A 57,671-nucleotide genomic window follows, 5' to 3' on the forward strand; every position below is an offset into this window, starting at 1 on the left:
ACGAACCTGAGCAAAGCATCAGGATTTTGCCGCAAGGCCCTGTTACCATGATCGCATGGTGTGGGGCACGCGCATGACAGGGACGGCAAGGCTGCTTTGCGCGGCGGCATCCGCCTGCGCGAACCCGGCGCATGCGCAAACCGACCGGATCGATGAACCGCCGCAGATCGTCGTCACCGCCCCGAGCGGCAGCGACGACGTGGTGCTGGCCGATACCACGGTCAATGCGCAAGTTCTGTCGGGCGACGCGTTGAACCGGCAGCATCACGCCAATCTGGCCGACTTGCTTGATTCCTCGCTCGGCTCGATCTCTTTGAGCAACGGCACCGGCAGCCCGTACCAGAGCGACGTGTCCTATCGCGGGTTTCAGGCGACCTCGCTGCTCGGATCGCCCACCGGGCTTTCGGTCTGGCTCGACGGGGTGCGGATGAACGAACCGTTCGGCTCGATCGTCAACTGGGATCTGATCCCGATGAACGCGATTTCCGCAGTCGAAGTCCTGCCCGGATCAAACCCGTTGTTCGGGCTGAACACATTGGGCGGCGCGCTCGTGCTGACGACAAAGAACGGGGCGGACAACGGCGGCCTTGGTGTGACGGTGCAGGGGGGATCGTTTGCCAGACGTGCCATTTTGGCGGAAGCGGGCGGTACACTTGCTGGAAAAAGCCTCGATTGGTTTGTTTCCGGAAATTTTGATAACCAAAACGGCTATCGTTGGTACACGCATACCCGCGTCAGCCAGGGCTATGGCAAACTGCGCTGGCGAGGGGGCGCGACGCATGCCGAGCTTGGCGTGTTGTGGGCCGATACCTCGCTCAACGGCACGCAAAGCTTGCCATTGTCGATGCTGGGCACGCCGCAAAGCGCCTATACCTGGCCCGACAATGTCTCGAACAATCAACTGGTGATCAATCTGAAGGCCGATACGCGTCTGTCAGACGTGCTCAAGCTCAGCGCAAACGTATATTATCGTCGCTCGGATTCGCATTCGAGCAACAGCAACGCCAGCCTGGGCGACGCTTGCGATGGCGTCACGTATGATTGCAGCGCGCTTGCACCGGGCGGGACGGCGCGCGATCTGTTTACGACGAACCCGTTCCAGAGTGCGGCTTTTACCGCCTATGCCGGTGGCTTGCCGATTCACGACTATACCAGCGGCATCAACACCACGCTGGTCACCTCCGACGTTTATCAGCACAGTTTTGGCGGCAATGCGCTGATCGATCTGGATGCGTCGCTGGGGCGGTTCGTCAACGATCTCAATCTCGGCGGCAGCTTTGAAATCGCGACGATCCGCAGTGATCAGGCGACCGGTCTGGCGCAACTGGTGAATTACCAGACCGTGGCCATGGCGTCGAACCCGCTTTATGGCAGCGCGGCGGGGTTTGCCGGCAGTCCGCTGATCAACGCGGTGGCGGTTTCGTCGCACAACCGGGCGCTCAATCTGTTTGCGCGCGACATGGTCAAGCTCACGCCCAAGCTCAGCCTGACGGCATCGCTCAGCTATACTTTGACTCACCTCGATCTTTTCGGAACCAACGCCACCTTGCTCGATGCAAGCGGTCGCTATGTCTGGACCGACGCCGGCGGGACGATGTATTACAACCCGGCTTATCTCGGCGCGAGCACCTGGGACGCTGCGTCGGGCGCTTTGGTCACGGCCGCCGCGCCCGCAGGCGCGACCGCCGGGCCCGAAGTCGATCCGGTCAATGGCGTCCACACCTATCACCGGTTCAATCCGGCCGTGGGGCTTGCCTGGAATCCGCGTGGCGAAGTGGGCTTTTTCGCCAGCTACAGCGAAGCGATGCGCGCGCCGACGGCGATCGAACTGGCCTGCGCCGATCCCGCCCGGCCCTGTTCGCTGCCCACCGGGTTCAACGGCGATCCCGATTTGCGCGCGGTGGTTGCGCACAGCCTCGAACTCGGCGCGCGCGGCACGATTGCGCGGCGGTTCGGCGCGCGGCGCCTCGGCTGGAATGCGGCAGTCTATCGCACGCTGGTGGACAACGACATTCAATTCATCTTTGGCGCCTCGGGCCTGGGCTACTTCGCCAATCTGGGGCGGACCGAGCGCAGAGGCTTTGAACTGGGCCTGACTGCCGAGTGGGCGCGGGTGCAGGTGTCGGCCAATTATGGCCATGTTGCGGCGACCTATCGCGAGGGTTTCATCGATTCCGTTGGCGACAGCGTCGCGCCCGGCGCCCGCATCACCGGCATCCCGTCGCAGTCGTTGAAGCTGCGCGCGACATATCGCCCGATCGAAGCCGTCACGATCGGCGCCAATCTGATCGCGGTATCGGGCCAATATGCCCACGGCGACGAGGCAAACACGCAGCCTGCCGTACCGGGCTATGCGCTGGTCAATTGCGATCTGTCGGTCACACCGCTGCCTCGGCTGGAACTGTTCGGCACGGTGACCAACCTGTTCGACAGGCATTATGCAACGTTTGGTGTGATGGGCACCAACATCTATACCGGGGGCGAAGAGCAGTTCCGCACCCCGGCACCCGGTCGTGCGGTCCTTGGCGGTATTCGTTACCGTTTTGGCGGCGGCCATCCTGCGGCGGATATGGACTGACCCCCCGAACCCCCCACATTCCTCGGGGGGAGCCATCGTCCTGTTCGACCAAACCCCTTGCGGGCCGGCACTGCCCCACCTACCCCCTGGTGCCGGTCCGCAAGGCGGCCTTTCGAATTACCCGATCGGCCCGCCCAGCGCGCGCACGATCGCGACGCCCGCTTGCGCGCGGCGCGTCCGCACCGCGAGCAGCGTGCGCGCGGCGTTAAGCGCGTCGGTTTGCGAGGTGACGACTTCGAGATAAGTCGCGGCGCCTTCGCGATAGCGGGTAAACGACAATTGGCTGGTGGCTTCGGCGGCCTTGACCGCGATTTCCTGTTCCCCGGCCTCGCGCGTCAGATCGCGCGCGGCGGCGAGCGCGTCTTCGACTTCGCGGAATGCGCCGATTACAGTCGTGCGGTAGGCGGCGGCGCTTTCGTCGAACTGCGCACGCGCCTGACGCAGACCGGCCTTGCGCCGCCCCCCGTCAAATAGCGGCAGATTGAGCCCGAGCGGCCCGAGCGCCCAAAAGCTGTTGGGCGCGGCAAGCAGCGCGGGCCCGGTTGTTTCATAGCCCGCGCCCATCCCCAGCGTGATCGTCGGGAACAGCGCGGCATGGGCAACGCCGATCCGCGCATTGGCTTCGGCGACGCGGCGTTCGGCGGCGGCGATGTCGGGGCGTCGTTGCAACAGGCCCGACGGCGTGCCGACCGGGACGGCGGGCGCATCCGGAACGTGCGCGATCGGCGCGAGGTGAAAGCTGCTCGCCGCTTCGCCGGTCAGCGCGGCCAGTTCGTGCTCGGTCGTGGTGCGTTGATTGGCGACATCGACAGCCAGCGCGCGGGCATTGCCGAGCACGGTCATCGCGCGATTTTCATCGAGGCCCGATGCCGCGCCGCCCAGGTGTCGCCGCCGGGTCAGGTCATAGGCGCGGGTATAGGCATCGACCGAGCGCGCGAGCAGATCCTGTTCCGCATCGAGCCCGCGCAACCGCGCATAAGCATCGGCAACGGCGGCCTGCAGGCTCAGGCGGACAGAGGCAAGATCGGCCTCGGTGGCGCTTGCCTCGGATCGTGCGGCGGCGATCGAATTGCGCACGCGGCCCCACAGATCGACCTCGTAGGACAGTTGCGCGCCGATTTTTGTATCGTTGAACGTCACCGCCGAACCGGCGCTGAGCGGGCGCGCCTTTGATTCGCGTTGGCGCAAGGTGCTGGCGGTGCCGTCGATTTCGGGCAGCGCTTGCGCCGCCGTCTGGCCCAGTACGGCGCGCGCTTCGTCGCGGCGGGCAAGTGCGGCGGCCAATGTCGGGCTGGCCCGTTCGGCGCGGGTTTCGAGATCATCGAGCACCGGATCGGCAAAGGCCAGCCACCAGGGGCCGCGCGGGGCCGCGTCGGCGGGCGCGGCCTCGGTCCAGGATGGCGGGATCGCGTCGAAATGCGCGGGCGTTGCGATCGCGACAGGGCGGGGCGGGGGGGTGAACGAACAGCCTCCGAGCAGCGAGAGCGCCGCCGCGCCGATCAGCCTATTTCGCATGGGGTTTGCCCTTTGCCCCCGTCGTCGACGGCAGGACTTGCGTGACGTGCACATGCTGACCGTTGTGAATGGCATCGGGCGGGGTGTCGATCACCGCGTCGCCGGGGTCGATCGCGCCGGTAACGCGCACGACATTGCCATCGTCGCGGATGATCTTGATCGGGCGCAGCGCGACCTGGTCGCCACCGGTCACCACCGCCACGCTTGGGCCGTCGGTTCCATAGAAGATCGCGCTGCCGGGCAGGGCCAGCGTGCCGACATTGCCGGTCGAATGGAAGTGAACTTGCGCAAAGGCGCCGGGCTTCAACATCCGGTCGCCATTGTCGGCCTGCAATTCGACAAGCATCGAGCCCGACTGGACATCGACCGCGCCGGCCGAGCGCACCAGTTCGGCGCTGAACGACTTGCCCGGATATTCCGGCAATTCGAGGCTGGCGGCGATGCCGGGGTGCAGCATGGCCGAATAGTTTTGCGGCACGCGCACATAGACGCGCATGCGATGCACATCGGCGACGGTAAACAGCGGCTGTGCATTGAGATTGCCGGTCACGACGAGCGCGCCGATCTGCGCCGAACGGCTGGTGATCACGCCGTCAAACGGGGCGGAGACGCGTTCAAACCCCTGCATCGCGCGCCATCGTTTGACATTGGCGAGCGCCGAATTGGCCAGCGCCGACTTGGCGGCAAGATCACCCTGCTTTTCGTCGGTTTCCTGTTTGGATACGGCATCCTGGGCGAGCAACTGGGTCCAGCGCCGGGCCGTGGTCGCCGCGAGGCGCTGATTGGCCAGCGCGGTCTGGTAATCGGCTTCGGCCTGGGCAAGCGTCTGATCGACTTCGGGCGCGTCGAGCACGGCGAGCGGCTGGCCGGAATGAACATGGTCGCCGATGTCCGCCAGCCAGTTGCGTACATAGCCGTTGGTGCGCGCATTGATCGCGGCATTGTTCCACGGTTGCACTTGTCCGGGCAGAACCAGTTCGTCGCTGGGCGCGGCGGGGGCGGGGTGGACCACCGCGACATCGCCGATTGCAGCCACGCGCGCCACGCTGGCTTCGCCGGTAACGGCGTATTCGCGCCAGGCGATACCGATGCCTGCGATCACCACGGCGCCGAGCGCGACCGCCAGGCCGAGCCGTTTCAGGCGGGCGGTATCGGGCAGATCCTGTTTGAGATCGACCAGTGTCGAATCGAGCGGGGGTGTGGGATCAGACATGAGAGGCGACCGCTTCGAAAGAGGGTTCGGATACCGCGCGGCGGCGATGGACGATGCTGAAGACGACGGGCACGAAAATCAGCGTGGCCGTGGTTGCAAAGATCAGGCCGCCGATGACCGCGCGGCCCAGCGGGGCATTCTGTTCGCCGCCTTCGCCAAGCCCCAGCGCCATCGGCACCATGCCGATGATCATGGCGAGCGCGGTCATCAGCACCGGGCGAAACCGCACCATGCCCGCCTCGATCGCCGCCAGCGTGGCATCGCCGGTCAGATTGAGCCGTTCGCGGGCAAAGCTGATCACCAGGATCGAATTGGCCGTGGCAATGCCCATGCACATGATCGCGCCGGTCAGCGCCGGAACCGAAAGAGTCGTGCCCGAAACGAACAGCATCCACACGATCCCCGCAAGCGCCGCCGGCAGCGCCGAGATGATCACCAACGGGTCGAGCCACGACTGGAAATTGACCACGATCAGCAGATAGATCAGGACGATCGCGGCCAGAATGCCGAGGCCCAGCCCGACAAAGGCGACCGTCATCGTCGCATACTGTCCGCGCATCGTCACGGTCACGCCTTTGGGCTGATCCTTGGCCAGTTTGGCCACGGCGGCGTTGATATCGCCTGCCACCGCGCCAAGATCGCGCCCTTGCGTCGTGGCATAGATGTCAAACACCGGCTGGATGTTGTATTGCGACACGACCGCAGGAATGTCGGTGCGCTTGAGCCGGGCAACCCCGCCGAGCAACTGGCTGGCCGTGCCTGCACCGCCCGAAACCGGCACGTTTTCAAGCCGGTTGATCGAGGATACCAGGTATTCCGGCGCTTGCGCGACGACCTGATATTGCACCCCGTTTTCGGGATTGACGAAGAACACCGGCGCGGTCTGCGAGGAACCGGCCAGCGCGTTGGACAAGCTGTTGGTCACGTCGCGCTCGGTCAGGCCATATTGCCCGATCAGCGAGCGGTTGACGTCGACGTTGAGGTTGGGCGAGCCTTGCGGCTGCTGGATGCGCGTGTCGGCGATGCCGGGAATCGGCGCGACCGCGGCCAGGATTTTTTCGGCAAAGCCGCGCGCCGCATTGGGATCGCGCGCCGCCACCTGGACGTCGATCGGCGCCGGGCTGCCGAAATTGAGAATCTGGCTGGTGATGTCGGCGGGCAGAAAGGCGAACGTGGTGCCCGGAAAATGGCGCGGCAGTTCGCGGCGCAGCGCGGCGATCGCGCGCGCGGTCGGCGCATGGCCTTCCCTGAGCGTGATCATGATGTCGCCGTCTTGCGGGCCGATCGTGCCGCTGTTGCTGTAGACGTTGTTGATCGAACTGACAGGCAGGCCGATGTTGTCGGTGATCGAGCTGACCTCGCCAGAAGGCAGAAGCTCGCGGATCGTCTGGCTGATCCGGTCGAACCGCGCGGCGGTGTCTTCGATGCGCGAACCCATCGGCACGCGCACATGCATCATGATCTGGCCGGAATCGACTGCCGGAAAGAAATTGCTGCCGAGGAACGGAACCAGCACGAACGAGGCGGCGACAGCGGCGAGAAAACCGGCGACGAACCGCCCCTGGCCGATCAGCGCCAGCCGCAAGAGACCGATATATCCGGCACGAAACCGTTCGAAGCCCGCCTCGAAGCCGCGCTGCACGCGCACGAAAAATCCGCCCAGCCCGCGCGGCGCGGCAGCGTCATGCGCATGGAGATCATGCGGTTTGAGCAAGTACATCGCCATTGTCGGCACCAGCGTGCGCGACAGGATAAAGCTGAACACCATCGAAAAGATCACCGACAGCGCCATCGGCACGAACAGGTATCCCGCCACACCGGGCAGGAAGAACATCGGCACGAACACGATGCAGATGCACAGCATCGAAACGAACGCCGGGACCACGATCTGCGCGGCGCCGTCGGTGATCGCGGGGATCACGCCTTTGCCCTGTTCGAGATGCCAGTTGATGTTTTCGATCGTCACTGTCGCTTCGTCGACGAGCAGCCCGACCGCCAGCGCCAGTCCGCCCAGCGTCATGACATTGAGAGTTTGGCCAAACGCATAGAGCGTGGCGATCGCGGCCAGCACGGCGAGCGGGATCGAAGTCGCGATGATCAGCGTCGATCGCACCGAGCCGAGGAACAGCAGGATCATCAGGCTGGTCAGCCCCGCCGCGATCAGCCCTTCGCGGATCACGCCCGAAACCGCCGCGCGGACAAAGATCGACTGATCGCCGACAGTCAGCACTTTGAGCGTATCGGGCAGGCCGACCATGATCTGCGGCAGTTTTTGCTTGACCCCGCCGATGATCGACAGCGTCGATGTCGCGCCGTTCTTGAGCACGGTCAGCAGCACCGAACGCCGCGCGTTGACATGGACCACATTGGTCTGCGGCGGATAGCCGTCGCGGACATGGGCGACATCGCGCATGTAGATCGTCGCGCCGCCGATGACTTTGACCGGCAGGTCGTTGAGCGCGGCGATCGAGGCAGGCGCGTTGTTGAGCGAGACGCTGTATTGGGTCGGCCCGATCTTGACGAACCCGGCTGGATTGATCTGGTTTTGCGCGGCGATCGCATCGGTCACGTCTTGCGCCGAAAGCCCTTTGGACTGCAGCGCGGCGGGATCGAGATCGACCTGGATCTGACGCTGTTTCCCGCCCGAGGGCCAGGGCATGGCCAGCCCCGGGATCGTGACGAGCTGCGGCCGGATCTGGCTGGTGCCGATGTCGAACAATTGCTGTTCGGTAAGCCCGGCGCCCGACAGCGCGAGCTGCACGATCGGCACGGTCGAGGCGTTGTAATTGATGATCAGCGGCGGTGACGTGCCCGGCGGCAACTGGCGCAAGGTCGATTGTGAAATCGCCGTGACCTGGGCATTGGCGACTGCGATATTCGTGCCCGGCTGGAAATAGATCTTGACGATCCCGACCCCGACCATCGACTGGCTTTCGATGTGTTCGATGTCGTTGACCGTGGTCGTCAGCGACCGCGAATAGGGCGTGACGAGCCGGTCGTTCATATCCCTGGGATTGAGGCCCGAATATTGCCAGGCGACCGCGATCACCGGAATGCGGATTTCGGGAAAGATGTCGACCGGCGCACGAACTGCGGCCAGAACGCCAAAGATCGCGATCAGGATCGCCATGACGATGAACGTCAACGGGCGGTGAAGGGCGATCTTGACGATATCCAGCATGCATTGTGCTCCACGCCCGGGGGGGAGGGCGGTCATCCGGGGTTTGCCCCTACCAACCGTCATTGCCATGGGCAAAGTGGTTTTAAGGGGCAAACGCAATTGCGCCACGCATCGTCAGGGCGTGTCGAATGTCACCGGATTGTCGTGGCCCGGCCTGATCGGCCAGACGGACACCTGCCCGCTGCTGGGCGTAATTGCAAAACCGCCTCTAGCATGGCGCATTCGTGTCATAAAAGGGGGGTGGTCGTAATAAAGTGTTGCAGCGCTGCGCAATTTTCCGGCTGTGCGCGCTCGTTGCGGGCTTTGACTGTCTGTCTCGGCGATAGAAGCCGTCGGCGAGTCTAATCCGCTGCCGTGTGGCGATCGGGCATGACTATCCCGGTGCTGGCGTAATAGACCGCTTCGGCAATGTTGGTCGCGTTGTCGCCGATGCGTTCGATGTTGCGCGCAACCAGCAGCAGCTCGGTCGCGGTGATCACGTTGGCCGATTTTTCCGACAAATGGTCGATCAGGCTGCGGATCATGTCGCGATAGAGCGCATCGACTTCCTTGTCGCGGGCGACGACATCTTCGGCGAGCACGGCATTCTGCGCGGCATAGGCGTTGAGCGCGGAATGGATCATGCCCGCCGCAATTTCCGCCACCGCCGGTACAAGCGCCAGCGAGCCAAAGCGGAAATCATTGATTTTCAATGTGCTGCGCGCGATGTTCTTGGCATGGTCGCCAACGCGTTCGAGCATGCCCGAAATCTTGAATGCCGCAACGACCTGGCGCAGATCGCTTGCGACCGGCGCGCGCAGGGCGATCAACTGGATCGCCAGTTTCTCGACTTCGGCTTCGAGCGCATCGAGCTGCTTGTCGCGCGCAACGACGACGCTGGCTTTGTCATGATCGCCCCGGCGCAGCGCGTCGATGGCATCGTGGACCTGATTTTCGGCAAGGCCGCCCATTTGCGCGATCAACGCATTGAGCTGCCCCATGTCCTCGTCAAAGGCGCGGATGGTATGTTCGTTGGCCATGGGTTGTTCCTTACCTTTTACGTCAGCCGAAGCGACCGGTGATGTAATCCTGCATCTGCTGCGTTTCGGGCGAGACGAAGGCGTCGGACGAGGGGCGGAACTCGATCATTTTGCCCAGCAGCATGAACCCGGTGTAGTCCGAGATGCGCGCTGCCTGCTGCAGGTTGTGCGTGACGATGACGATGGTCAGCGACGATTTCAGCTCGATCAGCGTGCTTTCCAGCTTTGCGGTGGAAAGCGGGTCAAGCGCCGAGGCCGGTTCGTCGAGCAGCAGCACGTCGGGATTGATCGCAATGCCGCGCGCGACGCACAGCCGCTGTTGCTGCCCGCCCGACAGGCCGAGGCCCGACAGGCTGAGCTTGTCCTTCACTTCGTCCCACAGCGCCGCGCGGGTGAGCGAGCGTTCGACGATCACATCCATGTCCGCCTTGCTGACGCTGCGATGCAGCCGCACGCCAAACGCGATGTTGTCATAGATCGACATCGGGAACGGCGTCGGGCGCTGGAACACCATGCCGATGCGCGCGCGCAACTGTTCGGAGTTCTTCGCCTGGTCGAGGACGTTTTCGCCGTCGAACATGATCTCGCCCGTCGCCGATTGCCCGGGGTAGAGGTCATAGATCCGGTTGAGCGTGCGCAGCAGCGTCGATTTGCCGCAGCCCGACGGGCCGATCAGCGCGGTCACCTTGTTGCGCGCGACCGGCAGGTCGACGCCGAACAGCGCCTGCGATTTGCCATAGAAGAAATCGAGATTGTGCACGTCGATGACGCGGTCCGCCTCGGGCGGGGGGATCATCACGGTGCGGTGATCGGTGGTGGTATCTTCAAAGGTCACTTGTGCGTGCTCCCGCGCGTCAAGGCACGTCCGATGATGTTGGTGGTTAGAACGGCAACGGCGATCAGCAAGGCGCCGGCCCAGGCCAGCCGCTGCCAATCGTCATAGGCGCTCATCGCGAATTGAAAGATCGTCGTGGGCATCGAGGCCATCGGCTGGGTCAGCTTGGTGCTGAGGAACGGATTGCCGAGCGATGTGAACAGGAGCGGCGCGGTTTCGCCGCTGATCCGCGCAAAGCTGAGCAGTGCCCCGGTCATCAGCCCCGACTTGCTGGCGCGCCAGATGATCGAGCGGATGACATGGCCGCGGTTGGCGCCCAGTGCCATGCCCGCCTCGCGCAGGGCGTTCGGCTGCATGCGCATGATGTCCTCGGTCGCCCGTGTCGCCACCGGCATGGCCAGCAAAGCCAGCGCCACGCCGCCCGCCGCAGCGGAAAAGCCATGGAACGGCCGCACCAGCAGTTCATAGACGAACAGGCCGATCAGGATCGACGGGGCCGAAATGAGAATGTCGTTGAGAAAGCGCACGATCGTCGCCAGCTTGGTCCCGTCGCCATATTCGGCGAGCCAGGTTCCGGCCAGAATGCCGACAAACAGCGCGATGACCATGCCGATCGCGCACATGATGAGCGAGCCGACAATCGCGTTGAGCAGGCCGCCGGCCATGTCGGGCGCGGGCTGGCTCATCGTGAAGACATGGATGTCGAGCCCGGCAACGCCTTTGACCACCAGCGTTTCGAGAATCAGCGCCAGCGCCGCCAGGGCAATCGCCGTGGCCAGCCCGGTGAGCCCGAGAAAGATGTAATTGTACAGTTTCCGCCGCGCATGGAGAAAGCGGTCGAAATTTGCGTTGGTGGGTTTGGAAGCGGTCATTTCGGGCCTCCCCGGCCGAGCAGCAGCCGCGCCGTGGCGATCGTGGCGAAAGTGATCAGAAACAGCACCAGCCCCAGCGCGATCAGCGCGGAAATGTGCATGTCGCCGGTCGCTTCGGTGAATTCGTTGGCGATCGTCGACGAAATGGTCGAGCCCGAATCAAACAGGCTGCCGGGAAAATTGTGCGAATTGCCGATGATGAACGTCACCGCCATGGTTTCGCCCAGCGCGCGGCCAAGCCCGAGCATGACCGCGCCGATCGCGCTCTTGCGCACATAGGGCAGCATGATCCGCATGACGACTTCGCGCTGCGTACAGCCAAGGCCATAAGCCGCTTCGCGCATGTGCGAAGGCACCGACATCAGCAGTTCGCGCAGGATCGCGGCGATATAGGGCAGGATCATCACTGCGAGAATCAGCGAGGCGGTAAAGATGTTGGCGCCGTTGGGCACCCCCGAAATCAGCGTTTCCAGCCAGGAACCCGGCGTTACCGCCATCATCAGCGGCAATTGGACATGCGCCGCAAACCATGGCGCCAGCACAAACAGGCCCCACATGCCGTAAACGATCGAGGGAATCCCCGCGAGCAGTTCGACCGCGATTGCCAGCCACCGCGCGATCATCTGCGGGCAGATTTCGACAAGGAACACCGCGACGCCGATCGCGACCGGCAATGCCAGCAAAAGCGCCAGGAACGAGGTGATCAGCGTGCCGACGATCGGCGCTGCGGCCCCGTACTGATCCGCGACCGGATCCCAGGTGCTGGTGGTGAAAAAGCTGATGCCGAAATGGCTGAGCGCCATCCAGCCGCCCGAAACGAGCGAAAGGACCAGCCCGAGCAGCGTCGCCATCATCACCAGCACGGCGGTAAGGCTCAGCCAGCGAAAGATATGGTCGCCGCCCGGCTGGCGCGGATCACCCTGCGCGTCGGTGACGCGCAGGGTGTCGTTGCCGGCGGACGCGGCGGCTTGTCCCTGAGGGGGCGGGGAAGGGGCCGCGACTGCCATATCAGTGACCGTTATAGACCGGGCGACCGCCAGCCTTGATTTCATTCGACCACTGGCGACGGATCAGATCCTTCACCGGGCCGGGCAGCGGCACATAGTCGAGACCGATCGCGGTCTTGTCGCCGGTCTTGTAGGCCCAGTCGAAGAAACGCAGCACGGCGGCGGCACGAGCCGGATTTTCCGGGTTCTTCGGCACGAGAATGAACGTCGCGCCGCTGATCGGCCAGGCGTTGCGGCCGGGCTGATCGATCAGCATGATGTAGTTGCCGGGGATCTTGCCCCAGGGCGCGCTTGCGGCGGCTGCGGCAAAGGCGCCGCCGTTCGGCTGCGGAAACTGGCCGACGGCGTTCTGCACCAGCGCGTACGTGACCTTGTCCTTGCGCGAATAGATATATTCGACATAGCCGATCGAGCCGGGGGTCTGCTTGACGAACGCGGCAACGCCGTCGTTGCCCTTGCCGCCCAGGCCCGTCTTCCAGTTGACCGAATCATTGGCGCCCACGGTGTTCGCCCAGGCCTGGCTCTTGTGCGCGAGATAGGTCGTGAAGATGAACGTCGTGCCCGAACCGTCCGAACGGTGGACCACGGTCACCGGCAGGCCGGGCAGGCGCAGGCCCGGATTGATGCGGGTGATCGCCGGATCGTTCCAGCGCGTCACGCGGCCGAGGTACATGTTGGCGATGATGTCGCCGGTCAGGTGGAGCTGGCCGGGGTTCACGCCGGGCAGATTGACGATCGGCACGATGCCGCCGACCACGGTCGGAAACTGGCTCAGGCCGTTCTTGTTGAGATCTTCGATCTTCAACGGCTTGTCGGTCGCGCCGAAATCGACAGTCTTGGCTTCGATCTGGCGAATCCCGCCGCCCGAACCGATCGCCTGATAATTGAGTTCGTTGCCGGTCGCGCCTTTGTAGGCCTGCGCCCAGGCGGTGTAGACAGGCGCGGGGAAGGTCGCGCCGGCGCCGGTGAAATTGTCGGCATGGGCAGTGCCCGTCAGCGTGACCGCAAGGCCTGCGCCGATGATGAATTGCTTGAGCATGGTGTGGTCCCTTGGCTTTAGCACGAAATGTTTGCTGCGTGAGGCAGCGAGAGGGAACCGCGTCTGCGGCTGAGGTTCTTTGGGAAAATCAGCATAGGACGCGATTATGACACTTTTTGCCGTGTTCGGGAATTGGCGTCTGAAAGGAAATCCCCGGCCGCATCATCGACGCGGCCGGGGGTCGGATCAGAACTTGAAATAGCCGAACAGGCCGACTTCGTCGTACGTGCCGTAGTTGGCGCCGCCGAGCGTGCCGGTGCCGAGATACTGCGCCGTCATGGTGCCGCCGCCCAGGTTGAAGGTCGTGTCACGCTTGTACGCCAGCGAGATGTCGACCAGCTTTGCCGGCTGCCACTGTATACCGGCGTTCCAGTAATAGTTGCTCACCGAGGCGCCCGTGGCGATGTTCGGCGTGTAGCGGATCCAGTCTGCGCGACCGAAAACCTGCCACTTGGGCGTGATATTGTATTGGGCAAATGCCGACCAGCCGTTGTATTTGTCTTCGGTGGTCTTGGTTACGCTCTGCAAATTCTTGGCGTAGACATATTCGCCGCCGATGTTGAACAGGGTGTTCTTGAAGCCGAGCGCACCGTCGAGGCGATAGGCAACGTGATCAACCACTGCGCCCTGCACGTTGTTGCCAAGGCGACCGGTGTAACCGCCGACAGCGGCGTAAAAGCCCTTGTACTGAGCCGACAGGCGACCGTCGACGTCAACCGACTTGGTGACCTTGACGTTGCGGTAGCCGGTGCCGTTGACCACACCCACCTGATAGCTGAGCAGACCGCCGGCCAGATCGCCGAGAGCGTAGATGCCCCAGTCGGCCGACTGCGCCAGCTTGTAGTTGTCGGTCAGCGTCATTTCGAGATAGCGGTGTTCGTACTGGCCTTCCATGTACGGGATCCACGCCGTATCGGCCGAACCTGCGCGGATGATCAGCGCGGGGTCGATCTTCGCCTGGAGGAACGCCTTCTTGATGTACAGGCCCTTGCCCACATCGCCGATCTGGCTGATGGCGCCGGTCGACGTGTTGGCGGTCGGCGTGTTGTAGTTGCCGAACGCCGTTTCGCCGATCACGTTGCTGATGTCGGTGGTGACGTTGGCTGACCAGACATCGCTGAACTTGTGGTCGACGGTGATGTAGATCCGCTTCACGTTGAAGCCGGTGCCGTTCGACGGCTGCTTCACGCCATCGGCCTGCTGGTTGATGTTCGAAGCGTTGAAATAGGCCAGCGCGCTGACTTTGGTGTCGCCGGCCCAGGCCATCGTGGCGACCTTCTTGTCGGTCTTGGCGGTGGCAACCTGGACCGCTTCGGCCTTGGCAACGGCCGTGTCGGCCTTGGTCGCGGCGGTTGCTGCGGTCTGCGCGGCGGTGGTCGTTTCGGTCTGCAGCGTGGCGACCTGGGTCTGGGTCTGGGCGGTGGTGTCGTGCTGGGCGCGCAGTTCGCTGCGCAGCGCGGCGACTTCGGCCTTCAGTTCGTCGACTTCGCTCTTGAGTCCGGCATCCTTGGCCGGGGCGGCTTTGGCATGGCTCTGGTGCGACTTGGCGTGCTTCTTTTCGGCGGCGTGCGCGTTGGGCGCGGTGACCGCGCCAAGAGCGACGGCTGCCAGCAAGGCGTGGTGCAATTTCATGTGGGCCCCTTCTGCATTTATCGATTGATGCAGGCGCCCGGTATGGGCCCCATGTTGCCGTTTTGTGACAAGCGGGCGGAGGCGCCATGGATGCGCGCCGACGTCTTGCGGCTGTGTCCGCAAAGCCACAACTGCCCATGCGGAGCGCCTTGCCGAATTGACATATAAATGAAATATATCAGGTGGTTGCCGGGGGGATTCGCAAGCGTCTCTGGCCAATTCGGATGGTCGCAAGCGCGCCTGGAAGGTGCTGGCGGCGCTCACCCGGCAAGGCTCCGAGGCGGCGTTTGCAATGCGTCCGGCGAGGGAAATGTTGCAAAACCTTGCGCCGCGCGCGATCGGGGCGCTGCTCTCGGGGCAAGGCCCGCATGCGATATACCTCTATAAGGCCATGGCCGAACGGGGCCGCACGCGAATCACCCAAAGGATCGGACCGGCGCATTGGCAATGGTTTGCGCAGGCAATTGCCTCCGTTTTGCGACCTATCAGCCCCGGTTAACCCGGTTTCACTCCCCGCAAGCAGATGGGTGTCGGAAAAAAGGTATGTAAAACAGAAATTTGTACTATTTGGTGCGTGGCTAACGAGCTCTTAACCACATCGTACTTATACCCAGTACCCATGAAACGGATGCGCTACCTTTTGGCTGCCGGAGCGGCCACCGCCGGACTCGTTGGGGGAACCTCGGCTTATGCTGCCGGGACTCTGGCGGGGACCCTGATTCAAAACACAGCCAACGCGACCTTTTCGAGCGGGTCGGGCACGAGCACGATTCAGTCGAATACCGTCACGGTCAAGGTCGATCAGTTGGTCGGTGTCGCCGTGACCGCGCTGACCAGCACGCCCGCGACGATCGGTACGACGGCGGCGACCCTGATCTATCAGGTTACCAATACCGGCAACGGCGCCGACAGCTTTGATCTGACCGGCGCGCCCAATGTCAGCGGCAATGCCTTCAATGCCACGCTGCAGACAGTGGCCATCGATACCAACGGCAACGGCGTCTATGATCCCGGCGTCGACACGGTGATCACCAATGGCGCGGCGAGCCAGACCCTGGCGCCCGATGCCTCGATCAAGGTCTTTCTGATCGCGGCCGCGCCGACCACGGCTACCGACACCCAGACTTCGCAAGTGCGCCTTACCGCGACCTCGGTTACCGGCTCGGGCACGCCGGGAACGTTGCTTGCCGGCAAGGGCGTCGGCGGGGTCGATGCCGTGGTCGGCGCGTCGGGCGGGACGGCCAATGCGCTGGCGGGCCTGATCGCGAGCCTCGCCACAGTCACGCTGACCAAGTCGGCAACGATTGCCGATCCTTATGGTGGAACCAATCCGGTTCCCGGAGCAACCGTTACCTATACCATCGTGTCGCATGTCACAGGGTCCGGCACCGCGACCGGCCTGCAAGTCACCGACACGTTTCCGACCGGGACGACGTACCAGGCCAGTTCGCTGACGCTGGGCGGAACGGCGCTGACCGACGCCGCCGACAGCGACGCGGGGACGGCCACATCGACCGGCATCACCGTGACGCTCGGCAATGTTGCCGGCGGCAGCGCGGACAAGACGATCGCTTTCAAAGTCAAGATCAACTGAGGATATTCGACATGCGCAAATTTTCCCGTAACGTCGTGACCGCACTGGTGGTCCTGGCTGCTACGCCGGCGCTGGCGCTTGCCGCGCCCGGCGCCGTTTCGCTCGAAAGCTCGATCAAGCTCGACAAAGTGGTGACCGAAAAGGGGCAGACCCACCATGAATATGTCGCGCCGCAAAAGGTCGTGCCGGGCAATCATCTGCTGTTTGTGACCAGCTACCGCAATACCGGTGACAAGCCGGTCGATCATTTCGTGGTCACCAACCCGGTTCCTTCACCGGTTGCGCTCGAAAGCGCCGGGGCCGACAATTTCGACGTTTCGATCGATGGCGGCAAGACCTGGGGCAAATTGTCCCAGTTGTCGGTCACCAAGCCGGGCGCATCCGCGCGCGCCGCAGAAGCTGCCGATGTCACGCATGTCCGCTGGGTGATCCCCGTGATCGCTCCGGGTGCGGCCGGCACGCTTGAATATCACGCCGTGGTCCGCTGAGCGAACCTCGATTTCGAAGAGCCTTCGGTCCGCGGGCGTGATGTTCGGGGTGCGGACCAGTTTCTAACGCTTTGTAATTCAGGAGAATACCATGAAACACGCCAGCAAGTGGCTGGGCGTGGCGAGCACGGTTGTGCTTGCCGCTCTGGGGGCGAGCCCTGCCTATGCGACAGGGACCCTTGCCGGGACCACGATTACCAATACCGCCAACATCAGCTACTCGGTCAACTCGATCGCGCAGACCGGTGCGACCGCGTCGAACGCGGTGGTCGTCGACCGCAAGGTGATCTTCACCGTAACCGGCGCGGCGAGCACCACCACGGTGACGCCGGGCCAGACGGTGGCCTATGACGCCTTTACCCTGCTCAACAGTTCGAACGACACGCTCGACTTTGCGCTGTCGACCGCCAACCAGACGACTGGCGCAAGCGCCGCGCATGGCGGCACCGACGCTTTCGATGTGACCGGCTTTACGTATTACATCGATACGAACGGCAACGGCGTCTACGATCCGGGCACCGATCAGGCGATCACCTATCTTGACGAAGTGGCGCCCGATACGTCGAAGACGGTGTTCGTTGTTGCCAGCGTGCCGCTGGCCGCGACCAATACCCAGGTTGCCGGCGTCGTGCTGACCGCGACTGCGCAAATGGGCGGGGCAAGCGGCACCGAAGGGGCCACGCTGACCAACACCAACGGCACGGCATGGACGCCGGGCACTGTGCAGACCGTGTTTGCCGATGCAGCGGGTGCAACCGACGCTCAGTATGACGGAAAGTATTCGGCCAAGGGTGACTATACCGTTTACGCACCTGTTCTGACGCTCAGCAAGTTGTCGACAGTCATTTCCGACCCGATCAACGGGACGTCCAACCCCAAGGCAATCCCCGGGGCGACGGTTGAATACTGCATCGTGGTGCAGAATGCGACCGGCGGCGCGCCGACCACTGCCTTGTCGGTGAGCGATCCCTTGCCGACGCAGGTCACCTATCTGTCGAGCTATGGCATCATGCTCAACGGGACGTACACCGGCACGACCTGCAATTCCGACGGGACCGCCGGGACCGGATCGAACAGCAGCTTTGCTTCGGCAACGACGGGTAACAACGGCACGGTGAACGGCACGCTCAACAACGTGTCGGCTGGTGGCGCGACCACCATGCGTTTCCGCGTAACGATCAACTAAGGCGAACGGGCCGGGGGGCGGGCGGATCTTGCCGCATCGCCTCCCGACCGTTTTCGACACGATGGTGCGACACAACCCGCCTTTGCTGAAGGCGGTGACGGGACTGGCTTGCCTTGCCGTTGCGCTCTTTGCCGATGTGATCGGCGGGGGGGCGCGCGCGCAGACCATTTCCAACACCGCTTATGCCACCTGGCCCATCGGCGGCCAGACGGCGACGGTTGCCTCGAACACGGTCACATTTTCGCAGGCAAACTTTCCGGTCACGGTTACAACGTATCTGGCATCACAGTCTGGATCGTCTGTCCTGACCTATCAGGCGTCGCAATGCAGCGCCACGGCGAGCTCTGCTGCCTCGGTGGCGGCCGGGAAAACTTTGTCGCCTTCCGGATTTGCGCAAGCAACAGTAATTCCTGCCAATACGATCAGTATAGGTGAGGCATTTTATTTTACTGTTTCGATGCCGCAGGCAAACCTCAGTCCCTCGGCGATCGACCACATCACGGTCATTCTCACCACGTCGAGCGGTGACAAGGAAACGCTTGTCATCGGCGAAACCGCTGCGAACACCGGCGTGTTTGCCGGTTCGATCGCGACTGCCGCGATCCCGCCGCAGCCGGTGCAGGGCGATTGCGTCCTGTCGGTCGGCGGCGGTGATACCGTCACCATTCAGCCCGAATATCCAGGCAGCACATTGGCCCCCGCCACCGCGACGATCGCGGTGCTGGCCGATCCGATGGGCGAAGTCTTTTCCAGCGATGACGGCTCGCCGGTCAGCGGTGCGACTGTCGCGCTTGTCGATGCGACGACCGGGCAACCCGCCAGGGTCTATGCCATCGACGGGGCGACAAGCTGGCCCGCGACCATGCAGTCAGGCAAGACCGTCACCGACGGTGCGGGCATCGAACACGTCATGGCCGCCGGCGAATACAGCTTTCCCAAGGTTGCCACCGGAAGCTATCGCCTTGTCATCACGCCGCCGTCTTCCTACACGGCGCCGTCGAAGCTGACCCCGGCGCAGCTTGCCGGGCTGAAGCGCACCGACGGGTCCGCGCTCAACCTCACGACGGCGTCTTATGGCGCCGCGTTCACCATCGCGAACAACCAGGCGGTCGTCATCGACGTTCCTGTCGATCGCCCGGTTTCGGCGGCCAAGATCACCAAAGTCGCCTCGATCAGCGAAGCGCAGCCCGGCGACATGGTGGTCTATACCGTCACCGTGACCAATCCCGACAGCGTTCATGCGATGCGCGGGCTGACGCTCGTCGACCGGCCATCGTCGCTGTTGCGGCTGCGCAAGGGAACCGTGCGTATCGACGGCGCGGATGCGGGCGGCAAGGCCGTGTTTGCGCCCGACGGTTCGCTGTTGACCGTATCGCTCGGCACGCTGACCGCAGGTGGCGTCCACACGATCACGTATGCCGCCACGGTACGACCTGCATCGGGCACCAACCGCGCGGAAAATACCGCGACGATCACCGACATTACCGGCACCAGCGCCTCTGCCAACGCGGTCGTCAAGATCGATCAGGACGGTCTGTCGAGCCGCATGACTCTGGTCGGAGAGATCACCGACGGCGGCTGCTCGCTGCTGGGGCGGCACCAGGGGATTCCCGGTGTGCGCGTCATGCTCGAAGACGGCAGCTTTGCCATTACCGACAAGAACGGCCGCTATCACTTCGACGGGCTGGTGCCTGGATCGCATGTCGCCCAGGTTGCGCCCGAAACGCTGCCTGAAGGCGGCAAATTTGTCTTGTGCGGCGGCGGTACGCGCGCAGCAGGCAGCGCGATCAGCCGTTTTGTGATTGGCGACGGCGGCAATCTGATGGTTGCCAATTTCCATGCGGTGCTGCTCTCTGCGCAATCCGCCGCCGCGCCTGACGAGGGGGCAAAGGACGCCAGGCAGGAACAGGAACGCGCCGAACGCGCGGCCGCGGGCGCCGATACCGACTGGCTGGCGCAGGGCAACGGCCCCGCCGATTTCCTGTTTCCCCTCGCAGATCACAACCCGCGTTCGCCCGCCATTCGCGTGGTCATCCGCCATGGCGCCGGTCAGACGGTCGCCCTGTTTGCCAATGGCAAGCCGGTTTCCGCCTTGATGCGCGACACGATGAAAGTCGCCGCCGACCACAGCTTTGCCGTCAGCATCTGGCGCGGCGTTCCGCTGGATGGCGAAACCACCGAACTGAGCGCAGACGTGCGCAATGCCGATGGCAGCCTGGTGACGCATCTTGCGCGCACGGTTCATTTCAACCACGTGCCGTTCAGCGCGCAGATCCTGCCCGAACGCACCCGTCTTCTGGCTGATGGCCGCACCCGCCCGGTGATCGCGGTGCGCATTGTCGATCGCAACGGGCGCCCGGTCCACGCCGGGCTGTCGGGCGATGTGGCGATTTCCGCGCCTTATGAAAGCGCCGATGCGATCGACATGATGCAATCGCGCGCGCTGTCGGGGCTGGGTCGTCAGACGCCGCACTGGCAGATCAAGGGCGATGACGGGGTCGCGCTGATCGAACTGGCGCCGACGATGGCCAGCGGCGCGGTGCAGCTCGCTTTCAGCTTTGTCGACAACGATCAGCATCACAGCCAGACGCTCGAAGGCTGGGTCAAGCCGGGCAAAGTTGACTGGACGCTGGTCGGGCTGGCCGAAGGCAGCCTCGGCGCGCGCACGATCGCCGACGCCATGGACAAGACGAGCGCGATTTCCAGCGATCTGGGCCAGCATGCGCGCACCGCGTTCTATGCCAAGGGCCGCGTGCTCGGCAAATTCCTGCTGACTTTGGCCTATGACAGCGCCAAGCAGGCCTCTGACCAGACGATCATGGGCACGATCGACCCGCGCGCCTATTACACCGTCTATGGCGACGGTTCGAGCCGCCGGTTCGACGCGGCGAGCCGCAACAAGCTCTATGTCCGCATCGAGACCGCGACATTCTATGCCATTTTCGGCGATGTCGAGGCGGGCTTCAACCAGACCCAGTTGGGCAAATTCCAGCGCACCGCGACGGGCGTGAAATCCGAAGCGCGGCTGGGCGGATTGCATCTTCAGGGCTTTGGCGCGCGGACTTCGACGACGCATCGCCACGATGAAATCGCCGGCAACGGCCTGTCCGGGCCCTATCCGCTGTCATCGAGCGCGGTCATGATCAACACGGAAACCGTGACGATCGAAGTGCGCGATCATGCGCGCCCCGATGTCGTGCTCAGCTCGACGCCGCTGACCGCTTATGCTGATTACACGATCGACCCGATTGCCGGCACGATCACGTTCAAGCAGCCGCTGCTGTCGCGCGATGCCAGTCTCAATCCGCAATACGCGGTGATCGACTATGACATCGATCCGACGCTGGGCGGGGCAAACAGCTTCGTCGGCGCCGTCCGCGCGGACTATACGACCCGCAACAAGGCCTTGCGCGTCGGCACCACGCTGATCACCGACACGACCACGCAAGGGGACACGACGGGGCGCAGCCGCGAAGCGGCGGCCGACATCAAGCTGCGCATTTCCAGCACCACCGAATTGCGCGCCGAGGGCGGCATCTCGACGCTGGCCGGGGTCGTGTCGCGCGCCTGGATGGTGGAGCAGGAACATCACGACAAGATGCTCGACGTGCTCGCCTATGCGCGCAGCGCCGATCAGGCGTTCGGCGTCGGGCAGACCGGCGATACCCAGCTCGGCCATCGCCGGATCGGCGTCGATGCGCGCAAGAAACTGGGCGACAAGCTGGCCCTGTCGGCCAGCCTGTGGCTCGATGACAGCCTCAGCACCATCGACAACCGCAAGCAGGCCTCGTTCAAGCTGCAATATCGCGACAAGGACACCCAGGCGAGCATCGGCGCGACGACGATGAGCGAAAACGATGCGCTCGGATCGGGAAATTCGACGACGATCGACGCCAGCGTGACTCAAAAGCTGATGCACAACCGGCTGGAACTGACCGCTGCGGTCGCCGCGCCGATGGGCACTGCCGAAGCGGCCAGCCTGCCCGGCAGCCTGACCGTGGGCGCGCGCTATGCGATCAACAGCCATACCCGCATCGTGGGCAGCTATGAATTGGCCGACAGTTCGGCCATCTCGACCCGCACGGGCCGGATCGGCCTCGATGCGCAGCCCTGGCGCGGCGGACATCTGAGCGCGGGTCTGGGCGATCAGGACATCGTCGAAAACACCCAGCGCACGTTTGCCGCCTTTGGCCTGTCGCAGAGCATTGCGATCAACCGCCATCTGACTTTCGACACCACGCTTGATACCAACAAAGTGCTTTCGGGCGCTTCGCTCAACGGGCTGTCATCGGCGGTGACCGGCCTTACCGGATCGTCCGGGACCGTTTCGACCAGCACGACGACGACGGGCACTACCACCGGCAGCGGCGTTGCCACGACCTCGCTGATCGAAAACTATACCGCCGTCACGCTCGGCCTTGCCTGGCGCAAGGACTTGTGGAGCACCACGCTGCGCGGCGAATGGCGCGATGGCGAACTGTCGCAGCGCCACGGCATGACGATGGGCGCGATCCGCCAGCTTGGCGATGGCAAGATGCTCGGATCGGGGCTGACATGGACTCATGCGGTGGGCACCGACGGCACGGTTACCGATGTGCTCGATGCGACTGTGGCGCTGGCCTGGCGCCCGCATTTCGCGCCGCTCGCCTGGCTCGCCCGCGCCGAATATCGCACCGATTATGCGCTGGCCGGTTCGAATTCGTCGAGCGGCGCGGTGGCATCGCTGGCGACGGCGAGCGCAGGCAGCGCGCTGTCGGGGCTGGCCACCGGGGATGCCCATGCGCGGCGTCTGATCGTTTCGGTGTCGACCGACTGGACGCCGCATGGCCGCCATGACGACGAATTCGTCGAACGCAGCGAAGTCAGCCTGTTTGCTGCCGTGCGCCGCAATTTCGATGCCTATGACGGCTATAACCTGTCGGGCACGACGGTGATGGGCGGCGTGGCTGCGCACATCGGGCTGGGCGAACGGGTCGAAATCGGCGGACAGGCCTCGGTCCTGACCAGCCCGTCGGACGGTACCACGCAGTTTTCGATCGGCCCCAGCGTCGGGTTCGTGCCGATGAAGAATGTGCTGATGATGGTCGGTTATAACATCAAGGGCTATCGCGACGCCGATTTTTCCGCCGCCAACTCCACCGCGCGCGGCGTGTTTGTCAGCATGCGGATGAAATTCGACACCAGCACCTTTGGCTTCCTCGGGCTCGACAGCAAGCTGCGGCGCTGATCGTCAATTCACCTTGGCATTCAGGGTGATCGAAAAGCTTGGCGGGGTGCCGGTCGATCCGGCCATCGTGCCCTTCGGGTTGAGGCAGATAAAGTGCACATTGGTGTCGTAGCTGGCAGTCGGCGTATACGTGCAGGACGAATATTTGGTCGGCGCGGTCGTCGAATTGGAAAAGGCGATGTCGGTGCTGCTCGTAAACGTCAGCGCGCTGGTCGGCGACCCTTGGGTAAACGTGGGCGAGGCGGCGGTGCCGACGGACAATTGCGCGGGCAGCGTGTCGATGATCAGCACGCTGTTCTTGTCCACTGTTGACGGGCCGGTGTTGGCGACGGTCAGCGTATAGGCGACGATCGCGCCGGGGATCGCCTTGGGATTGGTTGACGAGTTGATCGGGTCCGACACGATCGTCGAGCTTTTCACGATCGTCAGCGACGCGTTGGCGGCGACCTTGGTATTGGTAATGATGCACGAGACGACATCGCCCATCGCCGGGGTCACATTGCCGCCTGGCGTCGTCGGCAGCTTCGTCGCTGATCCACTGTAGGCATTGGTGCAAGCCATTGCGGAGGTGTACTGGCTGGTTTGCGTGGTGCCCGACGGGGTTTCCGACAGGGTATAGGCCGTGGCGGGGGTGACCTGGGTCTGTGCCGTGGCCGCGCCGGTCAGCGTGCTGCCCGTGCCGCTGGTGGTCGTGGTCGCAACGGTCGTGCTGCCTTGCGCGATCGTCATGGTGAACTGATCGGTGCTGAATTGCCGTCCGCCGCTGCCCAGCGCCTTTGTCAAAGTCAGGTGCGGAAAGGGCGTTTCGGTGAATGTGCAGAGCAGGGCATCGCCATAGGCCAGCGTCGCCAGCGAATAACTGGTGGTGATCACGGCACTGGGCAGGACGGTTGACGAACCCGAGGCGCTGTTGGTGCAGGTCAGGCTGGTCTGGTAATGCGACAGCGTGCTGACGCTGCCCGAGGCCATCGTTTCCGCAAGGGTCATCGGCACCGATGCGGCGGTCGACAGCCCCGCCGTGGTGAACGGCCCGAGCCCGGTCCCGCTCGATGTGCCCGAGGCGAGCGTGGCCGAATTCGATGCGGCCTGAATGGCGTAAGTGAACTGATCGGCGCTGTTTACGCGCGCATCGGCGATCTGCATGGTCAGCCGCACCGAAGCAAAGCGCACCGCCAGCATGAAGCCCTGCAACCCGCCGCCGACGAGCGTGGTCGTGATCTGCGTCGGCTTTGACGAGCCGAAGACATAGGCCCCGACATTTCCGGTGCTGGTGCCGGTTTCGGTCACGGTGGTCGTGCCGGTGCCGCTGACCGAGGGATAGGCGCTGCCGCTGATCGCGCCGGCCTGATCGAGTGTCTGCCAGGCGCCGCCATTGGTGACAAAGCTCAGGCTTTCGCCGGTATTGGTGGATTCGCCATCGGCCAGCACCATCATGTAGTTGGTCACGCCGCTGGCGCCGGCGGGCGGAGACAGGGTGACGGACGAGATCGTCACCGTGGTCGTGGCCGTGCTCGTGCCTGCACCGGTCTGATAGAGCACGGGCGCGCCGGCAATGCCGGTCATCGCCGTATTGCCGATCGCCGCGCCGCTCCACGACGGGCTGGCCACGGGGGCCAGCGCATTGCCGCTCGTCTTGAGCACGAACGACATCACTGTGCCGTCCTGCAATGTCAGGCTGAACGTCTGTCCGCCCGACGATGACGCGGTGGTGGCGTTGTACGCGCTGAAATCGATCCAGCAAAAGGTCTGCCAGTCCGATGGCCCGGTCGTGCCTTGTGCGGTGGCCACATAGCAATTGGCGGCAAATGCCGTCGTGGTCGAACAGACCCAGAGCAGCAGGAGAAGAAGCGCGCGGCGCACGATAACCGTTGTGGTTCCGATCATGCGCCAAGCTATGGCGCATGCGTGACTCGGCTGCAATCGTGACGTAGCGCAAAAGTTGCGCGGGGGTCGGGCATGATCGAAAGGGGGGCTGTTACCAGCCCACCATCACGGACTTGGTTTCGGTGAACGCTTCCACACCATGGCGCCCATGTTCGCGGCCGATGCCCGACTGGCGGAAACCGCCAAAGGGCAGGGCGAATTCCATTCCCGATCCGTTGATCTTTACCGACCCGGAGCGCAGCTTTTTGGCCAGCGCATGGGCGTTGTGGAGATTGGTGGTCCACACATAGGCGGACAGGCCATAGATGCTGTCGTTTGCGCGGGCGGCGAGATCGTCGATCGAATCGTCGGAGAATGTCATCACCGAGAGCACCGGGCCGAAAATCTCTTCGCGCACGATTTTCATCGTCGGGTTGGTATCGACGAAGATCGTGGGATTGACGAAATAGCCCTTGCCCGAGGGCGCATCGCCGCCCGCGACGAGCGTGGCGCCTTCCTTGCGGCCGGTTTCGATATAGCCCATGACCTTGTCGCGCTGGGGGCCGGAAATCAGCGGGCCGAGGGCGACGCCCTCTTGCGTGCCGGGGCCGACCACCAGCTTTTGCGTAAAGGCCACCAGCCCTTCGAGAAACCTGTCGAAGATGGCTTCGTGCACGAACAGCCGCGAGCCTGCCGCGCAGACCTGCCCGCTGTTGCCGAAAATGCCCATCGCCACGGCGGGAATGGCCTTGGCAAGATCGGCGTCGGCAAAGACGATGCTGGCCGATTTTCCGCCCAGTTCCAGGCTGACACGCCTCAGATCGCCCACGCTTTGGCGCAAGATCGCCTTGCCGGTCGCTGTCGACCCGGTGAAGCTGATCTTGTCCACGCCGTCATGCGCCACCAGCGCGGCGCCCGCCTCGGACCCGAGCCCGGTCACGACATTGACGACGCCGGCCGGAAAGCCCGCCTCGGCGACAAGTTCTGCCAGCCGCAGCCCCGACATCGGTGCCAGTTCGGCAGGTTTCAACACGACGGTGCAGCCCGCGGCCAGCGCCGCCGAAACCTTGGTGCAGGTGATGGCAAAGGGGGCATTCCACGGCACGATCAGCGCGGCCACGCCCAGCGGGTCATGCGTGGTATAGCCGTGCCAGTTGCCGGGCACGGACATCGGCACCGTCTCGCCCGTCAGGCGACGCGGCCAGCCCGCATGGTAGCGGATGGCGCTGATCGCCGAACCCACCGCCATCATGCGCGAAATGCGATAAGGCATGCCGTTGTCGATGGTTTCGATCGCGGCGATCTCGTCCTGTTCGGCCTCGACGAGGTCCGCCAGGCGCAGCAGCAGGCGTTCGCGATCGGCGGCGGGCATGGTCGACCATGCGCGGCTGTCAAAGGCGTTGCGCGCGGCGTTGACGGCCTGATCGACATCATCCGCGTTGCCTGCGGCAATGGCGCCGATGCGTTTTTCGCTGGCCGGGTCGAACACGGGGATCGTCTCGCCCGTGCCTTCGCGCCAGGCGCCATCGATGAAGTGGCCGCAATAGCCGTTTGCGCGTGCGAGCGCCTTGTCGAAGATGGTGTTCATGCCGTTTGCTCCATCCGTGCCGCGTCCAGAATCAGGTCGCTGGCTTTTTCACCGATCATCACCGCCGCCGCATTGGTGTTCGCGCCCACCAGGAGCGGCATCACGGAAGCATCCGCAACGCGCAGCCCCTCCACGCCGTAAACCCGCAACTGCGGGTCGACGACCGCCTGCGGCCCGACGCCCATCGAACAGCTTCCCACCGGATGATGCACCACGCCTGAGAGTTCGGCCTTCATCGCATCGAGCGCTTCGTCGCTGGTAACGTGGGCGCCCGGCAGCGTTTCCTCGATCACGTAGTCGGCAATTGGCCCCCCTGAGAAAATCCGCCGCGAAATGGCCAGGCCCTTCTTCAGCACCGCCCAGTCGCGTTCGTCGCCCAGCAAGTTGAGGCGAATGCGTGGGGCAGAGCGCGGATCGGCGTCGCGCAGCGTCACGCTGCCCCGGCTTTCGGGGCGCAGCAGGCAGATCGAGTTGTAGAAGCAGTCGCGCTTGGGCTTGGTGACGCCGGGGAACCAGATATTGGCATCGACCCGCACCGGGCTCGACATGATCTGCAGATCGGGCCGGTCCAGCCCTTCCTCCGAGCGGGTGAGGATGCAGGCCGCCGCGATCTGGTTGGCAAAGGGGCCCGAGCGCAGGAAATACCAGCGCAGAAACGCCAGCGTGGCCCGGTCGAAGCGCAATTGTTGCGCAAAGCTGTGCGGCGGAGCGGCGTCATACTGGTGGGCAAGGCGAACGTGTTCCTGCAGATTCTGTCCGACGCCGGGCAGGTCGTGCACCACTTCGATGCCATGGTCGGCCAGCGCCGCGCCCGGACCGACGCCCGACAGCATCAGCAGGTGCGGCGATCCATAAGTCCCGCCGCACAATACGATTTCGCGCGCGGCGCTGGCGGTATGGGGCTGGCCATTGCGTTCAAACACGACGCCGCTGGCGCGCTTGCCGGTGAACAGGATGCGGTTGACTTGCGCATGGGTAAGGACCGTGAGGTTGGGGCGGCTTCGCACCGGCTCCAGATAGGCCTTCGCCCCGCCGCTGCGTTCGCCGTTCTTCAGCGCGACCTGCACGTCGGCGCAGCCTTCGTTGCTGGCGCCGTCATAATCGGGATTGTAGGCAAAGCCTTGCAACGCGGCAGAGGCGCGCAATTCCTCGGCCATCAGCCGCGATGTGTCGACCGGGACCACGCCGATCGGGCCGCCTTTGCCGCGCCAGGCATTGCCGCCGCTCCAGTGGTCTTCGCTGCGCTGGAACCAGGGCAGCAGGCTTTGGTAATCCCAGCCCTCGCAACCCAGCTTTGCCCAGTCGTCGAAATCGAGCGGGTGTCCGCGAAAATGCACCGTTCCATTGATCGAGGACGAGCCGCCCAGAATCCGCCCGCGCGGCAGGGGAAACACTTTGCCGCCCAGATGCGGTTCGGGCTCCGAGACGAAGGGCCAGGTCAGCGCCGGATTGCGCAAGGCCTGCAGGAAACCCAGCGGCATGCGCACATAAGGGTGGTTGGCTTCACCGCCGGATTCCAGCAGGGCCACGCGGTTTTTCGGGTCGGCGCTCAGGCGATTGGCCAGCACGCTGCCGGCCGAACCGGCGCCGATGACGATATAGTCGAAATCAAGGGTCTGCACGCATGGTTCCTTGAAAATGGCCCGCGCCGGGGTCCGCCAGATGGGGGCAAGGCGATGGCGGGAAGAGCCACGGCCTTGCCCAATGGAGTCAGGCTTCGTGAATGGCCTTGGTGACGAGGCAGGCCTCGACGCCCTCGATGCCGTCTTCCGAGCCGTGGCCCGACCATTTGACCCCGCCAAAGGGGGCATCCGGGGCGGCGACGGCGGTGCTGTTGATCGTCAGCATGCCGGTTTCCAGCTCGCTGGCGAGGCGGCGCTGGCGTGCCGCATCGCGTGTCCAGGCATAAGCGGCCAGGCCATAGGGCAGCCGGTTGGCCTCGGCGATCATCGCGTCTTCATCCTTGTAGGGATTGATGATGGCGACAGGGCCAAACGGTTCGTCATTCATGATCTCGGCATCGACGGGCACGTTGGACAGCACGGTCGGCGCATAGAAGAATCCCTGATTGCCGATGCGTTCGCCGCCGGTCTCGAGCCCGGCCCCGCGCGCGACGGCGTCGGCCACCAGCCGCTCCATGGCTTCGGGACGGCGCGGATTGGCCATCGGGCCCATGCCGACGTCGGGATCGAGCCCGTTGCCGACCTTGATCGCCGCGGCGCGTTCGGCAAAGCCCTTCACGAAATCATCGAAGACGGTGTCCTGAACGATGAAGCGCGTGGGCGAGACGCAGACCTGGCCCGCATTGCGGAACTTGTGCGGCACCATCATGGTCAGCGCCTTTTCGATGTCGGCGTCATCGAACACCAGCACCGGGCCATGCCCGCCCAGTTCCATGGTCGTGCGCTTCAGATCGTCCGCCGCCAGCTTCAGCAGATGGCGGCCGATCACGGTGGAACCGGTGAAGCTGAGCTTGCGGATGATCGGGCTTGCGAGCAAGTGACGCGACACGAAATCGGGGACGCCGAACACCGCCTGGGCGACATCGCCGGGCAGGCCCGCGTCGAGCAGCGCCTGCAGCACCGCAAGCGCCGAGGCCGGGGTTTCCTCCGCCGATTTCAGGATCACCGAACAGCCCGCCGCGATCGGTGCGCCCAGCTTGCGCCCCGGATTGGAAAGCGGGAAGTTCCACGGCGCGAAAGCCGCGACCGGGCCGACCGGTTCCTTGATCACGGTGGAGCGCAGCCCCGCCGGGCGGACCAGCACGCGACCGTAGAGCCGCTGGCATTCGCCTGCATAGAAATCGAAGAGATTGGCGACCATGCCGACTTCGAGCCGGGATTCGGTGAAGGTCTTGCCTTCTTCGAGCGTGGCGATGCGACCGATGGCGTCGGCGCGTTCGCGCAACAGCCGCGCCGCGCCCTGAAGCACCGCGGCGCGTTCCTGGGCCGGGGTATTGCGCCAGCGACGGAAACCGCGCTGGGCGGCGGCCAGGGCGCGGTCGAGATCGGCTGCGGTCGCCAGCGGCAGTTCGGCGAGCACGTCGCCCGTTGCCGGGTTCAGCACTTTGTGCGTGTCGCGATTGCCGCCGGTGACGCGTTCGCCGTCGATCATCATGTACAGTTCGGGATAAGCGATCATCACGGTTCCTCGCTCGGTAGGTCGATTTTTGGGGACAATTCGTCGGAAAGCCTGCGTTCGCCCACCACTTCCAGCCCAAAGCCTTCCAGGCCGACGATGTGGCGGTGCAGCGTGGTCAGCAGCACCATCTTCTCCACGCCCAGATCGGCCAGGATTTGCGCGCCGGTGCCATAGTGGCGCAGTTCCATGCCCGACGTGTGGTCGCCCTCGGCGATCGCGCGCGATATGAGGTCGGAGGTTTCGGTCCGCACCAGCACGATCAGGCCGCGCCCCTCGCGCGCCACTTCCTCCATGCAACGCTGGAGCAGGCGGCTGCGCGGGCCGCTCATGCCGAACAGATCGTAAAGCGGCAGGCTGCCATGGACGCGCACCAGCACCGGCTCGGGGCCGGAGATGTCGCCTTTTTGCAGCACCACGCTTTCGGTTCCGTCGATCGCGCTGCGATAGGCCTTGATGATGAATTCGCCGCCGAAATCGGACCGGAAGGTCGATTGCGCGACCATCTCCACCACTTTGTCGAAGCGGCGGCGGTAATGGATCAGGTCGCGGATCGTGCCGATCTTGAGATCATGGGCCGCCGCAAAGCCGACCAGATCGTCGAGCCGCGCCATCGAACCATCGTCCTTCATGATTTCGCAGATCACGCCCGAGGGATTGAGCCCGGCCAGACGGGCAACGTCCACTGCCGCCTCGGTATGGCCCGCGCGCACGAGCACGCCGCCGTCGCGCGCATTGAGCGGGAAGACATGGCCGGGGGTCACGATGTCCGCCTTGCCCTTGGCGGCGTCGATGGCGGTGGCGATGGTTCGCGCGCGGTCGGCGGCCGAAATGCCGGTGGTGACGCCTTCCTTCGCCTCGATCGAGACCGTGAAGGCGGTTTCATAGCGTGTGCCGTTGGCCCCGCTCATCTGCGTCAGGCCCAGTTCCTCCACGCGTCGGCGGGTGAGCGACAGGCAGATGAGGCCGCGCCCGTGCGTGGCCATGAAATTGATTTTTTCGGGCGTCGCGAATTGCGCCGGGATCACCAGGTCGCCCTCGTTTTCCCGGTCTTCATCATCGACCAGGATGAACATCCGGCCGTTGCGCGCTTCCTCCAGGATCTCTTCGGTGGTGGCGATTGTGAAGCTTCTGGCGGGGGTGTTGTTTTTTGTGGGGTTTTCCATGGTCGCTCTTACTGTCCGGCGGCCAGCCCGGCTTCGAGATAGTGCGGGATGGAGAGCGCGGCCTGATCCCAGTCGATCGCGCCGAAATCCACGCCCATGATTTCCGCCAGGCGCGGGCCGCTGACCTGGGGATAGACATAGGCGCCGAGCACCATCGTCATGGCGATAAAGAACTGCGTCTCGTCGAAATGGGGCAGCGCCGCGCGCAAGAGGCGGATCAGCCGTTCGCGCGTGGCGTTTACCATCGGACGGAGGATGGCGCGCGCCTCTGACGAGGGGTCCATCAGCGCCCGGCAATAGACAAGGTGGCTGGTGCGCTGTTCGATCGCGCCGAAATTGCCGCTCAGCGCCGGGCTGAAAAAGGCCTCCAGTACCTGGCGCAGATCGGGCTTGCCGCCCGGCGGGATCTGCGCCTCGATCGCATCGAAGCGGGCGTTCTGGGCGGCGTGGATCGGATCGAAATGGCGCCCGAACATTTCCTCGAAGAATTGCTGTTTGCTGCTCCAGTGGCGGCTCAGCGCCCCCAGGCTGGTGCCTGCCGCCGCGCTGATCGCGCGGATGGTGCACCGGTCATAGCCTTCGCGGATGAACAGCGGGTCGGCCGCATCGAGAAACCGTTCGCGACTGCTTTCTCCGCCGCGTTCGGCGGCGACCTTTCCGACCTTTCCGGTGCGCGGCCCGGTCATGCCCCGGTCATGCCGCCGTAACGCCCGTCGACATAGACCAGCGGGGTGATCTCCGGATGGTTGGTGACCTTTTTCACCACGCCCACGATCATGTCGTGCGAGCCGAAGGAATGGTGCGTCTCGACTTTGCAGACAATGTTGGCCTGGGCATCGGGCAGATAGGGCAGGCCCTGTTCGTCGGTGAGCCATTCGCCGACGTCGAAGCGCCTGTCCGCGGGCTGCCTTGCAAAATCCTGGCACAGTTGCCCCTGGCTTGCCGCCAGCACATTCATGCAGAAGGCGCCGATGCGCAGCAGCGGCTGGTGAATCGAGGCGGTGCGGTTGACCGCGATCACCAGCGAGGGCGGATCGAAGCTGAGCGACATGAAGGCGGTCATGGCGATGCCGAAGCGGGCGCCGCCATGATGGCCATCGGCGGGCTCGCCGGTTGTCACCAGCGCGACGCCGCTCGCCACGCGGCGCATGGACTGACGGAAGTCGTCGAGAACGGGGTGAGTGGTGTCGTTCATCAAAAAGGTCCTGGCTCAGATCGGATAACGGCTCAGATCGGGTAATGGCCGTGTTCGGTATCGACGGTGATCCAGCGCAAGTCGGTGAAGCTGTCGATCCCCGCCTTGCCGCCAAACCGGCCGTAGCCCGACGCACCGACACCGCCGAAGGGCATTTGCGCCTCGTCGTGCACGGTGGGGCCGTTGACGTGGCAGATCCCCGACCTGATCCGCCGCGCGACTTTCAGGCCGCGCGCCGCATCGCCGGTGAAGACGGCGGCGGAAAGGCCGTATTCGCTGTCGTTGGCAAGACGGATGGCATCGTCTTCGTCCTTCGCGCGGATCACCGCGACCACAGGGCCGAAACTTTCATCGCGATAGAGCTTCATGTCGGACGTCACGCCGTCGATCACGGTCGCGGGCATCAGCACGCTCTCGCCCTTGCCGCCCGTCAGCGCGCGGGCGCCCTTGGCCAGCGCATCGTCGATCAGCGCGTTGACATGGATAACGGTCTTCATGTCGACCACGGCGCCCAGCGGGGTGTTGCCCACGCGCGGATCGCCGGTGGCGAGCGTGGCGACTTTTGTGGCGAATTTCGCGAGGAAGACGTCGGCGACGGCCTCTGTCACGATGATCCGCTCCGTCGACATGCAGATCTGGCCCTGATTCATGAAGGCGCCGAAGGCCGCCGCCTTTACCGCCTCGTCAAGATCGGCGTCATCGAGCACGATAAAGGGGGCCTTGCCGCCCAGTTCGAGCAGCACCGGCTTCAGGTGCTCGGCTGCGCGTTTGGCGATGATCCGACCGACATGGGTGGAGCCGGTGAAATTGATGCGGCGCACTGCCGGGTGATCGATCAGCGCGCCGACGATTTCGGCGGCGTCCTCGGGCGCGTTGGTGATGGAATTCACCGTGCCTTCGGGAAAGCCCGCCTCGGCGAAAGCCTCGATGATCAGGCTGTGCGTGCGTGGACAGATTTCAGAGCATTTGAGAATCACGGTGTTGCCGCAGGCGAGCGGCACGGCGATGGCGCGCACGCCAAGGATGATCGGCGCATTCCACGGCGCAATGCCCAGGCTCACCCCCGCCGGCTCGCGGATGGCGAGCGCCAGGCAGCCCGGCTTGTCCGACGGGATCACTTCGCCGCCGATCTGGGTGGTGAGCGCAGCCGCCTCGCGCACCATGCCGACGGCCAGGCCGACATTGAAGCGCGCCCAGCCTTCGGTTGCGCCGATTTCGTGCTTCATCGCCTCGATCAGCGCCGGGGCACGCGCGTCCAGCGCATCGGCCGCCTTGTTCAGCAAGGCGCGTCGCGCATTGGGGCCCATCGCCGACCATACGGGAAAGGCCGCTGCGGCCCGGTCGGCGGCAGCCCTCGCGTCGGCCACGGTTTCCCTTGGCGAGCGGCTTGCCACGGTTCCGTCCAGCGGGTTGAGGCGTTCGAAAGTCGTCTGTGAAGCCATTTTGGTCATCCACTCCTTGCTGCTGTCGCGGCGCATGGCCCGCGCAGGCATTAATCCCGGGAAAAGGGGCCCGGATTCGGCGGGCCTCCAATCGCTCCTTGCGTCATATTACAGCCTGACAGCGGGGCTCACTTCTTCAGGAAGGCGCCGTTCTTGGTCAGGAATTCCATCACTTCGCCCTTCCAGCCGTTGCGCTGCGCCACCATGTGGTCACCGGCGCGCGCGCGGTTCAGCGAGCCGAGATAGAACATCTCGTAAAGCTCGTTGCGCCCGGCCAGCGCAGAGATCGCAAAGTCGCGCGCGGTGCGGAACACGGCGGCACGCTGTTCGGCCGTAAAGCCGTTGGCGCCCGGCAGATACTTGCGCAGCATGTCGCCCACGTCCGGATCCTGGAACAGATCGAGCGACGGCGTGGCGAGCATGTTGTGCGAGCCCAGCGCGCGGATGATCTGGTTTACCCGGCTCATCCATTCCGGCATGATCGAGCGGAGCGCGGCCAGATCGCGATGCGGGAAGAAGGCGCCAGAGGTGCCCCAGACATGTGCGCGTTCCTCGGCGGCGATGATCGCGGCCTTGGTCATGATCATGTAGGTGTGGATTTCGCCCAGCATCACCGCCACGTCCTGGCGCTGTTCGCTGCCGGTGATCCTGGCCATCAGCGTGCACAGGTCGTAGGCGAATTCCAGCTTCACTTTGGCGCGGATCGCGGTCTGCTGCAACGTGTTGCCCGGCGAAACGCCGCGGGTGACGTTGTTGTAGACATCGAGATTGCCGTCGATGAACAGGCGCTCGTAAGGCACTTCCACATCGTCGAAGACCACGAAGACGTCCTGCTCGTCAAAGCGCGAGGAGAAGGGGGCGTCGGCGCGGCTCTCGTCCACGCCGTAATGATCGCGGCAGAACATGATCAGGCCCTTGGTGTTCGAAGGCACCGAGAAGCACAGCGCATGGCGCTCCGCACGGGTCGGGATCGGCGCAGAGGGATAGACGTAGAATTCGTCGGTGAACGGCCCGAGCGTCGCCAGCATCTTGCCGCCGCGCACGATGATGCCGTTTTGCGTCTCGCCCACTTTGTGAACGGTCAGATCGGCATTCATGCCGGCCAGGTCGCCGGTGCTCTTGTCGATGTTGGCATGCGCGATGGCGTGAGTCAGCGAAAGGTCGCCGTCGATCACCTCGCGATGGAACTTCGTCAGGCGGTCGTGATAGACCGGATCGCCCTTTTCCCAGATGTCGCGCCGCGCGACATGGCCCGAAAGCACGACGTTCACGTAATCGGGGGTGCGGCCCAACATGCCGTAGGAATAGCGCGCAAAGCGGTCGAGCGCCTTGTGGCGGATCGCCAGGTCTTCCTTGTTGCGCGGCACGATCAGGCTGGCGCTCATCATTTCGCCGGGCTTTTCCGGATCGGCGACGAGGCAGTCGTCGGCATTTTCGATCTGATAATCGAAATATTCCGCCATGCCCTGCAGCGAGCCCTGAAAGCGGGGCTCGGTCAACGTATCGACTTTCCTGTCGCCGAGATAGACGACGCGGTCATCCTTCAAACCGGCAAGGAACTGTTGCCCGTTGCGAACTGCCATGAAATCTCTCCCGGGGATTGGATGCAGGCTTGTGAATACGCATGTATTCGCAATGCGATTCGGCGGCAAGTGGAAAATCAAATTGGTGAAATCGTGTTATTTCAAATGCATAGCCTTTATTGACGGCTTGATCTGTGTCAAAAAGGTTTGACAGCGGTACGCCGAATCCCTCAATAAGGGAACGAAGTTCTGATTGGCAGAACCATTTGGGAGAACCGGGGTGACGGCGGCAGACGCCCGCGCAGGCGGCGTTTCGGCCCGCGGCCCCTTCACCAGACGGCCAGGCTCGTTGGAGAGGATGTCCATCCGGGGCATCCTGCGAATAATCGCAAGGTTTCCTGATGGCAGCGATGGCGGCGTTTGTCGCGCCTTCGCCCGAGATTGAAAGGGTCCTAACGTGGCAGATGTTGAGAGGTTGCCGCTCGCGACCGTCAAGCGATACGCCTACCTGAATGTTGTCGCGAGCTTTCTGGTCTGGGGCTTTGCGCTGGCCGGCGTGTCGATGATGGTGACGGTAAGTTACAAGTCGATCATGCTCGACATGCATTGGAGCAATGAGCAGACGACCGCCTTCATGGCGATCAAGTCGCTCGTTTCCGCGCTGACCGGCCTGCTGATCGGCCATGCCTTCGTCAAGTTCGGGCTGAAGCGGGTCTATGTCATCTCGCTTGCCGCGATCGGTCTTTCGACCTCCATGCTCTATTTCGCCTATTCGCTGCCGATCTATTACCTGGCGGCGGGGATCTCGGGCTTTTTCAGCATCATCTGCAACATCGCCTATCAGGTGACGCTGGCCCGCTGGTTTACTGCGCGGCTGGGGCAGATGATGGGCTACGCCGTGCTCGGCGCGGCCTTTGCGGCGCTGGTGGTGCCGGTCAGCACCACTTTCCTCGTCAAGCAATATGGCTGGCACACCACCTTCGGCCTCGCCGGTCTGTTCGTGCTGGTGGTGCTGACCGCGCTGGTCGGCGTGCTGGCGCATGAATCGCCCGAACGCTATGGCTTTACCACCGACGAGATCGACCCGCCCAAGGCTGGCATTCCGGCGAAACCGGCGATCGCGGGCCCGCCCCCGGGCGACGAGTTCAAGGCGCTGCTGAAAAGCCCGCGCTTCTACATCGTGTGCGCCTGTGTCTTTGCCTCGGGTGCCTTTTCCAACGGCATCAACGAACACACCACGCTGTTCCTCGCCGAACGCAAGCTCGGTGCCTATGCGGCGGCCGGCGGCTTTACCATGGTGATGGTGCTGTCTGCGTTGGGCAAGGTCTTCTTCGGATGGCTGTTCGACAAGATCTCCACCAAGGGCGTTGCGATTGCCTGGGCGCTGTGCGGCATTGCGGTTGCGCTGGCCTTCCCGGTCGCCACTCTCCCGACCATGGTGGTCTTTGTGGCGTTTCGCGGCATCGCCCAGGGCGGCGCGGTTGTGCAGACGCCGATCCTGGCGCGCCACATGTTCGGGCTGCGCCCGGTCGCCCAGACGATCTCGGTCTTGATGGGAAGCTTCCATCTGGGGGCGGCCGCCGGCATCTTCCTGATCGCCCGGTTCCACGACATGTCGGGCGGCTATGGCGTTCCGTTCACCGGCATCATCGTTTTGGCATTCGTTGCCTCGGCCGTCGCGTTGACCTTTCAGCCGCGGTATTGGGTCAATTACAAAAAGGCGTAATGGCGAGATCGGATCGCATGCAAAAGGGCCGCTCCCGCAAGGGGGGCGGCCCTTTTTTCCAGCGCCGTTGGCTCAGGTTGCGACCTATTGCAGGATCCAGGCGACGCCTCCGTCACGGCAATCGCCGCAGACCGCGTCAAGCAGGGCGCGCGCCGGGGCCGAGGCGTGGGGCGTTGCCAGATCGCGCCCCTGTCCCGCGTCGATGAGGCGGGCATGGACAATGCGCCGTCCGGCATCGCGGGCAAGGTCGCGCGCCAGCAGATAGTCGGACCAGCCGGTATAGCCGATCACCGGGGCTTGCGAGGAAGGAGCCAGCCAGCCGATGGCAGGGCCTTGCAGCAGGCGGACGATCTCGCCTTCGGGGTCGGCAAAATCGCAGCCCGCGCTGTGGGCCGCGGCCTGGAGCGCGCGTCCGCCTTCGCGGCCGAGGTCGCCGATCGCGCGAAAGGGGCTCTGCGGCAAGACCGCCGCCCAGGCGGAGCCGGGCAGGGCAGCACCGGCAACGATCGTGCCCCGGGCCATGCCGGTGAGCAGCGCGCGGCGCGAGATTGCGGGCGCGGTCATTGCGCGGCCGCCGGCGGATTGTTGCGGGTGAGCCAGGTTGCCACCTGCTTCAGTTCGGCGTCGGTGATGTCGACCCGGGTGAAAGGAGGCATGCTCATCAGCCCGCCGCGCACGATGGCGGTGATATAGCCCGGATCGAGGTCCGAGCGCTTGGCGAGTTCGCCATGGTCCGGCCCGAGCCGCTTGGCGATCATGATCGTGCCCATGCCGCGCGCGGCATGGCAAATGGCGCATTTGGTGCGAAACAGGCGTTCGCCGGGCGTCATGGTGGCGGCGGGGGGCAACGTCTGGGCCGGGGCGGCCTGGGTGGGGGCCGCTTGGCCCGCTCCGGCGGACAGCGCGGTGGCGGCAAACAGCAGCGCGGCGGCGGGCAGGGCCATCTTGCCGAATGCGCCGGTCATGCCTTTGTTCCTTTCGCGGCGGCAGATTTGGGCGCACTGGCCCGACCGATGCCGTTGCGTCCCGGCGCGATGATGTTGTTGGGGTCGATCGCCTTCTTTACCCGGTCGTTGAGGCGGCCGAGCGCGTGATTGTTGAAATCGAAGGTGTCGGCGATCATGTCCTGATATCCGATATGGCCGCGATATTCGGCAAAGCCGTCGCGCGCGGCGCGCGCCACCAGCCGCCGATAGAGCTTGTCCACCCTGACGATCATCTCGGCATCGTCGCGGTTGTAGAAGATCAGGCTGACATTGTTGATATGGCGCTTGCCGATGGTGAAGCTGGCCGAATAATCATGGCCCATCTCGTCATAGATGGCCTTGGTGCCCTTGGCATAGTCGAGAATCAGCTTGCCATCGGGCGGCATCACCGGGGCAAAGCTCAAATGGCCGCCGCGCCCGCCGTACCAGTTCACCGAATTGAGGGCCATGGTCGAGGGGATGCCGCGCGCGGATTTCTCCACCGGATCACCCTTCTGCCAGATCTCGAATTCGAGCGGTTTGCCGATCCTGGGCTCAAACAAGTCGCGGATCAGCTTGATATGCGCCTCGACGGCACCGGCATAGCCGAAGAGGAACAGCTTGGTATTCCACCAGCCCAGGCCAAGCTTCTTCATCATCACTTCATTCGCCGAATCCGGCAGCGCGCCGGGGCCGTCGTACCAGTCCTTGCGCTGCGTCATCGCCGAGGCAGAACGGACCGGCGTGCCGAAGACGATGTTGTGCTGGATCACGTCGCGGCGGCGCAGTTCGGCCAGGATGTCGAGCGCCCAGCCCGCATCGTCGAGATTGGGCAGCGCCAGCGTGATTTTTGCAGACATTTCCGGCTCCGGCTGGAGCCACATGCCGCCGCGGGTGACGACGCCGAAGTTTGATTGGACAAACATCTGGTCCCAGCCCGGTCCATAGCCGTAGTGATAGGCCTGCCAGACTTTGCTGTTGCCCATGGCCCCCATGCCGGTGCGCAGCATCTCCCCATCGGGCAGCACGACTTCGAGCCCGCAGAGCGTTTCGGTGTGGTCGCCATAGGGGGTATAGCCGATGCCGCGATCGAGCGCATTGCCCAGAACGCTGCCCCAGCCGTTGCCGGGGGCCGACATCCACAGCGGAATGTCATTTTCTTTCAGATGGTTGTAGAGATCGAAATAGCTGACGCCGGGTTCGATCAGGCAATGGGCATAGCGGGGATCGACCTCGATTTTCTTCATCCGCCCCATGTCGAGGACGATATTGCCCTTTTCGACCGGCGCCGCGCCGCCATAGCCCAGGTTCTTGCCCCGGCTCACCGGCCACAAGGGCACTTTCAGCTCATTGGCGATACGCACGATGGCCTGCACTTCCGCGGCCGAAGCGGGGGCCAGTGCGGCAGAAGGCTCGTGGTCCAGCCCTTCGCCCATGGCATAGGGATCGTTATAGGTCGCGCGATCTTCATCGCTGGCGAGCACCCATTCCTTGCCGATCGCGGCGCGGAAGCGCTCAAGCGCGTGATCGAAAGTCGCGGCGGTGACGCGAGCGGGCGTATGGGCTGGGGTGGGCATGGGATCCTGCTGCTCATGAGGCGGCGCAAAACGCAAGAAGGGGGGAGGGGGCGGGGGTAGGAGCCTGCGCCCGGCCGATCCGGTTGCCGGGCCGACTGGGCCAGACTGTCCTCCCCCTCATTACATTCCGATTGTCAGAACAATATTCTGGTACGGTACCTGTCACCACCGGCGCTGCGAGTCAATCGCAGCGCCGGTGCAACCGGGGACGCTTCAAACGGTTTCGAGCGCCTTGACGTCTTCGACGCTGGCCCAGTTTCCGTGCAGGCCAAAGCGCAGGCGGACGGGGATGTTGATCGTCGCGATCGGGCCGTCGGCGATTTTGGTCGCCTCGAAGATCAGCAGATCGCTGCTGCGCGTATCAAGTCGGTTCACCACCATCACGATCCAGCCGTCGCCTTCGGCCGCGTCCTTCGAGCGGGGGACGAAGCAGGGTTCCTGGATGGAGGACGTCGGCCCGACCCAGTATTTCTGCTCGGTGCCGGTTTCGAGATCGACAAAGCCGAGCGTGTTCATCACCCAGCCGCCGGCGCTGCCGCCCTTGAGCTCGACAGGCTGCGAAGGATCGATCACGACCAGCCAGCCATAGCGATATGGCTTGCCGTTGAAGCGGTCGTCGAGCTTGGGAAATTCGCCGATCATGTCGGACAGCCGCTCGGAGTGGTATTCCTCCTCGTTCTGGCTGAGGTCGACGGTCCAGCGCGAAAGATGGGTGCTGCCCGCCACCGGGTCGAACGGCTTGTCGTTGATGTCCGGGAAAAAGGGCATCATGTTGTTGGACGCGACCGGCAAGTCGAGGACAATCTTCGTGCCTTCGTTCCACGCGTTCATGACATGGCCGGCAAAGCAGCTGGGCCCCTTGAACCAGCGGATGTCGGCTGCCGTCGTGCCGGCTTTTCGCGGCACCACCGCGAGGTAGCTCGGCAGTGAGGTGTCAAAGCCGAAATGCGGCTTGACCGCCTTCAGCCGTTCCCAGTTGCCGGTCATCGGCATCACCGGAAACAGCGCGTAATCCTTGGTGATCGCGAAGTCGTGCATCATCGCGTAGTACGGATTTTCCCACCAGATCTCGAACAGCAGTTCGCCTTCGGGGCTGATCTCGTAGTACGTCATGTCCTTCGTCAGCACGCCCTTGGAGGCATAGCCAAAGCCGCACATGTTGCCGGTTTCGTAATCGGTCTTGGGGTGCGCGGTGAACGTCTCGCCGGTCATCTTGCCGTCGAACAGGGTATAACCGTCGGTTTCCAGCGTTGCCGGGTCCATCACCAGCGCGGGCGAGTCTTCCTTCAGCGCATAGAGCCGGCCGCCGTGGATAAAGGCATTGGTATTGGCGGTGCCGCGGATCTTGCCCTTGACCGCGTCATCGTCGGTCAGCGGGTTGCGATAGGCGCCGAACAGCGCGCGACCGGCCTCGTTTTCCAGCTTCCACTTGTCGGTCCTGGCCCAGCGCTGGTGAAAATCGCAGCGGCCGTCATGAATGCGGAACATCGAGATCATGCCGTCGCCGTTGAAGGCGATATCGTCGCCCAGCAGGGGCGGAAACTGGTGTTCGGGCTGCACCCGGTAAAAGGCCCCGTTCATTTCGGGCGGGATCGCGCCCTGCTCGACATTCAGATCCTGAACATCGGCTTCGACTCGCGAGGGGGCGTTGAACCCGGTGAAGCTGGGGGTCTTGGGGAACGTGGTGGTCACTCTGGTCTCCTGTCAGGCAGTCGGCGGCCCGGCGGGGCCGAATGGTTTCCTCTGATCGGGCGCCGCTGCTTCAGCGCTCTGGTTCCGTCAGAGAGAATTACGTTCCGTTTTGTTTCGGGTCAAGTCGAAGATGCGGGATCGAGGATGCGGGATATGTGCCGGATGGCTGCGGATGGAAGCGGCCGCGATTTGATGGGTTGACCTGGATCAAATTGGAAATTAAAAAGAATGCCATTCCGTCTAACAGAACGGATCAAAGAGGGATGCCGGTCAAAGGCCCGCGCGATGCGCGAGGAGGTCCGGCATTTGATGTTAACTCACGGGTGAGGACTCCGTATGCGCTTGAATGCTCTCTCTTTTTCGCTGCTGGGTGGCATCGCGGTCAGCGCGATGATGCCTTCGCTGGCTTATGCCGCCGACGCGGCTCCGGCTCCGGCCAGCGCTTCCGCCGGTAATGCCGACGCGGCTGCGACCCAGAGCATCAGCGATGGCGATATCGTCGTCACCGCGCAGCGCCGTTCGGAAAGCTCGCAAAAGGCGCCGATCTCGATCGACGTGATCTCGCGCGATACGCTGCGCGAAGCCGGTATCAGCCAGGCGACCGACCTCAGCAAGATCACGCCCGGCGTGCAGGTCGCGATGGGCGGTTCGGCGACCCAGGTCTTTGTGCGCGGGGCCGGTACGCCGACCACCACGCCGCTCAGCGATCCTTCGGTCTCGCTCAATATCGATGGCGTCTACATCGCGCGTTCGCAATCCTTCAACGGCAACATGTTCGATCTCGAGCGGGTCGAAGTGCTGAAGGGGCCGCAGGGCACGCTCTATGGCCGCAACTCTTCGGGCGGCGCGCTCAATCTCGTCGCTGCAACGCCGAAGCTCGGCCAGCTCGCCGGCTATGTCCAGGCGGGTCTGCAAAGCTATGCCGGCTACAATGGCGAAGCGGCGGTCAACATTCCGGTGGGCGATACCCTCGCCATCCGCGCGGCCGGCGAGATCGTTCGTCGTGACGGCTATCTCAGCGATGGTACCAACGACGACAAGCATGAATCGGCCCGCCTGCAGGTCCTGTACAAGCCTTCGAGCGATTTCTCGCTGCGGCTGTGGGGCAACTATCAGCATATCGGCGGCAAGGGCCCGGGCTACGTCGCCTATGAGCCGAGCGCGACCACGCCGGGCGGCGCCTATGTGCCGAGCAACCCCTGGACCAGCGTGATGCCGTTGGTCAATCAGCGCTTCCAGACGATTTTCCACACCAATCCGGACTTCGATACGGCGCAGGCCTATCAGGACATCAACAGCTGGAACGTCCATGCCCAGGCTGACGTAAACCTCGGCTTCGGCACGCTGACCGTCATTCCCGCCTATCAAAGGGTGACGATCCGCGCGGCAAGCTTCCCGGGGATCGAATACAGCACCACCAATTACCAGACCGGTGCGCCGCAGGTATCCAAGGCGGGCTCGATCGAGGCGCGGATTTCCGACAAGGGAGACAGCCGCCTGACGTATACCGTCGGCTTCTTCTACTATGACGAAAAGTTGAGCAACAATTCCACCGTCTATCTCGGCGCTGCGGCACCGGGCGTGTTTGTGCCCAATATTCCCGGTATTCCGGTTACCGGCGCGCTGGCGCTCACGTATACCGCCGATCTGTCGACCAAGAGCTATGCCGGTTTCGGCCAGGCCGGCTACGAACTGTTCGACGGGTTCAAGCTGATCGGCGGCGTGCGTTATACCAACGAATCGCATGATGTGGCCAACGGCACCCAGTGCCTGCTGGCGGCCTATCCGGCGAGCAGCCCGTGCCTTCCTTCCGCGACCGGTCTGCCGGGGCCGGACGGGCAGAAGGTCTATGACCTGTCGTCGCACCTGCATGACAGCCGGGTGAACTACAAGGCGGGCGCCGAATATCAGTTCACGCCGCAGAACATGGCCTATTTCACCGTCTCCACCGGTTTCAAGTCGGGTGGCCAGCCGGTGGCGGCGGTTCCGGCCTATCTGCCGGAAACGCTGACGGCCTATACGCTGGGTTCGAAGAATCGCTTCTTCGGCGGCAAGCTGCTGGCGAACCTGGAGCTGTTCTGGTGGGATTTCACCAACAAGCAGGAATCGCTGCAGGCGCTTGACGCCTATGGCACCAGCCAGTCGGTCACGATCAACGCCGGCAAGGCGACGTCGAAGGGTGTCAGCCTCGATCTGCGCGGCAAGCTGACCGCCAACGACACGCTGACGCTGAACGCTGAATATGACCATGCCCGCTATGGCAACTTCGTCTGGACCGCCTATGCCAAGCGGCCGTCCACCGGTTGCGCCGTCGCCCCGATCACGGGCACGAGCAATTTCAGCGTCGACTGCTCGGGCTATCAGATGATGCGTTCGCCCGATTGGTCGGGCAGCGCGGGCTATACGCACACCTTCGAGTTCGCAGACGGCGCCCATGTGGACGCCAATGTCAACGCGACCTATGCCGGAAGCCGCTGGATCCAGGCCTCGTTCATTCCGAACGCGCAGATCGGGAGCTATGCCCTGCTCAATGCCGGCGTGACGTATGTCGCACCTGGCGGCAAATATTCGGTCGACCTCTTCGCGCAGAACCTGACGAACAAGGCCGTCTATAACGGCGGCGACCAGAACCCGATCCTGGGTGGTCTGTCCGCCGCAACGATCGGGGCGCCGCGCGTGCTCGGTGGTCGCATCCGCTTCAATTTCTAAGTGTGCGGGGGGTGAGGCAACTCACTCCCCCTCTTTTTAAGGGAGCCGGGCGAGCCCAGGTACGCTCCTGCGTTGACCTTCCGAGTTTTCGCATTTAAATAGAACAATGTTCTGACTAATAGAACATTTAGGTCGAATCAGCCTTTGGAGAAGCCCGGTGAGGATTGCACGTTTCGATGGTGGCAGGATCGGCGTCGTTGTCGGCGAGGATATCGTCGATGTGAGCGCGGCTGCCGGCGTAACGCCGGGCGAATGGCCGCCGGTCGGGCCGGTACGGCTGATCCGCGATTTCGATGCCTTGCGTCCCGCGATCGAGGCTGCGGCGGCCACCGGCGCGAAGCTGCCGCTCGCCTCGGTCCGTCTGGAAACGCCGGTGCCCTGGCCGAACAAGGTCATCGCCTATCCGGTGAACTACCATGCCCACGGCAACGAGATGCAGGCCGGCTATCGCGCGACCAACCAGGGTTTTTTCCTCAAGCCCAACAGTTCGCTGTCCGGCCCTGCCGATCCGATCGTGCTGCCGCATGTGCCGGGCCGCGAGGTCCATCACGAGGCCGAGCTTGGCATCATCATCGGCAAGACCGCGCGCGGCGTCGCGCGCGAGGACTGGAAGGATTACGTCTTCGGCTATGCCTGCCTGATGGACATGGTCGTGCGCGGCCGCGAAGAGCGCGTGTTCCGCAAGGCCTATGACACTTTCTGCCCGGTCGGTCCGTGGATCGTCACCGCCGATGCGGTTCCCGATCCGCAGGCGCTGGAATTCAAGCTGTGGGTCGTGAAGCCCGATGGCAGCAGGGAACTGCGCCAGCATGCCAATACGCGCGATCTGGTGCTCGATATTCCGGGCATGGTCGCCACCGCGTCGGCCGTGATGACGCTCCAGCCCGGCGACATCATTGCCAGCGGCACGCCGCAGGGGGTGGGGCCGATCGTCGCGGGCGACACGGTCCATATCTGGATTCAGGATGTCGGCGAAATGACCGTGCCGGTGGTGCAGGGCACCGAGGGCGCGACCGAGGTCTTTGCCGACGCCTATGTTCCGCCGATCGTCAAGCAGCCGTTGGGGTGAACGCCATGAGCACGGATCTTCTCGCACAGCCGCCGCTGGTGGACGCCAATCCCGCCGCCATCGGCTCGCTCGATGAACTCTACAAGGCCTTCACCGCGCTCAACATGGAAGGCGGCTGGCACCGTATCAAGCCCGCGCTGTGGCGCGAGCCGGCGAAGAATTTCCTGCCGTTCCGTTGGAAATACAGCGATGTCAAACCGATCCTCGCAGCCGCCGGTCACCTGATCGGCACCGACAAGGCGGAACGCCGCAACCTCACGATGTTCAATCCGGCAGAGGGGAACATCTACCCCACCGTCAATACCATCGTGGCGGCCTATCAAATGGTCAAGCCGGGCGAGATCGCCCGTTCGCATCGCCATACCGCCAACGCGCTGCGCCTGATCCTGGAAGGGCGCGGCACGTATACCGTGGTCAATGGCCAGCGCGTGGAAATGCGTCCGGGCGACGTGCTGCTGACTCCCAACTGGGCCTGGCACAGCCATGAAAACGTCGGTCAGGACGAATGCTACTGGATGGACTTTCTCGACGTGCCGCTCGTGCATCTGTTGGAACCGATGTTCTACGAGCCGCACGCGGAAGGGCTGGAAAAGGATGTCGTCGACAGCGACGGCGGCCCCTTGGCCTTCCGCTGGGAAGATACGGTGAAGCGGCTGGAAGCGGTGCATGGGCAGGACTTCGATGATGCCCATGCCTCGGTCCAGCTTGGCGATCCGGCGCTGAAGACCATCCGGCTCGACATGCAGCGGCTCGACGCGGGCAAGCCGACCCGGACCTGCCGGACCACCGCGAACATCGTCTATGCCGTGGTGCGGGGCAAGGGCACGACCGAAGTCGATGGCTCTGCCATCGGCTGGAGCTTCGGCGATACCATCGCCGTGCCTGCCTGGCGCCCCTACCGCCATGTCGCCGTCGAGGATGCGGTGCTGCTCAAGGTTTCGGACGCGCCGGTCATGGCGGCGTTCGACTGGCTGCGCGCGTCTGCCCGATAATCGATGGATAGGGGCCGCGCTTTGGCCCCCTCACAAATTTCCTGGAAGGGAGTCTCGTTCGTGAACCAGCCCAAGAAGATTTTGCCCAAGAAGGTTTTGCCCAAGAAGGTTTTGATCGCCGGTGGAGGGATCGGCGGCGCAGCGGCGGCGCTGTCGCTGCTGCAGCGCGGCTTTGATGTCGAAGTCTATGAACAGGCCCCGGAATTGGGCGAAGTGGGCGCGGGCATCCAGATCAGCCCGAACGGTTCGCGCGCGCTTCATGCGCTGGGCGTGTTCGAGACTCTCAAGGGCCTGTCCTGCGCTCCGGAGAAGAAGGAATTCCGCCTGTGGAACACCGGCAAGGCGTTCCCGCTGTTCGACCTGGGCGACAGCGCTACCGAGAAATACGGCTTTCCCTATCTCACCGTCTTTCGCCCGGATCTGCTCGGCACGCTGGTGGACGCGGCCCGCGCGCTGAAACCCGATGTCTTTCACCTCGGCAAGACCGTCGCGGGCTTTGAGCAGGACGACAAGGGCGTCACGCTCAGGCTGGCCGACGGCACTGTCGCGACGGGCGATGCGCTGATCGGCGCCGACGGCGTCAAGACCGCGATCCGCCGCCAGCTGTGGGGCGATGACGAGGCGCAGTTCCGGGGGCTGGTCGCCTGGCGCTCGGTGATCCCGATGGAACTGCTTCCCGAAAGCCTGCGCCAGATGGTCGGCTGGACCTGGATCGGGCCCGGCGCGCATCTCGTCAACTATCCGCTGCGCGGCGGCACGCTGATGAACATGGTGGGCACTGTCGAGAACGGCACCTGGGCTGCCGAAGGCTATCGCCAGATCGGCGACAAGGCCGAATGCCTGCGCGATTTCGCCGGCTGGCACGACGTGGTCCAGACCTTGATCAAGGCTGCGCCGCAGTTGATGAAATGGGCCTTCATGGAACGCAAGCCCGCCCCCGCCTGGGGTCAGGGCAAGGTCTCGCTGCTGGGCGATGCGGCCCACGCGACGCTGCCGTTCCTGGCGCAGGGCGCGGTGATGTCGATCGAGGATGGTGTTGTCCTCGGTCGCTGCCTCGATGCCTTTGATGATGTCGAGACGGCGCTCAAGCATTACGAGGGCGCGCGCGTCGAGCGCACCACCCGCATGGTGCAGGGCGCCAAGGACAATACCGGCCGCTTTCACGCGCCGGAGCTTGCGACCGAGGAAGGCGCCATCGCCTATATGGAACAGGAATGGAGCCGCGCGCCGATCGCCGGCCGCTATGACTGGCTCTACAAGTATGACGTGTTGACTGCGGACATCTGAGACGATGAGCGAGACCGCTGCCCGGCCGAATGCCGACCTGCCGCCTGCCGACCTGCCGCACGCCGACCTGCTGTCGGGTGTCCGGGTGCTGGACCTGACGAACGTCCTGTCCGGCCCCTATTGCACGTATCAGATGGCGCTGCTCGGTGCCGAAGTGATCAAGGTGGAAAACCCCGACGGCGGCGATCTCGCCCGCCAGTTGGGGGCCTCGACCGAACTCAACCGGGAATTTCTGGGCACCTCTTTCCTGGCGCAGAACGCGGGGAAGAAATCGGTCTCGCTCAATCTCAAGACGCCCGAAGGCCGCGATCTGTTCCAGCGGTTGGTCAAAGACGCCGACGTCGTGGTCGAAAACTTTCGTCCCGGCGTGATGGATCGGCTGGGCGTCGGCTACGAGGCGCTGAAAGAGATCAATCCGGGCATCATCTTTTGTGCCATCTCGGGCTTTGGGCAGGAAGGTCCACTGCGGGGCAATCCCGCCTATGACCAGATCGTGCAGGGCATGTCAGGGGTGATGAGCATCACCGGCGATCAGGATTCGGCGCCGTTGCGCGTCGGCTATCCCTTGTGCGACACGCTGGGCGGGCTGTCATCCGCCTTTGCGATCGCGTCTGCGCTCTATGCGCGCAAGGAAACGGGCAAGGGGCGTTTCATCGACGTTTCCATGCTCGATTCGACGATTTCGGTGCTGGGCTGGGTGGTCTCGAATTACCTCCTGGCCGGGGTCGAGCCGCGCGCGGTCGGCAATCAGAACATGACGGCCGCGCCCTCGGGGGTGTTCACGGCGGCCGATGGCCCGCTCAACATCGCGGCCAACAAGCAGGAACAGTTCGAGGCTCTGGCACGGCAAATCGGGCGCGAGGATCTGATCGCCGACCCACGCTTTGCCGGGCGCGAGGATCGCAAGGTCCATCGCGCGGCGCTGAATGGGGAAATCAATGCCGCCCTGGCCAGGCGTCCGGCGGCCGAATGGGAAGCCGAGCTCAACCGGGCCGGAATCCCGAGCGGCCGGGTGATGACCGTCCCCGAAGTGTTGGCCAGCGAACAAGTCAAATCGCGTCGGCTGGTGCAGCATATCCCCTTCGATCAGGCCGGGCTGGACGGCATCGAGGTGGTCCGCTCGGGCTTTCGCTTTGGCGATAGCGAGCCTGCCGCACGCAGCGCCCCGCCGCTGCTGGGCGAACACAATGAAGAGATTTACGGCGAGATCGGCCTGAGCCCCGCCGAAATCGCGCAACTGCGCGAGCGGAAGGTGGTGTGAGGGGCGCCCCGGCGGCCCGCAGCGCCGCCAGTTCCGCCCTCTCGCTGCGGCCCTCAATCCTTCAGGGCCACCAGTTCCCCGGAAAACTGGCGCGGGTCCACGCCCAGCGCAATGGACAGCTTCACGCTCGCCTCGGTGTCGACCGAGCGCAGCAAGTCCTGCTGCTCTTTGGTAAAGCGGGCGATCGGGCTGGAAATCTGCAACGCGCCCACCAGTTCGTTCCGCGGACCGAACACCGGCGCGGAAATGGCCGCCATCTCGCCGTTCACTTCGCCGCGCGAAACCGAATAGTAACGCGGCAGCGGATGCGGCAGCGAGGCGGGATTGGACAAGTGGCGGAAGATCCGCGCCGAGGCGCCGCTTTCCAGTCCGAGCCGGGTGCCGACGCGGATATGGTAATCGCGAACCGCATTCTTGCCGTCCTGGCGGAACAGGCAAAGCTGGCTGTCGCCTTCGCGGATCAGGAAAGAGACGCCTTCGTTCGTCCGGTTCACCACATCCTTCATCGCCGGCTCGACATAGTCGCGCAGCTCGAAGGCATCCTGAAAGATCGACGAGAGCTCGGCCAGTTTGGGACCCAGCCGGTAAGCGCCGTCTGCCATCTGCCAGACATAGCCAAAGCTTTCCAGACTGCCGAGCAGGCGCAGGATCGTGCTCTTGTAAAGCCCGGTGTTGCGCGCCAGTTCCGCCAGCGACTGCACCGGACGGTCATGCGTGAAAGCGCCCAGAATGGTGAAGGCTCGATCGACGGCGGCAACACCCGATTTGGAATTGCCGCGCCCTTCTTCGGGAATGTGCGTAACGAGAACCCCCTCTCGCTGTTCCGTAAACTTGTTCTGATGATCAGAACGCCGGTTCAATAGGAAATGCAAAACGGATTGTCGAGCCTATATTGCAGGCTTCGCTGCGGAGATGAATCATGAATGACTTGCCCAAGCGGATATTCATCAAGGAAGAAGGCCCGCGCGAGGGTTTCCAGATCGAATCCGGGGATATACCGACCGCCGACAAGATCGCCTTGATCGATGCGCTGGCCAAAACGGGCCTGAAGCACATCCAGACCGTGTCTTTCGTCAATCCCGCCCGCGTGCCCGGCATGGCGGATGCCGAAGCGGTGGTCGCGGGCATCACGCCTGTCGAAGGTGTGCATTTCACCGGGCTGTGGCTCAACAATCAGGGCTTTCTGCGCGCGCTGGAAACAAAGAAGCTCCACATGGAAGGCAAGCTGACGCTTTATGCCTCCAGGGCCTTTTTGAAGCGCAACCAGAACCGCACGCTCGAACAACAGTTCGCCGCCCAGCCGGAACTGATCAAGAGCTATCAGCATGCCGGCGTGCCGGTGCGTACCGGCTTTGTCACCGCAGCGTTCGGCTGCAATTTCCAAGGCGATGTCGATGCCGCCTATGTGGTGGAACTGGTGGGGCAGATGCGCGCGATCGCCCGCGACAATGGCGAAGATCTGGACCTGATCGGGCTGGGCGACACCATGGCCTGGGCAAATCCCGAAAAGATCCGGCGCGTGGTCGGCGAGGTCCGCGCGGCGAACCCGGATGTCGCCATTTCGCTGCACCTGCATGACACGCGCGGGCTCGGTCTGGCCAATGCCTATGCCGGGCTGCAGATGGGTGTTGCCCATTTCGACGCGGCGGTGGCAGGGCTTGGCGGTTGCCCTTTTGCCCGGCATTCGGGCGCGGCCGGCAATATCTGCACCGAGGATCTGGTCTTGATGTGCGAGGAAATGGGCATCGAAACCGGCGTCGATCTCGAAGCGCTGATCGATTGCGCGCTGATGGCCGAAAAGATCGTCCGCCATCCGCTGCCCGGCAAGGTCAAGACGGGCGGCAGCCTGCGCGCGCTGCGCGAAAAGCTGGCTTTGGGTGATGCCACCCCGGTCGTGGCCGAATAGCGGAAGCGCGAGACATGGCCAATACATTCGGCGCGCGCAGCACCCTGCGCGTGGGGCAGACGGACTATACCTATTTTTCGCTGCCACAGGCACAGGCCAGCCTCGGCAGCCTTGCGCGCATGCCGTTTTCGCTGCGGGTGGTGCTGGAAAACCTGCTGCGCTGCGAAGACGGGGTGCGTGTCACTGCCGATGACATCCGCGCCTTTGTCGCGCCTCCGCCAGGCCCCGCGCGGGAAATCCAGTTCCATCCGGCGCGCGTGCTGATGCAGGATTTTTCGGGCACGGCCTGCCTCGCCGATCTCGCCGCGATGCGCGATGCCATGGTGCCGCTGGGCAAGGACCCGGCGGCGGTGAACCCGACCATCCCCGTTCATCTGGTCATCGACCATTCGGTGATGGTCGATCATGCCGGCGAGCCGCAGGCCTTTGAGCGCAATCTTGCGCTGGATTACGAGCGCAATTCGGAACGCTATGCCTTTCTGCGCTGGGGCGCGCGCTCGCTCGGCAATTTTCAGGTGGTGCCGCCGGGGCAGGGCATCTGCCACCAGATCAATCTGGAAAATCTCGCGCGCGTCGTCTGGACCAGCCGGGGCGAGGATGGCACTTTGCTGGCCTATCCCGATACGCTGGTCGGCACCGACAGCCATACCACCATGGTCAACGGGCTTGGCGTGCTCGGCTGGGGCACGGGGGGGATCGAGGCGGAAGCCGCGATGCTGAGCCAGCCCGTCTCGATGCTGCGCCCGCTCGTGACGGGGGTGCGGCTGGTGGGCGCGCCGGGTGAAGGCACCACCGCGACCGATCTGGTGCTGACCGTGACCAGACTGCTGCGCGCCAGGGGCGTGGTCGGGCGCTTTGTCGAATTCTGCGGGCCGGGGCTGGCCGCGCTGCCGGTCGCGGACCGGGCGACGCTGGCCAACATGGCACCCGAATATGGCGCGACTTGCGGCTATTTCCCCATCGATGTCCAGACGCTGGCCTATCTGCGGCTGAGCGGGCGCGACGAGGAACAGATCGCGCTGGTCGAAGCCTATGCAAGGGCGCAGGGCCTGTGGCGCGAGGCTGATGCCGCGGACCCGGCGTTCGACGATCTGGTCGAGCTGGACCTCGGAACGATCGTGCCGTCGCTGGCGGGCCCCAAGCGCCCGCAAGACCTTGTCGCGCTGCCCGATCTCGCCGGCGGCTTTGCCGAGGCTCTGGCCGATTTCGGCGCGGTGCCGGGCAGGGGCTTTCCCGTTGCCGGCGCGGACTTCACTCTCGACCATGGCGCCATCGCCATCGCCGCGATCACCAGTTGCACCAACACGTCCAACCCCGCCTCGGTGATCACCGCCGGGCTGGTCGCACGCAAGGCCCGTGCGCTGGGGCTTGTGCCCAAACCCTGGGTGAAATGCTCGTTCGCGCCGGGCAGCCGGGTGGTGAGCGATTACCTTGCCCGTGCCGGGTTGCAGGACGATCTCGATGCGCTGGGCTTCAATCTGGTGGGCTATGGTTGCGCCACCTGCGTCGGCAATTCGGGGCCGTTGGCCGGAAATATCGGCATGAGCATCGCGGAGAATGCCATCGTCGCGGCCGCCGTGCTTTCGGGCAATCGCAATTTCGAAGGGCGGATTTCGCCGCTGGTGCGCGCCAACTACCTGGCTTCGCCGGGGCTGGTAGTGGCCTACGCCTTGCTCGGTTCGGTGGCGGTGGACATGGCGACGCAGCCGCTGGGGGTGGCCCCGGACGGGCAGCCCGTCCATCTGCGCGACATCTGGCCGACGCGCGCCGAAGTGGCTGAAACATTGGCCCGCTTCGTCACCCCGGCCAGCTTTGCCGCAGTGGGCGACACGGTGTTCGCAGGGGACGAACGCTGGGCGGCGCTGCCTGCGGATCAGTCGGACCGGTTTCCCTGGGCTGCGGGCTCCACGTATATTGCGCCGCCGGATTTCTTTGCGGGCATGTCGGCAGAGCCGGGGGCACCTGCCGACATCGCGAGCGCCGCGCCCATCGCGATTCTGGGCGATTCCATCACCACCGACCATATTTCGCCGGTGGGCGCCATCGCACCCGACAGCCCCGCAGGCCATTACTTGCGCGGTCTGGGTGTGGCGCCGGTGGACTTCAATTCCTATGGCACGCGGCGCGGCAATCATGAGGTGATGACGCGCGGCACGTTCGCCAATATCCGGGTGAAGAACGAGATGTTGCCCGGCGTCGAAGGCGGCATGTCGCACCACCGGGGCAATGTGCTGCCGATCTATGACGCGGCCATGCGGTTCCGCGCCGAGGGCGTGCCGCTGGTGATCATCGCCGGCAAGGAATATGGCACGGGTTCGGCCCGCGACTGGGCGGCCAAGGGCACCGCCGCCATCGGCGTGCGCGCGGTGATCGCCGAGAGTTTCGAGCGCATCCACCGTGCCAATCTGGTCGGCATGGGTGTCCTCCCGCTGCAATTCGCGGGCGGTCAGGATCGTCGCACGCTGGGTCTGACGGGCGCGGATCGTTTCACCATCACCGACCTTGGCGGGTTGGCGCCGCTGGGCACGGTGAGGGTGGTGGTGGAGCGTGAGGATGGCTCGCGCTTTGGCTTCGAGACGCTCTGCCGGATCGATACCCGGATGGAACTGCGCTATTTCATGGGCGGCGGCATCCTCACCTCGATTGCCCGTGCCATCGGTTGAGCGTCGGCTGAGCAACGGTTGAGCAACGGTTGAGCATTGGGGGGGGGGCATCGCCCGTCAAGGCGCTCGGGCAGTTTGACCATGCGGGAGCGAGGACCAGCGCCTCGGCTCCCGATTCGACCAATCCTAACCCTCGATACCCCGGCACGCCATGTCGGCCAGAATGTCGACCGCCGCTTCCCAATCAAAGCCGGCCAAATCATAGCCCATCACACTGGCCAGCCTCTCGCCGCGCGCCAGCGGGTAGATATAGACCCCCAGCACCACATTCATCGCGAGAAAGAAGCGCCGCTCGTCAAGGTCGGGCAGGCACCGGCGCAGCAGGACGATCAACCTTTGCCGCACCGGCTCGGCCAGTTGGCGGGTGATGGCGCGCGCCTCTTCGGAAGGATCGAGCAGGGCCAGGCTGTAGACGCGACGGATCTTTTGCATGCCCGTCCCTTCACAGGTCATGCCCGAGCCGAAGAATGCGGCGATCACCGCGCGGGCGGAAAAATTCCCCTGCGCCTCCAGCACGTCGAAACTGGCATTTTGCGCGGCATGGATCGGATCGAAATGGCGCTTGAAAACCTCGACGAACAATTCCCGCTTGCCGCTCCAGTTGCGGCTGAGCGAGGCGAGGCTGGTGCCCGCCCGCGCGGCAATGGCGCGGATGGTGCAGCGGTCATAGCCGCTTTCGATAAATTGTTCATCGGCTGCAACAAGAAAGCGCTCGCGGCTGGTGCTTTCCAGCGGGGCATCAGCCATGAAATTCAACTTGCCCGCAGCGCCCGTCGCCATGGACCAGCGTCCGACCGCCTCGCAGGACCACGCATTCCACCAAACCTGTCACCACCATATGATTGCCAAATTCCGCTGCCTGTTCCACGCGGCACAGGATAGTGGCCGCGGCGGATTCCACAAGCGACAGGCGTATGGCGGCGCGGAAGTCTCCTTCCAGCGCCGCCATTTTCACTCATTTCCACTCTACGTCAGGCAGTGCGCCCGACTTTTCGAGGAATTCGCGCACCTGCCCCCATTGGCCGTCGCGCTGGGCGTACATATGGTCGCCGATGCGCGCGCGGCCCTGGCTGGTGAGATAGAACATCTCGTACAGTTCAACGCGGCTGCCCAGCGCCGAACCGGCAAAGTCCCACGCCGTGCGCATGATGCTGGCACGCTGCTCGGCGCTGATACCCGCCGCACCGGGCAGATATTTGCGCAGCGCATCGCCGATTTCAGGATCTTCGAACAGCTTGAGCGAGGGCGTGCACAGCAGATTGTGCGATCCGATCGCGCGGATGATCTGGTTTACGCGCGTCATCCAGCCCGGCATGACACAGCGCAGCACCGACAGATCGCGATGCGGGAAGAAGGCTCCCGCGCCCCAGTCATGCGCGCGTGCCTCGGCGCCGACAATCGCCGAACGGGTGAGCGTAAGATAGGCGTGGATCTCGCCCAGCATTTCGGCCGCATCGGGACGGGCGATGCTGTTGCTGACCTTGAGGATGCTCGAACACAGATCATAGGCGAATTCGAGCTTCACCATCGCGCGGATCGCGGTCTGCTGCAGCGTGTTGCCCGGCGAAACGCCCTGGTTGAGGTTGTTGTAAACGTTGAGATCGCCATCGCAGAACACGCGCTCATAGGGCACTTCGACATCGTCAAAGATCACGAAGGCATCCTGCTCGTCAAAGCGCGAGGAGAAGGGGGCGTCCTGCACGCTGGCATTGGTGCCATAATGGTCGCGGCAGATCTGGATCACACCCTTGGTCTTGACGGGGATCGAGAAGATCAGCGCATAGTCCTCTCCGCCCGACGGGATCGGGGACGAGGAATAGACATAAAGCTCGTCGGCCAGCGGCCCGAGCGTGGCCAGCACTTTGCCGCCGCGCACGATAATGCCGTTTTCGTTGCGACCCACCACGCGCAGCGTGAGGTCGGTGTTCATGCCCGCCAGATCGCCCACGCTCTTGTCGATATTGGCGTGCACGATGGTGTGGGTCATCGAGAGATCGCCCTCGATCACTTCGCGATGAAACTTCTTGAGGCGCTCATAGCCTTCGGGCTTGCCGCGCGCCCAGATGTCGGCGCGGGCGGTATGGCCCGACAGCACCACGTTCACATAGTCGGGCGTGCGTCCCAGCATGCCGTTTGAATAGCGCGCCAGACGCTCCAGCCCGCGGTGGCGGATCGCCAGATCTTCCGCGCTTCTGGGCAGCATCAGGCTGACATTCATCTTTTCGCCCGAGCGCTCGGGGTCGGAAATCAGGCAATCGTCGGCATACGTGTGCTGCCAGTCAAAATAGCCGGCCATGCCGTTTACCGATCCGGCCAAAAGCGGGTCGTCGGTTACGGACACCTTGTTTTCGCCCAGATAGACGACGCGGTCGTCGTTCAATCCGGCTTTATATTCGTCGCCTGTGCGAGCGGCCATTGCATCATCTCCCCATCTATGGAAACAACTGTATTCACGAGTCGTGGAATGCACAATGAAATGTCATTCTGTCAACCGGAACCATGCACGCTGACGCTCTGGTTTCAAATTATGGAATGTCGTTCTGTTTTGTACACGCGCGGAATGTGAAAGCGCCCGCCCGGTCAAGGGAGGGGCAAGACAAAGGGAAGAGTTGACCAATGCCTGCCGTGCCAATGACTGCCGTGATCGCGCCGATTGCCCCCAGTCCCGAAACCCTCAGCCGCACCCGCGAACGCTTTGCCGCTCTGCTGGGCGCTGATGCCGTCCTGAATGCGGATACCGGCCTTGGCGTGTTCCACGACCCCTTTGAAGGGCCGCAGGCGCAAGGCCATCAGCCTTCTCTCGCGATTCAGCCGGCCACTGTCGAGCAAGTGCAGGAAGCGCTGCGGCTGGCTCGTGAGCTGGGGATTCACGTGTGGACATCCTCGATGGGCCGCAATTTCGGCTATGGCGGCTCCGCGCCGGTGGTCGATGGCGGGGTGGTGCTCAATTTGCGCCGCATGAACCGCATTCTCGACATTGATGAACGCAATGGTTTTGCCGCGATTGAACCGGGGGTCACTTTCGCCGATCTTTATGCCGCTTTGCGCAAGGATGATATTCCCCTGATGATGTCCGTGCCCGATCTGGGTTGGGGCAGCATGACCGCCAACGCGCTTGAACATGGCATTGGCTACAATGTTCTTGGCGACCATGCCTCGGCGCTGTGCGGGCTGGAGGTGGTGCTGCCTGACGGATCGCTGCTGCACACCGGGCAAGGCGGCATCCCCGACAGCCCGCTGTGGCACTGCCACCGACGCGGCTTTGGCCCTGCGGTCGACGATTTGTTCAAGCAATCCAACCTTGGCATTGTCACCAAGGCGGGCGTGCAGCTCATGCCCCGCCCGGAAGTGATCATGACCGGCACGATCCGCTGCGAGGGCAAGGAGGATGTCGGCCCCTTGCTCGATATGGTGCGCCGCCTGTTGCAGGCAGGCGTACTGCAAGGCGTGCCGATGCTGGTCAGTTCCCCCCCTTCGGCCACGGGTGATGGCGGCGGCGCTTTCACCGCCGAAAATCTGCGCAAGGTGCTGCGCCCCGGGCGCTGGAACCTGCGCTTTGGTCTTTATGGCCACGAAGCGCTGGTGGCCTCGCGACGCGCGATCCTCGAGGCCGAGGTGGCCAAGATCCCGGGCGCCGTGCTCGAGGCGCGAACGTATGCCGGCGATTCCGGGCCAGACGAGGTCGAACCGCGCGATCTGATTGCGGCGGGCATTCCCAATCAGGTGTTGCTGGAGAGACTTACCGGCGTCTTCGGCAAGAATTTCGGCCATATGGATTTTTCACCGGTCCTGCCCTTCGACGCCGCCTATGCCCACCGCACGGAATCCTTGCTGGGGGAAACGATGGCGCGCTTTGGGTTGATCGGTGCTTTCGGCCTTTTGTGCTTTCCGCGCAGCATGGTGAGCGCCAGCCTGATCATGTTCGACGCCTCCGATCAGGCGCGCGTCGATGCTGCGCGCGTGGCGGTACGTCATCTGTGCGACGAAGTGGCCGGCTGGGGCTGTGCGCCCTATCGCGCCCATGTCGCGCTGGTCGATCATGTGCAGGACAAATTTGCCTATAACGATGGCGCGATGGCGCGTTTTTACACGCGGTTGAAGGACGCGCTCGATCCGGCAGGCATGCTGGCGCCGGGCAACCACGGCATCTGGGCCAGCGGGCAGCGTCCCGATGGGGGCTAGTGGATTGTTTTGACATTTGCATCCCGCCATCCGGATAGCATGGTCGCAAATGTCAAAATCGGAAAATCCACTATAATCAAATGGTTATAGTGGTCCGAAAAGATTCTGACATTTGCACACTACCTAGCCGAGAGCGGTAGCAAATGTCAGAATCGGACCACTAGGGCGTAAACTTCGGTGCGCCCCGACGGCAGGCATCGGGTCATACTGTGGTGACGGTTCGGACGGTGGCGTTCCTTGCTGTCGGCGCTGCGGCGGTCCAATCCGGCGTTGGGCATTGCCCTGGCCATCGTGGCTGCCCTCCCGGGATTGGAGGGCATAAGGCGGCTTGTGGTGACGAT

Annotated in this window: 40 protein-coding genes; 14 read left to right on the forward strand and 26 right to left on the reverse strand. The window is 63.9% G+C overall.

Annotated elements, in window-relative coordinates:
- Positions 1-73 precede the first annotated feature (73 nt).
- Positions 74-2,578, forward strand: coding sequence for a TonB-dependent receptor (locus AQZ50_RS16105; RefSeq protein ID WP_067747890.1), 2,505 nt, complete (start codon positions 74-76; stop codon positions 2,576-2,578).
- Between the two features lie 117 nt (positions 2,579-2,695).
- Here the strand turns inward: AQZ50_RS16105 and AQZ50_RS16110 are convergent, their stop codons facing one another.
- The 9 genes from AQZ50_RS16110 to AQZ50_RS16150 all read right to left on the reverse strand — a co-directional run bounded on the left by AQZ50_RS16110 (position 2,696) and on the right by AQZ50_RS16150 (position 14,891).
- Positions 2,696-4,093 (reverse strand): efflux transporter outer membrane subunit, encoded by a 1,398-nt coding sequence (locus AQZ50_RS16110; protein WP_067747769.1) that lies wholly within the window; start codon positions 4,091-4,093, stop codon positions 2,696-2,698.
- Entirely contained in the window at positions 4,083-5,306 is a 1,224-nt protein-coding gene (locus tag AQZ50_RS16115; RefSeq protein ID WP_067747770.1) for an efflux RND transporter periplasmic adaptor subunit, read from the reverse strand. Before AQZ50_RS16115 ends, AQZ50_RS16110 begins: the two co-directional genes overlap by 11 nt.
- Entirely contained in the window at positions 5,299-8,487 is a 3,189-nt protein-coding gene (locus AQZ50_RS16120; protein WP_067747771.1) for an efflux RND transporter permease subunit, read from the reverse strand. Before AQZ50_RS16120 ends, AQZ50_RS16115 begins: the two co-directional genes overlap by 8 nt.
- Positions 8,488-8,828: 341 nt before the next feature.
- On the reverse strand, positions 8,829-9,506 hold the full coding sequence (gene phoU / locus AQZ50_RS16125; protein WP_067747773.1) for a phosphate signaling complex protein PhoU: 678 nt from the start codon (positions 9,504-9,506) through the stop codon (positions 8,829-8,831).
- A gap of 22 nt (positions 9,507-9,528) precedes the next feature.
- Positions 9,529-10,341, reverse strand: a complete 813-nt coding sequence (gene pstB, locus AQZ50_RS16130) for a phosphate ABC transporter ATP-binding protein PstB (RefSeq protein ID WP_067747775.1) — start codon at positions 10,339-10,341, stop codon at positions 9,529-9,531.
- A complete protein-coding gene (gene pstA, locus AQZ50_RS16135; RefSeq protein ID WP_067747777.1) occupies positions 10,338-11,213 on the reverse strand; it encodes a phosphate ABC transporter permease PstA in 876 nt (291 codons plus the stop codon). The genes pstB and pstA overlap by 4 nt, the downstream gene beginning before the upstream one ends.
- On the reverse strand, positions 11,210-12,220 hold the full coding sequence (gene pstC / locus AQZ50_RS16140) for a phosphate ABC transporter permease subunit PstC (RefSeq protein ID WP_082703723.1): 1,011 nt from the start codon (positions 12,218-12,220) through the stop codon (positions 11,210-11,212). Before pstC ends, pstA begins: the two co-directional genes overlap by 4 nt.
- 1 nt (position 12,221) lies before the next feature.
- Positions 12,222-13,259, reverse strand: a complete 1,038-nt coding sequence (gene pstS / locus AQZ50_RS16145; RefSeq protein WP_067747779.1) for a phosphate ABC transporter substrate-binding protein PstS — start codon at positions 13,257-13,259, stop codon at positions 12,222-12,224.
- A gap of 186 nt (positions 13,260-13,445) precedes the next feature.
- Positions 13,446-14,891 carry a hypothetical protein gene (locus tag AQZ50_RS16150; RefSeq protein ID WP_067747781.1) on the reverse strand — a complete coding sequence of 482 codons (1,446 nt, stop codon included), beginning with the start codon at positions 14,889-14,891 and terminating at the stop codon, positions 13,446-13,448.
- A gap of 619 nt (positions 14,892-15,510) precedes the next feature.
- Here AQZ50_RS16150 and AQZ50_RS16160 point away from each other — a divergent pair.
- The 4 genes from AQZ50_RS16160 to AQZ50_RS16175 all read left to right on the forward strand — a co-directional run bounded on the left by AQZ50_RS16160 (position 15,511) and on the right by AQZ50_RS16175 (position 23,386).
- The gene (locus AQZ50_RS16160; protein ID WP_067747785.1) at positions 15,511-16,485 is read left to right on the forward strand and encodes a hypothetical protein; all 975 of its coding nucleotides are present in this window, start codon (positions 15,511-15,513) and stop codon (positions 16,483-16,485) included.
- An 11-nt stretch (positions 16,486-16,496) separates the two neighbouring features.
- Positions 16,497-16,973 (forward strand): hypothetical protein, encoded by a 477-nt coding sequence (locus AQZ50_RS16165; RefSeq protein ID WP_231730352.1) that lies wholly within the window; start codon positions 16,497-16,499, stop codon positions 16,971-16,973.
- 91 nt (positions 16,974-17,064) lie between these two features.
- Positions 17,065-18,159, forward strand: a complete 1,095-nt coding sequence (locus AQZ50_RS16170) for a hypothetical protein (protein ID WP_067747788.1) — start codon at positions 17,065-17,067, stop codon at positions 18,157-18,159.
- Positions 18,160-18,187: 28 nt separating this feature from the next.
- On the forward strand, positions 18,188-23,386 hold the full coding sequence (locus AQZ50_RS16175; RefSeq protein ID WP_231730353.1) for an isopeptide-forming domain-containing fimbrial protein: 5,199 nt from the start codon (positions 18,188-18,190) through the stop codon (positions 23,384-23,386).
- 3 nt (positions 23,387-23,389) lie between these two features.
- Here the strand turns inward: AQZ50_RS16175 and AQZ50_RS16180 are convergent, their stop codons facing one another.
- The 9 genes from AQZ50_RS16180 to AQZ50_RS16220 form a co-directional block, all read right to left on the reverse strand.
- Positions 23,390-25,270 carry a CshA/CshB family fibrillar adhesin-related protein gene (locus tag AQZ50_RS16180; protein ID WP_067747791.1) on the reverse strand — a complete coding sequence of 627 codons (1,881 nt, stop codon included), beginning with the start codon at positions 25,268-25,270 and terminating at the stop codon, positions 23,390-23,392.
- A 91-nt stretch (positions 25,271-25,361) separates the two neighbouring features.
- Positions 25,362-26,837 carry an aldehyde dehydrogenase family protein gene (locus tag AQZ50_RS16185; RefSeq protein ID WP_067747793.1) on the reverse strand — a complete coding sequence of 492 codons (1,476 nt, stop codon included), beginning with the start codon at positions 26,835-26,837 and terminating at the stop codon, positions 25,362-25,364.
- Positions 26,834-28,459 (reverse strand): GMC family oxidoreductase, encoded by a 1,626-nt coding sequence (locus AQZ50_RS16190; protein WP_067747795.1) that lies wholly within the window; start codon positions 28,457-28,459, stop codon positions 26,834-26,836. Before AQZ50_RS16190 ends, AQZ50_RS16185 begins: the two co-directional genes overlap by 4 nt.
- A gap of 88 nt (positions 28,460-28,547) precedes the next feature.
- Positions 28,548-29,978: an NAD-dependent succinate-semialdehyde dehydrogenase gene (locus tag AQZ50_RS16195; protein WP_197412529.1), complete on the reverse strand. Its 1,431-nt coding sequence runs from the start codon at positions 29,976-29,978 to the stop codon at positions 28,548-28,550.
- The gene (gene ribB / locus AQZ50_RS16200) at positions 29,978-31,141 is read right to left on the reverse strand and encodes a 3,4-dihydroxy-2-butanone-4-phosphate synthase (protein WP_067747797.1); all 1,164 of its coding nucleotides are present in this window, start codon (positions 31,139-31,141) and stop codon (positions 29,978-29,980) included. Before ribB ends, AQZ50_RS16195 begins: the two co-directional genes overlap by 1 nt.
- Before the next feature lie 8 nt (positions 31,142-31,149).
- The gene (locus AQZ50_RS16205; RefSeq protein ID WP_067747799.1) at positions 31,150-31,827 is read right to left on the reverse strand and encodes a TetR/AcrR family transcriptional regulator; all 678 of its coding nucleotides are present in this window, start codon (positions 31,825-31,827) and stop codon (positions 31,150-31,152) included.
- Positions 31,824-32,336, reverse strand: a complete 513-nt coding sequence (locus AQZ50_RS16210) for a flavin reductase family protein (RefSeq protein WP_067747801.1) — start codon at positions 32,334-32,336, stop codon at positions 31,824-31,826. Before AQZ50_RS16210 ends, AQZ50_RS16205 begins: the two co-directional genes overlap by 4 nt.
- A 32-nt stretch (positions 32,337-32,368) precedes the next feature.
- Positions 32,369-33,778, reverse strand: coding sequence for an aldehyde dehydrogenase (locus tag AQZ50_RS16215; protein ID WP_067747895.1), 1,410 nt, complete (start codon positions 33,776-33,778; stop codon positions 32,369-32,371).
- A 128-nt stretch (positions 33,779-33,906) separates the two neighbouring features.
- Positions 33,907-35,361, reverse strand: a complete 1,455-nt coding sequence (locus AQZ50_RS16220; RefSeq protein ID WP_067747803.1) for a 4-hydroxyphenylacetate 3-hydroxylase N-terminal domain-containing protein — start codon at positions 35,359-35,361, stop codon at positions 33,907-33,909.
- A gap of 397 nt (positions 35,362-35,758) precedes the next feature.
- On the opposite strand from AQZ50_RS16220, the gene AQZ50_RS16225 reads away from it, so the two are divergent.
- A complete protein-coding gene (locus AQZ50_RS16225) occupies positions 35,759-37,027 on the forward strand; it encodes an MFS transporter (RefSeq protein WP_156427407.1) in 1,269 nt (422 codons plus the stop codon).
- A gap of 84 nt (positions 37,028-37,111) precedes the next feature.
- Here AQZ50_RS16225 and AQZ50_RS16230 read toward each other — a convergent pair whose 3' ends face one another.
- The 4 genes from AQZ50_RS16230 to AQZ50_RS16245 all read right to left on the reverse strand — a co-directional run bounded on the left by AQZ50_RS16230 (position 37,112) and on the right by AQZ50_RS16245 (position 41,261).
- A complete protein-coding gene (locus tag AQZ50_RS16230) occupies positions 37,112-37,591 on the reverse strand; it encodes a hypothetical protein (RefSeq protein WP_067747806.1) in 480 nt (159 codons plus the stop codon).
- Positions 37,588-37,992, reverse strand: a complete 405-nt coding sequence (locus tag AQZ50_RS16235) for a c-type cytochrome (RefSeq protein WP_067747808.1) — start codon at positions 37,990-37,992, stop codon at positions 37,588-37,590. The genes AQZ50_RS16230 and AQZ50_RS16235 overlap by 4 nt, the downstream gene beginning before the upstream one ends.
- Positions 37,989-39,569 (reverse strand): FAD-binding oxidoreductase, encoded by a 1,581-nt coding sequence (locus AQZ50_RS16240; protein WP_067747810.1) that lies wholly within the window; start codon positions 39,567-39,569, stop codon positions 37,989-37,991. Before AQZ50_RS16240 ends, AQZ50_RS16235 begins: the two co-directional genes overlap by 4 nt.
- A gap of 213 nt (positions 39,570-39,782) precedes the next feature.
- Complete coding sequence (locus tag AQZ50_RS16245; protein ID WP_067747812.1) at positions 39,783-41,261, reverse strand: lignostilbene-alpha,beta-dioxygenase; 1,479 nt, start codon at positions 41,259-41,261, stop codon at positions 39,783-39,785.
- Positions 41,262-41,603: 342 nt separating this feature from the next.
- Here AQZ50_RS16245 and AQZ50_RS16250 point away from each other — a divergent pair, with 342 nt between their 5' ends.
- The 5 genes from AQZ50_RS16250 (at position 41,604) to AQZ50_RS16270 (ending at position 48,579) form a co-directional block, all read left to right on the forward strand.
- Positions 41,604-43,970, forward strand: a complete 2,367-nt coding sequence (locus AQZ50_RS16250) for a TonB-dependent receptor (RefSeq protein WP_197412531.1) — start codon at positions 41,604-41,606, stop codon at positions 43,968-43,970.
- Positions 43,971-44,127: 157 nt separating this feature from the next.
- Complete coding sequence (locus AQZ50_RS16255; protein WP_067747816.1) at positions 44,128-45,039, forward strand: fumarylacetoacetate hydrolase family protein; 912 nt, start codon at positions 44,128-44,130, stop codon at positions 45,037-45,039.
- A gap of 5 nt (positions 45,040-45,044) precedes the next feature.
- On the forward strand, positions 45,045-46,031 hold the full coding sequence (locus tag AQZ50_RS16260) for a cupin domain-containing protein (protein ID WP_067747818.1): 987 nt from the start codon (positions 45,045-45,047) through the stop codon (positions 46,029-46,031).
- A 60-nt stretch (positions 46,032-46,091) separates the two neighbouring features.
- Positions 46,092-47,318, forward strand: coding sequence for an FAD-dependent monooxygenase (locus AQZ50_RS16265; RefSeq protein WP_231730354.1), 1,227 nt, complete (start codon positions 46,092-46,094; stop codon positions 47,316-47,318).
- Between the two features lie 4 nt (positions 47,319-47,322).
- Positions 47,323-48,579 carry a CaiB/BaiF CoA transferase family protein gene (locus tag AQZ50_RS16270; protein ID WP_067747819.1) on the forward strand — a complete coding sequence of 419 codons (1,257 nt, stop codon included), beginning with the start codon at positions 47,323-47,325 and terminating at the stop codon, positions 48,577-48,579.
- Positions 48,580-48,632: 53 nt separating this feature from the next.
- On the opposite strand, the gene AQZ50_RS16275 is transcribed toward AQZ50_RS16270, so the two are convergent.
- The gene (locus AQZ50_RS16275; RefSeq protein ID WP_067747820.1) at positions 48,633-49,439 is read right to left on the reverse strand and encodes an IclR family transcriptional regulator; all 807 of its coding nucleotides are present in this window, start codon (positions 49,437-49,439) and stop codon (positions 48,633-48,635) included.
- A 59-nt stretch (positions 49,440-49,498) separates the two neighbouring features.
- Between AQZ50_RS16275 and AQZ50_RS16280 the strand changes: the two genes are divergently transcribed.
- Positions 49,499-50,485, forward strand: a complete 987-nt coding sequence (locus AQZ50_RS16280; RefSeq protein ID WP_067747822.1) for a hydroxymethylglutaryl-CoA lyase — start codon at positions 49,499-49,501, stop codon at positions 50,483-50,485.
- A 14-nt stretch (positions 50,486-50,499) separates the two neighbouring features.
- Positions 50,500-53,148 (forward strand): aconitate hydratase AcnA, encoded by a 2,649-nt coding sequence (gene acnA, locus AQZ50_RS16285; protein ID WP_067747824.1) that lies wholly within the window; start codon positions 50,500-50,502, stop codon positions 53,146-53,148.
- Positions 53,149-53,274: 126 nt separating this feature from the next.
- On the opposite strand, the gene AQZ50_RS16290 is transcribed toward acnA, so the two are convergent.
- Genes AQZ50_RS16290 through AQZ50_RS16300 form a run of 3 tightly spaced genes read right to left on the reverse strand, consistent with a single transcriptional unit; the run spans position 53,275 to position 55,564 of the window.
- Positions 53,275-53,895 (reverse strand): TetR/AcrR family transcriptional regulator, encoded by a 621-nt coding sequence (locus AQZ50_RS16290; protein WP_067747825.1) that lies wholly within the window; start codon positions 53,893-53,895, stop codon positions 53,275-53,277.
- On the reverse strand, positions 53,888-54,097 hold the full coding sequence (locus AQZ50_RS20785; protein WP_067747826.1) for a PNPOx family protein: 210 nt from the start codon (positions 54,095-54,097) through the stop codon (positions 53,888-53,890). The genes AQZ50_RS16290 and AQZ50_RS20785 overlap by 8 nt, the downstream gene beginning before the upstream one ends.
- A 6-nt stretch (positions 54,098-54,103) precedes the next feature.
- Positions 54,104-55,564, reverse strand: coding sequence for a 4-hydroxyphenylacetate 3-hydroxylase N-terminal domain-containing protein (locus tag AQZ50_RS16300; RefSeq protein WP_067747828.1), 1,461 nt, complete (start codon positions 55,562-55,564; stop codon positions 54,104-54,106).
- A gap of 200 nt (positions 55,565-55,764) precedes the next feature.
- On the opposite strand from AQZ50_RS16300, the gene AQZ50_RS16305 reads away from it, so the two are divergent.
- Positions 55,765-57,330 (forward strand): FAD-binding oxidoreductase, encoded by a 1,566-nt coding sequence (locus AQZ50_RS16305; protein WP_082703730.1) that lies wholly within the window; start codon positions 55,765-55,767, stop codon positions 57,328-57,330.
- The last annotated feature ends 341 nt before the right edge of the window (positions 57,331-57,671 follow it).

The organism is Novosphingobium sp. Fuku2-ISO-50 (assembly GCF_001519055.1).
In the GTDB taxonomy this organism is placed as follows: domain Bacteria; phylum Pseudomonadota; class Alphaproteobacteria; order Sphingomonadales; family Sphingomonadaceae; genus Novosphingobium.

Coding starts and splice junctions, on each gene's coding strand:
- AQZ50_RS16105 (WP_067747890.1), top strand. CDS start 74: ATGACAGGGACGGCAAGGCTGCTTTGCGCGGCGGCATCCGCCTGCGCG.
- AQZ50_RS16110 (WP_067747769.1), bottom strand. CDS start 4,093: ATGCGAAATAGGCTGATCGGCGCGGCGGCGCTCTCGCTGCTCGGAGGC.
- AQZ50_RS16115 (WP_067747770.1), bottom strand. CDS start 5,306: ATGTCTGATCCCACACCCCCGCTCGATTCGACACTGGTCGATCTCAAA.
- AQZ50_RS16120 (WP_067747771.1), bottom strand. CDS start 8,487: ATGCTGGATATCGTCAAGATCGCCCTTCACCGCCCGTTGACGTTCATC.
- phoU (WP_067747773.1), bottom strand. CDS start 9,506: ATGGCCAACGAACATACCATCCGCGCCTTTGACGAGGACATGGGGCAG.
- pstA (WP_067747777.1), bottom strand. CDS start 11,213: ATGACCGCTTCCAAACCCACCAACGCAAATTTCGACCGCTTTCTCCAT.
- pstC (WP_082703723.1), bottom strand. CDS start 12,220: ATGGCAGTCGCGGCCCCTTCCCCGCCCCCTCAGGGACAAGCCGCCGCG.
- pstS (WP_067747779.1), bottom strand. CDS start 13,259: ATGCTCAAGCAATTCATCATCGGCGCAGGCCTTGCGGTCACGCTGACG.
- AQZ50_RS16150 (WP_067747781.1), bottom strand. CDS start 14,891: ATGAAATTGCACCACGCCTTGCTGGCAGCCGTCGCTCTTGGCGCGGTC.
- AQZ50_RS16160 (WP_067747785.1), top strand. CDS start 15,511: ATGAAACGGATGCGCTACCTTTTGGCTGCCGGAGCGGCCACCGCCGGA.
- AQZ50_RS16165 (WP_231730352.1), top strand. CDS start 16,497: ATGCGCAAATTTTCCCGTAACGTCGTGACCGCACTGGTGGTCCTGGCT.
- AQZ50_RS16170 (WP_067747788.1), top strand. CDS start 17,065: ATGAAACACGCCAGCAAGTGGCTGGGCGTGGCGAGCACGGTTGTGCTT.
- AQZ50_RS16180 (WP_067747791.1), bottom strand. CDS start 25,270: ATGATCGGAACCACAACGGTTATCGTGCGCCGCGCGCTTCTTCTCCTG.
- AQZ50_RS16185 (WP_067747793.1), bottom strand. CDS start 26,837: ATGAACACCATCTTCGACAAGGCGCTCGCACGCGCAAACGGCTATTGC.
- AQZ50_RS16195 (WP_197412529.1), bottom strand. CDS start 29,978: ATGATCGCTTATCCCGAACTGTACATGATGATCGACGGCGAACGCGTC.
- ribB (WP_067747797.1), bottom strand. CDS start 31,141: ATGGAAAACCCCACAAAAAACAACACCCCCGCCAGAAGCTTCACAATC.
- AQZ50_RS16205 (WP_067747799.1), bottom strand. CDS start 31,827: ATGACCGGGCCGCGCACCGGAAAGGTCGGAAAGGTCGCCGCCGAACGC.
- AQZ50_RS16210 (WP_067747801.1), bottom strand. CDS start 32,336: ATGAACGACACCACTCACCCCGTTCTCGACGACTTCCGTCAGTCCATG.
- AQZ50_RS16215 (WP_067747895.1), bottom strand. CDS start 33,778: ATGGCTTCACAGACGACTTTCGAACGCCTCAACCCGCTGGACGGAACC.
- AQZ50_RS16220 (WP_067747803.1), bottom strand. CDS start 35,361: ATGGCAGTTCGCAACGGGCAACAGTTCCTTGCCGGTTTGAAGGATGAC.
- AQZ50_RS16230 (WP_067747806.1), bottom strand. CDS start 37,591: ATGACCGCGCCCGCAATCTCGCGCCGCGCGCTGCTCACCGGCATGGCC.
- AQZ50_RS16235 (WP_067747808.1), bottom strand. CDS start 37,992: ATGACCGGCGCATTCGGCAAGATGGCCCTGCCCGCCGCCGCGCTGCTG.
- AQZ50_RS16240 (WP_067747810.1), bottom strand. CDS start 39,569: ATGCCCACCCCAGCCCATACGCCCGCTCGCGTCACCGCCGCGACTTTC.
- AQZ50_RS16260 (WP_067747818.1), top strand. CDS start 45,045: ATGAGCACGGATCTTCTCGCACAGCCGCCGCTGGTGGACGCCAATCCC.
- AQZ50_RS16270 (WP_067747819.1), top strand. CDS start 47,323: ATGAGCGAGACCGCTGCCCGGCCGAATGCCGACCTGCCGCCTGCCGAC.
- AQZ50_RS16280 (WP_067747822.1), top strand. CDS start 49,499: ATGAATGACTTGCCCAAGCGGATATTCATCAAGGAAGAAGGCCCGCGC.
- acnA (WP_067747824.1), top strand. CDS start 50,500: ATGGCCAATACATTCGGCGCGCGCAGCACCCTGCGCGTGGGGCAGACG.
- AQZ50_RS16290 (WP_067747825.1), bottom strand. CDS start 53,895: ATGGCTGATGCCCCGCTGGAAAGCACCAGCCGCGAGCGCTTTCTTGTT.
- AQZ50_RS20785 (WP_067747826.1), bottom strand. CDS start 54,097: ATGGCGGCGCTGGAAGGAGACTTCCGCGCCGCCATACGCCTGTCGCTT.
- AQZ50_RS16300 (WP_067747828.1), bottom strand. CDS start 55,564: ATGGCCGCTCGCACAGGCGACGAATATAAAGCCGGATTGAACGACGAC.
- AQZ50_RS16305 (WP_082703730.1), top strand. CDS start 55,765: ATGCCTGCCGTGCCAATGACTGCCGTGATCGCGCCGATTGCCCCCAGT.